Below are 46,866 nucleotides of genomic sequence, written 5' to 3'. Positions count from 1 at the left end.
GGTGCCCCACTCTATTTAAGTTATATGAAATGACCGCTAATTTTACCTGTTGATAAGTCAGATCACCAGCAATTGATCACAGATCCAGTGAATAAGATCCAAGTTATTCACAATAAATAGTGCAAAACTGGATGGATCCACACATCTTGCCCCTACTTTACTCACACAACGATCCACTTATGCCCGGATCCTTGCTAGTTATCCCCAAATCGAGAATACGATCTGGTTATGGTTAATAACATCTGGTTATTTATTCTATTGAGCATTTTCCCAGTAACATCCAACCCTATAAATATAAGGAGTTACCAAATGAATAACTGGATTAAGGCTGCAATTGCGGCTATCGCACTCTCTGCTGCTACTGTTCAAGCCGCGACTGAAGTTAAAGTCGGCATGTCTGGTCGCTACTTCCCATTTACGTTCGTTAAACAAGACCAACTACAAGGTTTTGAAGTGGATTTATGGGATGAGATCGGTAAACGTAATGACTATAGCGTTGAATACGTAACGGCAAACTTCTCTGGTCTGTTTGGTCTTCTTGAAACGGGTCGAATCGATACCATTTCAAACCAAATTACAATAACGGATGCACGTAAAGCGAAATACCTATTCGCAGACCCTTACGTAGTAGACGGTGCACAAATTACCGTTCGTAAAGGTAATGACAGCATTAAAGGTATCGAAGACCTAGATGGTAAGACGGTTGCGGTAAACCTTGGCTCAAACTTTGAGCAACTGCTGCGCAGCTACGACAAAGAAGGCAAAATCAATGTCAAAACCTACGATACCGGTATTGAACATGATGTCGCTCTTGGTCGTGCCGACGCATTCGTAATGGATCGCCTATCAGCACTAGAGCTTATCAAGAAGACTGGTCTACCATTACAGCTAGCAGGACAACCATTCGAGACAATCGAAAATGCTTGGCCTTTCGTAAACAATGACAACGGTCAAAAACTGCAAGCAGAAGTAAACGAAGCATTAGCAGCAATGCGCGCAGATGGTACGCTAGAAAGTATCTCTCAGAAATGGTTTGGTGCGGACATTACTCAGAAGTAACGACTCACTTTCCCATTTAAGGCCCACTGCTTTACACAGCGGTGGGCTTTTTGCTTTTGTGCACTGATTAAAAAGCCTGATATAACAGTATTTCCAAACAATACTTCCAATAAAAATATGAGATAGATTATGGGATTTGACTTTAATTACATGCTAGGTCTGTTGCCAATACTGCTGAAGTATTTAGGCACCACTATGGAGATGGCAATCTGGGGCTTATTTTTCGCCCTAATTCTATCTTTGATACTGGCGAACATTCGTGTATTCAAAATCCCAGTACTCGACCAGCTTAGCCAGCTGTATATTAGCTTCTTCCGAGGCACGCCACTGCTGGTGCAACTGTTTCTTCTATACTATGGCCTACCACAAGTGTTTCCGTGGATGGTTGGACTTGATGCGTTTGGCGCCGCGGTTATCGGCTTAACCTTACACTTTGCTGCTTACATGGCTGAAAGTATTCGTGCCGCGATTATCGGTATCGATCGTAGCCAAATGGAAGCAAGCCTATCAGTCGGTATGACAACCAGCCAAGCCATGCGTCGAGTGATCTTGCCGCAAGCGACACGTGTGGCACTGCCTTCTTTAATGAACTATTTCATCGACATGATTAAGTCGACTTCACTTGCATTCACCCTAGGTGTAGCCGAAATCATGGCTAAAGCTCAGATGGAAGCTTCTTCAAGTTTCCGCTTCTTCGAAGCTTTTTTAGCAGTCGCGCTGATTTACTGGGGCGTGGTGGTTATCCTCACTCGTATTCAAATTTGGGCCGAAGTGAAACTGAATAAGGCGTATGTACGATGATCAAATTACAAAATATCCACAAGCAGTTTGGTGACACCGAAGTATTGAAAGGGATCGACCTCGAAATCAAGCAAGGTGAGATAATTGTCATCATAGGTTCAAGTGGTACGGGTAAGTCTACCCTGCTGCGTTGTGTGAATTTTCTAGAGCAAGCCGATCAAGGTACGATTTCAATTGATGATATCAAGGTTGATACTCAGAAACACACTAAAGCAGAGGTGCTTGCACTGCGCCGTAAGACCGGTTTTGTGTTCCAAAACTATGCACTGTTCGCTCACCAAACGGCAAGGCAGAATATTGCCGAAGGTTTGATTACCGTTCGTGGTTGGAAAAAGCAGCAAGCTCATGAAAAAGCACAACAAATACTCGATGATATTGGCCTAGGAGAAAAAACAGATAGCTATCCAGCAGCGCTCTCTGGTGGCCAGCAGCAGCGTGTTGGTATTGGCCGTGCGATGGCTCTACAACCAGAGCTTTTATTGTTTGATGAGCCTACTTCAGCGCTCGATCCTGAGTGGGTTGGCGAAGTGCTTAACTTAATGAAAAAACTGGCAAATCAGCATCAAACCATGCTGGTGGTTACCCATGAAATGCAGTTCGCTAGAGAGGTCGCAGACCGAGTGATCTTCATGGCTGATGGTCACATTGTCGAACAGGGATCTCCACAGGATATTTTTGGTAATCCACAGGATCCTAAATTAAAGAAATTCTTAAATAAGGTCGGGATCGAATAAGGATCCTTGTGATTTTAGTTATTCTACGTATAATCCCCCGACCGGAATTTTAGTTAACCCAATCATTGACACTTTTTGTGACAGTGATTACAATTCCGCCTCTTTGTTGAGAGGCGTCGGTTTTCCTTTCTTATATAAAGAAGAGAAAAAATGCCCACGCCGGGTTTAACAAAAACCTAAAACTACTGATCAGTAAGGTAATTACAATGAAACGCACTTTTCAACCTACAGTTCTAAAGCGTAAGCGTACTCACGGTTTCCGTGCTCGCATGGCTACTAAGAACGGTCGCGCAACAATCAATGCACGTCGTGCAAAAGGCCGTAAGCGTCTTTCTAAGTAATCTTTGATTATTTTGAATAAGCTAGCCTTCGGTCGGGAGTTACGCTTGTTAACTCCCGAACATTATCAGAATGTCTTCAAGCAAGCTCATCGAGCAGGCTCCCCTCATTTCACCATCATTGCCCGAAATAACTCTCTTTCAAATCCTCGCCTTGGATTAGCTGTTCCGAAAAAGCAGATTAAAACCGCCGTGGGTCGTAACCGATTCAAGCGTCTTACTCGTGAAAGCTTTCGTAACACTCAACACAAACTTCCTAACAAAGATTTTGTTGTAATCGCTAAGAAGAGCGCGCAAGATTTAAGCAATGAAGAAATGTTCAAGCTACTCGACAAATTATGGCTTCGCCTGTCTCGCCCTTCGCGTGGATAGCGCTAATACCCATCTATTTTTATAGATGGTTTATTAGTCCACTCATCGGCCCACGCTGCCGATTTACTCCAACCTGCTCTTTATATGCGATAGAAGCGTTGAAAGCTCACGGTTTTGTAAAAGGGTGTTGGTTATCAGGCAAACGTCTATTAAAATGCCATCCTTTGAACGAAGGGGGCTTTGACCCCGTTCCACCAGTCCAAAAACAAGACAGAGATAAATAACGATGGATTCTCAACGTAATATCCTGTTAATCGCATTGGCTTTGGTTTCTTTCCTACTGTTCCAACAATGGAACGTAGCTCAGAACCCAGCTCCACAAGCGATTGAGCAGGCACAATCTGGCAGCACCCTACCAGCGCCATCTTATGCAGATGACTTAGACCCAGCTCCGGGCCAACAAGTCGCTTCTGCAAAAACTATCACAGTAACAACTGATGTACTGACTCTGTCAATTGATACGGTTGGTGGTGATGTCGTTCAAGCAAACCTAAATGATTACTCTGCTGAGTTTGATTCTGAAGATACATTTGTTCTTCTTAAGAACGAACCTGGTCACCAATTTATCGCGCAAAGCGGTCTAGTTGGCCCTCAAGGTATCGATTTAAGCAGCACTAACCGCCCTAGCTACACAGTTTCAGCAGACAGCTTCACGCTTGCTGATGGTCAGGATGAACTACGCATCCCGATGACTTACCAAGCGAACGGCCTTGATTACACGAAAACATTCGTCCTTAAGCGTGGCAGCTACGCAATGGATGTTGAATACGATGTAGTCAACAACTCTGGTACTAACGCGACATTCGGCATGTACGCTCACCTACGTCAAAACGTTATGGATGACGGCGGTAGCTTAACAATGCCAACTTACCGCGGTGGTGCTTACTCTACGGAAGATACGCGTTACAAAAAATACAGCTTCGACGACATGCAAGATCGCAACCTGTCTCTTAACCTAGCCAATGGTCAAGGTTGGGCAGCGATGATTCAGCACTACTTTGCAAGTGCTTGGATCCCACGCGATGAAGCAGGCAGCAACCTTTACACTCGTGTCATTGGTAACCTTGGCGACATTGGTGTTCGCATGCCGAACAAAACCATCGCTACTGGCGACGAAGCAAGCTTTAAAGCAACGCTTTGGGTTGGTCCTAAACTTCAAGACCAAATGGCTGCTGTAGCACCAAACCTAGACCTAGTAGTTGACTACGGTTGGTTATGGTTCATTGCTAAACCACTTCATACTCTGCTTTCGTTCATTCAAGGCATCGTTGTGAACTGGGGTCTAGCAATCATCTGTCTAACGTTTATCGTTCGTGGTGCGATGTACCCACTAACGAAAGCTCAGTACACGTCTATGGCGAAAATGCGTATGCTTCAGCCTAAGCTGACTGCAATGCGTGAGCGTATTGGCGACGACCGTCAACGTATGAGCCAAGAAATGATGGAGCTGTACAAGAAAGAGAAAGTAAACCCACTTGGTGGCTGTTTACCTATCATCTTACAAATGCCTATCTTCATTTCGCTATACTGGGCACTAATGGAATCTGTTGAACTGCGTCACTCACCGTTCTTCGGTTGGATTACTGACCTTTCAGCACAAGACCCATACTACATCTTGCCACTTCTGATGGGTGCTTCAATGTTCCTAATCCAGAAGATGAGCCCGACAACTGTAACGGATCCAATGCAGCAGAAGATCATGACCTTTATGCCGGTTATGTTTACATTCTTCTTCCTGTTCTTCCCTTCAGGTCTGGTTCTTTACTGGCTAGTATCGAACATCGTAACTCTGATTCAGCAAACGCTTATCTACCGCGCGCTGGAAAAGAAAGGCTTACATTCTAAGTAAGTTCGATAATAGAAAGAGATAAAGAAAGGCGACCAAAAGGTCGCCTTTTTGTTTTTAGCTGATTACAATTCAGCTAATTGATTAATCGTGAACGCCCCTTTTTGGCTCTCACATGCTAGCAGGCACAACTATGACTACAGATACGATTGTTGCTCAAGCGACCGCGCCCGGCCGTGGTGGCGTCGGTATTATCCGCGTTTCCGGCCCATTGGCGACTCAGGTTGCCCTAGAAGTAACAGGAAAAACACTCAAGCCTCGCTACGCTGAGTACCTACCGTTTAAATCTGACGATGGCATCGAACTCGATCAAGGCATCGCGCTTTACTTCCCTAACCCGCACTCGTTTACTGGCGAAGACGTATTAGAGTTGCAAGGCCACGGCGGCCCAGTGGTTATGGATATGCTAATCAAACGCATCCTAGCCATTTCAGGCGTACGTGCAGCGCGTCCAGGTGAGTTTTCAGAACGTGCCTTTTTGAACGATAAGATGGATTTAACTCAAGCCGAAGCGATTGCTGACTTAATTGATGCCAGCTCAGAAGAAGCAGCAAAATCGGCGCTTCAATCGCTACAAGGCGAATTCTCTAAACGCATTAATACGCTTGTAGATTCTCTTATTTACTTAAGAATCTACGTTGAAGCAGCGATCGATTTCCCAGAAGAAGAAATTGATTTTCTTGCTGACGGTAAAGTCAGTACTGACTTACAGGCTATCATCGATAACCTCGAGGCTGTACGTCAAGAAGCGAATCAAGGTGCGATCATGCGTGAAGGCATGAAGGTCGTGATTGCAGGTCGCCCAAATGCCGGTAAATCGAGCCTATTGAATGCGCTGTCTGGCAAAGAATCTGCGATTGTGACCGATATTGCCGGCACTACACGTGATGTATTGCGTGAACATATCCATATTGACGGTATGCCACTGCACATTATCGATACCGCAGGCCTGCGTGATGCCTCTGATGAAGTAGAAAAAATCGGTATTGAACGCGCTTGGGAAGAAATTGCTCAGGCAGACCGAGTTTTATTTATGGTTGATGGCACGACAACAGACGCAACAGACCCGAAAGATATCTGGCCAGATTTCGTTGATCGTCTACCAGACAACATCGGAATGACGGTAATTCGTAATAAAGCGGATCAAACCAGTGAAGAGTTAGGCATTTGTCATGTTAACGATCCAACCCTGATTCGCTTATCAGCAAAAACAGGCCAAGGTGTCGACGCTCTTCGTAGCCATCTCAAGGATTGCATGGGCTTTGCTGGTGGTCATGAAGGTGGCTTTATGGCGCGCCGCCGCCACTTGGATGCACTAGAACGCGCATCGGAGCACCTTGATATTGGGCAACAGCAGCTTGAAGGCTACATGGCCGGAGAGATATTAGCAGAAGAGCTTCGTATCACCCAACAGCACCTCAATGAGATCACAGGCGAGTTCAGTTCCGATGATCTTTTAGGTCGAATCTTCTCTTCATTCTGTATCGGTAAATAACATAAAGGCTGGCTTACGCTGGCCTTTTCTTTTGTAAGGACAGCTTAATGATCCACATTATTACAGGCAGCACCTTAGGTGGCGCTGAATACGTTGGCGATCACCTTAACGATCTTCTAGAGGCTCAAGGGCACGAGATAGAACTTCATAATCAGCCTGAATACAATAATATCCCTCAGCAAGGTACTTGGTTAGTGGTGACATCAACACATGGTGCGGGCGATTTTCCTGATAATATCCAACCGTTGATCAACGCATTGACTCAAGAATCTCCAGATTTAAGTGCTATTCGTTATGCTGTTATCGCACTTGGTGATTCAAGTTACGATACCTTCTGTTCTGCGGGAAAATCAGTCCACAGCCAACTGAAAAAACTCGGTGCACAGCCTATTTCAGACTGCTTTACCATCGATGTATTGGAAACTCCGGTACCTGAGGATGCAGCTGAAGAGTGGTTTAACGATCATAGTGACCAGTTCTAGTCCCTCAATTTCCCCCAAAAGCGGCTTATGCCGCTTTTTTTGTCTCTGAATATCGTGACTGTGAATAACTTTTTTGAAAAAAATTCGAAAATTAAAACAAAAACCTCAATTTTCTCTGTGGATAAGATCATACATATACGGTGATTAACCTATAGTTATCCAAATAACAACTTTCAAGCCAATTCTCCCCTGTGAATAAGTAGCCATTTTGATCCCAGCTAATCCTCATCATGATCAAAGTTAGATCACATACTTTGATCCAAAAAAGATCCATGATCTTGTTGATCATTTTTGACTTATCCACAGACATCCTCGATCCTAATAATAGATATAATAAAAGATCTCTATAAAGATCTTATCTATATTAATTAAAAACAGCTTTATCGAAAAATCCCAAAAACGTTTTCTCAAGCTATGAAAACAGGTAGAATATCGCTCCTTTTTATCAATCTAGAAAACGTTTGAATACCCGAGGTCGGTTCATGCTTTATCACGAAAAATTTGACGTCATCGTTGTTGGTGGTGGCCATGCAGGAACGGAAGCCGCACTCGCATCTGCACGTACTGGTCAAAGTACGTTACTACTCACTCATAATATCGATACGTTGGGACAAATGTCTTGCAACCCTGCTATTGGCGGGATCGGTAAGGGCCACTTGGTAAAAGAGGTCGATGCAATGGGTGGATTAATGGCGCAAGCTATTGATCATGCAGGTATTCAGTTCAGAACGTTAAACGCATCAAAAGGTCCTGCGGTACGTGCAACTCGTGCACAAGCTGACCGCGCGCTTTACAAAGCCTTTGTTCGAAATGTTCTTGAAAACACACCAAACCTAACTCTGTTTCAACAATCGGTTGATGACTTGATCGTTGAACAGGATCAAGTGGTGGGTGTTGTTACACAGATGGGCCTTAAGTTCCGCGCTAACGCAGTGGTACTGACGGTCGGTACATTTCTAGGTGGAAAGATCCATATTGGTATGGAAAGTTCTTCAGGCGGTCGCGCTGGTGATCCACCATCGATCGCACTGGCTGACCGTCTTCGTGATCTTCCATTCCGAGTTGATCGCCTGAAAACGGGTACACCTCCTCGTATCGATGCACGTAGCGTTGATTTTTCAGAGTTAGAGGTTCAGCACGGTGATAACCCAACACCTGTATTCTCGTTCATGGGTAGCCGAGCTCAACAGCCTCGCCAAATTCCATGCTACATCACGCATACCAACGAAAATACGCATGACGTTATTCGCGCCAATCTCGATCGCAGCCCAATGTACGCGGGCGTGATTGAAGGTATTGGCCCGCGCTACTGTCCATCGATTGAAGACAAAGTGATGCGTTTTGCTGACAAGAACAGTCACCAGATTTTCATTGAACCTGAAGGTCTGACGACCCATGAGCTATACCCGAATGGTATCTCGACAAGTCTGCCATTTGATGTTCAGGTAAAAATCGTTCACTCAATGAAAGGTTTTGAAAATGCTCATATCGTCCGCCCAGGCTATGCGATCGAGTATGATTTCTTTGATCCTCGTGACCTTAAGCTGACTTACGAAACTAAGTTTATTAAGGGTCTATTCTTTGCCGGTCAAATCAACGGTACCACTGGCTACGAAGAAGCGGCAGCACAAGGCTTGATGGCTGGCCTGAATGCAAGTTTGTTTACACAAGGCAAAGAGGGCTGGAGCCCGCGTCGTGACCAAGCTTACATGGGCGTTCTTATTGATGATCTATCGACGATGGGTACCAAAGAACCTTACCGTATGTTCACGTCTCGTGCGGAATACCGTTTGTTACTTCGTGAAGATAACGCTGATATCCGCTTGACTGAGAAGTCGCGTGAGCTTGGCTTGGTGGATGATGCTCGTTGGGCTCGATTCAACGAGAAAGTAGAAAACATGGAGAAGGAACGTCAACGTCTAAAAGAAACGTGGATTAATCCAAAATCTGAAGATGTTGATCAACTGAACCAAATTCTTAAAACACCTATGTCTCGTGAAGCAAGCGGTGAAGATCTTCTTCGTCGCCCTGAAATGACTTATTCACAGCTAACGGCATTGGATCGTTTTGGCCCGGCATTGGAAGATCAACAAGCATCCGAGCAAGTTGAGATCCAAGTGAAGTACGATGGTTATATCCAGCGTCAACAAGACGAAATTGAAAAATCACTGCGTCATGAAAATACCAAATTGCCTGCTGATATCGATTACAGCAAGGTGAAAGGACTTTCTAACGAAGTGGTTCTTAAACTAACGACTGCTAAGCCTGACTCAATTGGTATTGCTTCTCGAATTTCAGGTATTACGCCTGCAGCAATCTCAATTCTGTTGGTTTATTTGAAAAAACACGGCCTGCTGAAAAAGGGTGAGGAAGCATAATGAGTGCATTACGCGAAAAACTGGATCACCTGATTGGCCAGACTGAACTTGAAGTATCTGAAAAGCAACGTGGCCAATTGGTTGGCTACGTTGAGTTACTGAACAAGTGGAACAAGGCTTACAACTTAACGTCAGTTCGTGACCCGCAAGAAATGATGGTGAAACATATCTTAGATAGCATCATTGTTAGCACTCACTTACAAGGCAAGCGCTTTATTGATGTAGGTACAGGCCCTGGTCTTCCTGGGATTCCGCTCTCAATCATGAACCCTGACTGCGAGTTTTACTTGCTCGATAGCCTAGGTAAGCGTATTCGTTTTATTAAACAAGTGATTCATGAATTGGGCATCGACAACGTGGTGCCGGTTCAAAGTCGTGTTGAAGAATTTCAACCCGAAGAAAAGTTTGATGCCGTGCTCAGTCGCGCATTTGCGTCAATGACAGACATGGTAGAGTGGTGTCACCATTTACCTAAAGAGCAATCCGGTGTATTTTTGGCTCTTAAGGGACAACATCCTAGAGACGAAATCGACCTGTTACCTGAATGGTGTTCAGTGACAGACATTAAAGCTTTGCAAGTGCCAGAGCTTGATGGAGAGCGTCATCTAGTTACTTTATCGCGTCAGGGATAATCAGCGAGGCCATAGTGGGTAAAATCGTAGCAATTGCCAACCAGAAGGGCGGCGTAGGAAAGACAACAACTTGCATTAATTTGGCAGCATCAATGGCGGCAACAAAACGCAAGATATTGGTTGTTGACCTCGATCCTCAAGGTAATGCCACTATGGCGAGCGGTGTCGATAAGTATCAAGTTGAAGCAACTGCTTACGATTTGCTGGTTGAAGACACCCCATTTGATGAGGTAGTTTGCCGAAGTACATCTGGCAATTATGACCTCATCGCCGCAAACGGTGATGTGACTGCGGCAGAAATCAAGTTAATGGAAGTATTTGCTCGTGAAGTTCGTTTAAAAAACGCACTCGAATCCATTCGCGACAACTATGATTTCATCTTTATTGATTGCCCACCTTCATTAAACCTTCTTACAATCAACGCGATGGCTGCGGCCGATTCCGTATTGGTTCCTATGCAATGTGAATATTTTGCTTTGGAAGGTTTGACTGCGTTGATGGATACCATCAGTAAGCTCGCTGCGGTAGTAAACGAGAATCTGAAGATCGAAGGTCTTCTTCGTACAATGTATGATCCTCGTAACCGCTTATCGAATGAAGTCTCTGATCAACTCAAAAAACACTTCGGTAGCAAAGTTTACCGAACTGTGATCCCTCGAAATGTACGTTTGGCAGAAGCGCCGAGTCATGGCAAGCCAGCAATGTACTACGACAAGTATTCCGCAGGTGCTAAGGCATATCTTGCTCTTGCTGGCGAAATGTTGCGTCGTGAAGAAGTCCCAGTATAGGTCTAACCAAAGGAATTCGCTCAATGTCTAAGCGTGGTTTAGGAAAAGGGTTAGATGCATTGCTTGCAACTAGCTCATTGGCTCGTGAAAAACAACAAGTTGCTTCTCATAGTCAGGCTTTGTCTGCAGAAGGTGAGTTCACAGAGATTGCTATCGGTAGCTTGAAGCCAGGTGTATATCAACCGCGTAAGGATATGGCGCCAGAAGCGCTAGAAGAGCTGGCCGCATCTATTCAATCTCAAGGTATTATCCAACCTATCGTCGTGCGTCCTTTAGCGTATGGTCAATATGAGATTATCGCTGGTGAGCGCCGTTGGAGAGCTGCTCGTCAAGCTGGCTTAAAACAGGTGCCGTGCTTGGTCAAGAAGGTTGAAGACAAAGCTGCGATTGCGATGGCATTGATTGAGAACATTCAGCGAGAAGACTTGAATGTTATCGAAGAAGCACAAGCGCTAGAGCGCTTACAGAACGAATTCGAGCTGACACATCAACAAGTCGCCGAAGTGATCGGTAAATCGAGAGCAACGGTTAGTAACTTATTACGTCTAAATCAGCTAGAAAATGAAGTAAAAGGTTTAGTTTCCAATAAACAACTGGAAATGGGTCATGCTCGAGCATTGCTTGCGCTTGAAGGTGATACCCAGATTGAAGCAGCCAACACTGCGGCAACCAAAAAAATGACCGTGCGTCAAACTGAGCAGCTTGTCAAAAAGTGCTTAAAACCAGACGTTGAACCAGAATCGAAGCCTGAAGACACAGAAGCTATCGAACTTTCACGAAGACTCACGGAAAAATTGCAAGCAAACGTTTCAGTTACTCGTTCTGTTAGCGGTAAGTCAAAAGTGACGATTACTATTGATGAGCCTCACAAATTAGAGCAACTTATTGCTAAACTAGAGTACTAAATGAGATAATTGATTTAGGTCAATTATGTAATAAACAAGTAATTTCGTACAAAAGTTGTCGGTTTGTATGCAAAAATGTAAAAGATTGCTGCATTGTGATTGCAATCAATTTGGCTGAACGTATAATTTTCGCCAATTTCTCAGCACGCTTATAAGCGAGTGGTAAAGTGGGCTTAAAGAGGAACGAATACATGGTAGCGGCGTTAGCAAGACCAGGACGAGTGCTTGCAAAGCAAATGTTATTGATCGAGCTTAGCGCGGTTATATTAGTGGCGATAGGGTTAGGTTTAGCTGTTAATCCTGATTGGGGTTTTGCTGCATTAATCGGTGGCGGTATTTTTGTCATCGCGAATGTAGTTTTTTGTGTGTGTGCTTTCCTATTTTGTGGAGCTCGTGCAACTAAGTTAGTTGCGGCGTCGTTCTATGCTGGCGAAGTGCTCAAAATCTTAATCACAGTTTTACTATTCTCTATTGTCTACATGTATATGCAGGTGGAATTAATTCCCCTCAAACTGACCTATTTACTGGTTCTAGGTATTAATATCTTTGCGCCAGTGCTTTTCATTAACAATAAAAAATAGGATGAGTTATGGCTGCGCCAACAGCATCCGGATACATTGAACACCATTTACAAAACCTTTCTTTAGCTAAGTTTGGTCTTGTAGAGGAAACAAGTTTCTGGAACGTACATATAGACAGTCTGTTTTTTTCTGTGCTGACAGGGGTGTTATTCCTTTGGGTTTTTCGCTCAGTCGCTAAGAAAGCAACAGTAGGTGTACCTGGTAAGCTTCAGTGTTTTGTTGAAATGGTAGTGGAATTCGTTGGCGACAACGTTAAAGAAACTTTCCATGGCCGCAATCCTCTGGTAGCTCCATTAGCACTGACTATATTCTGCTGGATTATCATAATGAACTTGATGGACTTAGTGCCTATCGATTTCTTACCGTATCCTGCAGAGCATTGGCTAGGTATCCCTTACTTGAAAGTGGTTCCTACAGCTGATGTAAATATAACAATGGCAATGGCTTTAGGTGTTTTTGCTCTGATGATCTACTACAGCATCAAAGTAAAAGGCTTAGGCGGATTTGCTAAAGAATTGGCACTGCATCCATTTAATCACCCAATCATGATTCCATTTAACTTGGTACTTGAGGTAATTTCGCTATTAGCGAAGCCACTATCTCTAGGTATGCGTTTATTTGGTAATATGTTTGCGGGTGAGGTGGTGTTTATTCTTATCGCGGCAATGCTACCGTGGTACTTACAATGGGTAGGTGCACTACCTTGGGCTATCTTCCATATCTTGGTTATTTTGATTCAAGCGTTTGTTTTCATGATGTTGACAATCGTTTACCTATCAATGGCCCATGAAGATAGTGATCACTAAAAAAAATTTTAAGCTTTATTCTAACTATTAATGTTAATCGGAGAACGTAAATGGAAACTGTACTAAGTTTTTCAGCAATCGCTGTTGCTATCATTGTTGGTCTTTGTGCCGTAGGTACTGCAATTGGTTTTGCTATTCTTGGTGGTAAATTCCTAGAAGGCGCTGCGCGTCAACCTGAAATGGCTCCAATGCTACAAGTTAAGATGTTCATCATCGCTGGTCTACTGGATGCTGTTCCAATGATCGGTATCGTAATCGCACTACTATTCACGTTTGCTAACCCATTTGTAAGTCAGCTAGCAGGCTAATTAACTCTTAATAGTTAATTAAATTTTTGTAGTTGATTCTTAACGAGGAGTAGCTGTTGTGAATATGAACGCAACTCTGTTAGGTCAAGCAATTGCTTTTTCGCTGTTTGTTTGGTTCTGCATGAAATATGTATGGCCACCAATCATGCAAGCAATTGAAGAACGTCAGAAGAAAATTGCTGACGGTCTTGTAGCCGCTGAACGCGCTGCTAAAGACTTGAACCTGGCACAAGCCAACGCTTCTGAGCAAATGAAGGAAGCGAAGCGCACTGCAACTGAGGTTATTGATCAGGCAAACAAACGTAAAGCTCAAATTATTGATGAAGCTCGCGAAGAGGCTCAGGCAGAACGCCAGAAGATCCTAACGCAAGCTGAAGCTGAAATTGAAGCTGAACGCACACGTGCCCGTGATGACCTGCGCAAACAAGTCGCAACTCTGGCTATAGCTGGTGCTGAGAAAATCCTTGAGCGTACAATCGATAAAGATGTACACAATGATCTTCTTAACAACATTACTGCAAAACTTTAAAGCAAGGGGCTGTATATGTCTGATTTGACTACAATCGCACGCCCCTATGCTAAAGCAGCGTTTGACTTTGCGGTAGATAAAGGTGAGCTAGACCAATGGGGTCAAATGCTTACTTTTGCTGCCGAAGTGGCACAAAATGATGATGTTCATAATTTATTAAGCAGTTCAATGACTGCTGAAAAGTTAGCTGAAATATTCATTGTAATTTGTGGCGAACAATTTGATGAATTCGGCCAGAACTTAATTAAAGTGATGGCAGAGAATGGTCGTTTAATGGCCTTTCCTGATGTTTGTAAACAGTTCTTATTGCTTAAACAAGAGCACGAGAAAGAAATCGACGTTGACGTTACTTCAGCGGTTGAACTTTCTGAAGAACAGCGCACAAGCATCATCAGCAAATTGGAACTGCGCCTAGCGCGCAAAGTTCAGCTGAATTGCAGTATAGATGAGACTCTACTTAGTGGAGTTATTATTCGAGCCGGAGACCTAGTCATCGATAACTCAGCGCGCAGTCGTTTAGACCGCCTGAGCGATGCATTGCAGTCTTAATGGGGATTGGAGCATGCAACTTAATTCCACTGAAATTAGCGATCTAATTAAACAACGTATTGAATCTTTCGACGTTGTTAGTGAAGCTCGCAATGAAGGTACTATCGTTTCTGTAAGCGATGGCATCCTTAGCATCCACGGCCTAGCGGACGTGATGCAAGGTGAAATGATCGAACTACCGGGTGGCCGTTACGCGCTAGCACTAAACTTGAACCGTGATTCGGTTGGTGCTGTTGTAATGGGCCCGTATGCTGACCTACAGGAAGGCATGAAAGTTACAGGTACTGGTCGTATTCTTGAAGTACCAGTAGGTCCTGAAATGCTTGGTCGTGTTGTAAACACGCTAGGTGAGCCAATTGATGGTAAAGGTCCTATCGAAGCGAAACTAACTTCGCCTGTAGAAATTATCGCACCAGGTGTAATCGACCGTAAATCGGTAGATCAACCTGTTCAAACTGGTTACAAGTCAGTTGACTCAATGATCCCTATCGGTCGTGGTCAACGTGAACTAGTAATCGGTGACCGTCAGACTGGTAAAACAGCAATGGCGATCGATGCGATTATCAACCAGAAAGACTCTGGTATTTTCTCTATCTACGTAGCTATCGGCCAAAAAGCGTCGACTATTGCTAACGTAGTTCGCAAACTAGAAGAGCACGGCGCACTGGCTAACACTGTTGTTGTTGTTGCATCTGCTTCTGAATCTGCTGCGCTGCAATACCTTGCACCGTATGCTGGTTGTGCGATGGGTGAATACTTCCGTGATCGCGGCGAAGATGCACTGATTGTTTATGATGATCTATCTAAGCAAGCGGTAGCTTACCGTCAAATTTCACTACTACTTAAGCGTCCACCTGGTCGTGAAGCGTTCCCTGGTGATGTTTTCTACCTTCACTCTCGTCTACTAGAGCGTGCTGCTCGTGTAAGCGAAGCATACGTAGAAAAGTTCACTAACGGTGAAGTGACAGGCAAGACTGGTTCTTTAACTGCTCTTCCTATCATCGAAACGCAAGCTGGTGACGTATCTGCATTCGTACCAACGAACGTAATCTCGATTACTGATGGTCAGATCTTCCTACAAACTGAACTATTCAACGCGGGCGTACGTCCAGCTGTTGACCCTGGTATCTCAGTTTCTCGTGTAGGTGGTTCGGCGCAGACTAAAATCATCAAGAAGCTATCTGGCGGTATCCGTACTGCTCTAGCTCAATACCGTGAACTTGCAGCATTTGCACAGTTCTCATCGGATCTTGATGAAGCGACCAAAAAGCAACTAGACCACGGTCAAAAAGTTACAGAACTGATGAAGCAGAAACAATATGCTCCTATGTCTGTATTTGACCAAGCTCTAGTAATCTTCGCTGCAGAGCGTGGATACCTTCAAGACGTAGAACTGTCTAAAGTTCTAGATTTTGAAGCTGCTTTACTGTCGTTTGCTCGTGGTCAATACGCTGATCTAGCAACACAGATCGACGCAACGGGTGCTTTCAACAAAGAAATCGAAGCTGAGCTGAAGAAGCTTGTTGACGATTTCAAGGCAACCCAGACCTGGTAATTGGTAGGTGGTCTTAGGGCCACCTCATACCATTAACGGAGAGTAACGATGGCCGGCGCAAAAGAGATACGTAATAAAATCGGTAGTGTTAAAAGCACACAGAAGATTACGAAAGCAATGGAAATGGTAGCAGCTTCGAAAATGCGTCGTTCTCAAGACGCAATGGAAGCTACTCGTCCATATGCAGAAACAATGCGTAAAGTGATCGGTCATTTGGCTAATGGTAGCCTCGAGTATAAGCATCCTTATCTTGAGGAACGTGAAGCCAAACGTGTTGGTTACATCATCGTTTCTACAGACCGTGGTCTTTGTGGTGGTTTGAACATTAACTTGTTCAAAAAAGCTATGAACGACATGAAAGATTGGTCTGAGAAAGGTGCTGATGTAGAGCTTGCAATTGTAGGTTCTAAAGCAACAGCATTTTTCAATAACAGCGGCGCGAAAGTAGCAGCTCAAGTTTCTGGTCTGGGCGATCGTCCAAGCCTTGAAGACTTGATTGGCTCTGTAAGCGTTATGCTGAAGAAATATGATGAAGGTGAATTGGATCGCCTGTTCGTAGTGTTTAACAGATTTGAAAACACTATGGTTCAAGAACCAACGATCGATCAATTACTTCCTTTGCCTAAATCAGACAGCGAAGAAATGAAACGCAGTCATTCTTGGGACTACATTTATGAGCCCGAGCCAAAACCACTACTAGATGCACTATTAGTTCGATACGTCGAATCTCAAGTGTATCAAGGTGTGGTCGAGAATCTTGCTTGTGAGCAAGCAGCTCGAATGATTGCAATGAAATCAGCAACAGATAACGCTGGTGACATTATTGATGACTTAGAACTTGTGTATAACAAAGCCCGTCAATCGGCGATTACACAAGAACTTTCTGAGATCGTTTCAGGCGCAGCTGCGGTTTAAGCTTAGGTAAAACTAAATAGTTAGAGGATTAACGATGGCTACAGGTAAGATCGTACAGATCATTGGTGCGGTAGTCGACGTAGAGTTCCCACAGGGCGAAGTACCTCGTGTATACGATGCTCTGAATGTTAATGAAGTGACAGAACGTCTAGTTCTTGAAGTTCAGCAACAACTTGGCGGTGGCGTAGTACGCGCAATCGTAATGGGTAGCTCTGATGGTTTACGTCGTGGTTTGACAGTTGAAAATACTGGCGCTCCAATCTCGGTACCAGTAGGTACTAAGACACTTGGTCGTATCATGAACGTCCTAGGTGACGCAATTGATGAGTGTGGTGAAATCGGTGCTGAAGAGCATTACGCAATTCACCGCGAAGCTCCAAGCTACGAAGAGCAGTCTAACGAGACTTCTCTTCTAGAAACTGGTGTTAAAGTAATCGACTTGATTTGTCCATTCGCTAAGGGTGGTAAAATCGGTCTATTCGGTGGTGCTGGTGTAGGTAAGACCGTTAACATGATGGAACTTATCAACAACATCGCACTTCAACACTCAGGCCTATCTGTATTTGCAGGTGTAGGTGAGCGTACTCGTGAAGGTAACGATTTCTACTTTGAGATGCAGGAAGCAGGTGTTGTAAACATCGAAAACCCTGAAGAATCAAAAGTAGCGATGGTTTACGGTCAGATGAACGAGCCACCAGGTAACCGTCTACGTGTTGCACTGACTGGTCTAACAATGGCTGAGCGCTTCCGTGACGAAGGTCGTGACGTTCTACTGTTTGTTGATAACATCTACCGTTACACACTAGCAGGTACTGAAGTTTCAGCACTTCTAGGTCGTATGCCTTCTGCGGTAGGTTACCAACCTACACTAGCTGAAGAAATGGGTGTTCTACAAGAGCGTATCACGTCAACTAAAGCTGGTTCTATCACGTCTGTACAGGCGGTATATGTACCTGCGGATGACTTGACTGACCCGTCTCCAGCAACAACGTTCGCTCACTTAGATGCAACGGTAGTACTTAACCGTAATATCGCATCTATGGGTCTATACCCAGCGATCGACCCGCTAGATTCTACTTCACGTCAACTGGATCCATTGGTAGTTGGACAAGAGCACTACGACATCGCTCGTGGCGTTCAGTCTACTCTTCAGCGCTATAAAGAGCTGAAAGATATCATTGCTATCCTAGGTATGGACGAGCTATCTGAAGAAGATAAGCAAGTTGTATCTCGTGCTCGTAAGATTGAGAAGTTCCTAACTCAGCCTTACCACGTAGCGGAAGTATTTACAGGTGACCCAGGCGTTTACGTACCTCTTAAAGAGACTCTACGTGGCTTCCAAGGTCTTCTATCTGGTGAATACGATGACATTCCAGAGCAAGCGTTCATGTACTGTGGTGCAATTGACGAAGCTATTGAGAATGCTAAGAAGCTATAAGGCTAACTAGGAGGCGATATGGCAGCAATAACCTTTCACCTAGACGTTGTAAGTGCAGAGAAACAAATTTTCTCAGGCCTTGTTGAGACGTTTCAGGTGACCGGTAGTGAGGGTGAGCTTGGTATTTTCCATGGTCACACTCCACTGCTGACCGCTATCAAGCCTGGTATGGTGCGTATTGTTAAGCAGCACGGCCACGAAGAAATTATTTATGTTTCTGGTGGTATGGTAGAAGTTCAACCTGGTACAGCGACTGTACTGGCTGATACGGCTATCCGTGGTGAAGAACTAGACGCAGCAAAGGCGGAAGAAGCTAAACGCAAGGCTGTGGAGAATATCCAAAATCAGCATGGCGACATAGACTTCGCACAAGCGGCCGGTGAACTGGCTAAAGCCATTGCTCAGTTACGAGTTATCGAACTGACAAAACAGCGCCGTTAATCTTTTATAAGATTATTGGTTCTGTAATAAAGGCGACCTTAGGGTCGCCTTTTTGCTTTTCTGGAATCACGGAAATGTTCAGTTTTACGTATCAGTAATGGTTTAGTTGCCATTGATATTTAATTTTTTGGCTAAAAACGGTTACAATATCGGCTTAATAAAAATAATGTTGGATAGGTTTACAATGAAGTTTAGTGCGGTAATTCTCGCAGCGGGCAAAGGCACTCGCATGTATTCAAACACACCAAAGGTTCTGCATACTCTTGCGGGTAAGCCGATGGTTAAACATGTTATCGATACATGTAATGGTCTTGGTGCTCAAAACATCAACTTGGTTTACGGTCACGGTGGTGATCAGATGAAGGCTACTTTAGCTGAAGAATCGGTAAACTGGGCACTGCAAGCTGAGCAGTTGGGTACTGGCCACGCTGTGGATCAGGCATCTGCACATTTCGCTGATGATGAAAAAGTACTAGTGCTATACGGTGATGTTCCATTGATTTCACCTCAAACCATTGAAAACCTATTAGACGCTCAACCAAATGGTGGCATCGCGCTACTTACGGTCGTGTTAGACAACCCAATGGGCTACGGTCGCATTATTCGTCGTAATGGTCCTGTTGTCGCTATCGTTGAACAAAAAGACGCAACGGATGAGCAGAAGCTTATCAAAGAGATCAACACTGGCGTTATGGTGGCGACTGGTGGCGATCTGAAGCGTTGGTTGTCTGGCTTAAGCAACGATAACGCACAAGGTGAATACTACCTGACTGACGTTATTGCAGCGGCTCACGATGAAGGTCGTGCTGTAGAAGCTGTACACCCAGTAAGCCCAATTGAAGTTGAAGGCGTGAACGACCGCTCTCAACTGGCTCGTTTAGAGCGCGCTTACCAAGCAGAGCAAGCCGACAAACTATTGAAGCAAGGCGTTATGCTACGCGACCCAAGCCGCTTTGATCTACGCGGTGAATTGCAGTGCGGTATGGATGTTGAGATTGATACTAACGTTATCATTGAAGGTAGCGTAAGCATTGGCGACAACGTGGTTATCGGCACCGGTTGTGTATTGAAAGACTGTGAGATCGATGACAACACCATCGTGCGTCCATACAGTGTAATTGAAGGTGCAACGGTCGGTGAAGACTGTACAGTTGGTCCTTTCACTCGTCTACGTCCTGGTGCTGACATGCGTAATAACTCGCACGTTGGTAACTTTGTCGAAATGAAGAATACTCGCCTTGGTGAAGGCTCTAAAGCGAATCACCTTACTTACCTAGGTGATGCTGAGATCGGTCAACGTGTAAATGTGGGTGCGGGTGCGATTACTTGTAACTACGACGGTGCGAACAAATTTAAGACCATCATTGGCGATGACGTATTCGTTGGCTCAGATAGTCAATTAATTGCTCCAGTTACTATTGGTAATGGCGCTACCGTTGGTGCTGGCTCTACAGTAACTCGTGATGTTTCTGAAAATGAGTTAGTTATCAGCCGTGCTAAAGAACGTAAGATTGCTGATTGGAAACGTCCAACTAAGAAGTAAGTACTAATGTCCAAAAGATATTCTGATACAAGCCAGTCGCAATACTACTGGCTGCTTTCTAAATAACTTTAGATATAAAAAAAGAGCGAGATTACTCGCTCTTTTTTGTTTTCGTTAAACGAGAAACTAGTCTTGTTTATCGTCAGCAACTACTCGAGAGTTATCCGGTGTTGCGAAGTGTTCAGAAAGCTCTTTATTCGAAACAATATAGCCAACCCACAATGCACCTAAACAAATCACTACCGCTATTCCTGTTGCGCTTAGTGCTTGGCTTGCCATTGCTGCAACCAATGCACTTGCTAGGCCACTAATACTGATTTGCAGGCTGTTTTGTAAGCCAGCCGCTGTCGCAGGGCTCTGTTTCGCGCTTGATAGGGCACGGTTTACTACGATTGGGTAAAGTGCGCCATTCGCTACGGCAATTAGACAGAAAGGTGCTAGTAGAGGCCAGATCGAAGTCAGTTCCCATTGTGATGCAATGAAAATCAGTAATGCGGCAACACTAAACAAACCAATAAGATTTCTTAGTACGACACCATCGCCATACTTCTTCACAGCCTGCTTACCGAAGTAACCACCCGCCATGAATGCGATTGTCTGTGGGATAAAGCTCAAGCCGATGTCTTTTGCTTCATAACCCAGTTGGGCCATGATCTCTGGCATACCGGTTAGGTAAGCGAAGAACGCTGCTGACGCAGAAGCAAACATCAACACATTACCCATGTAAGGCTTTGAATGAAGCAGTGCTTTGATATCGGTTTTGATCGACGTTTGTTTTACTTCTGGCGCTTCTTTTGGTTGAGCCATGGTCGTTGCGATCAACAATGCGCCCATTAGCGTCAGTGTGATAAAGATACTGTGCCAACCAAAGCTGTCTGCTAGCAACACACCCAGTTGCGGTGCTAATGCTGGAGATAGTGCTACTAGAGGCATGATAGTCGCAAAAATTTGCTGGCTGCTGCTTTGAGAGTAACGCTTAATAACCATTGCTTGCCAGATTACCGCAGGCGCACACACACCGATCGCTTGAATGAAGCGCAGCGTTAGTAGGTGCCATACTTCGGTACTGAATGCTAAGCCGAATGAAGCTGCAGTAAAGATAACAAGACCAACCGCTAGCGTATTACGGTGACCATACTTGTCACTCGCCAGACCCCAAAGAAGCTGACCCATTGCCATACCACCAAGGAATACGGTTAGAGACAGAGCAATCTGCTCAGGGCCGGTTGCAAAATCGACTTCCATTGCCTTAAATGCAGGAAGGTACATATCGGTCGCAATAAAGCCAAGCATGGAAAGAACTGCAAGGTAGACCAATTGAAATTTAGAAATATTCATAAGATGCCATTAAGCTAAAGGTAGTGATGTTTTTATCATCAAAAAAATTGTTAGATATTCAGGAGTAAGAACCCCTGTTTATTTATGCTGACATTCTATTTTTCAGAGCTGATAAAATAAAACGCTAAAATATGTAGTTATCAATCAAAAAATTTGAAGGCTTATGTTCTCTAAATCCTCGTTAGAAATGCTTGATACCGTTGCTCGCTTGGGCAGCTTCACTGCGGCTGCAGAGCAATTGCACAAAGTGCCATCGGCGATCAGCTATGGGGTTAGGCAGGTAGAGCAAGAGCTTGATGTTCTACTTTTCAGACGCTTACCAAGAAAAGTAGAGCTGACGCCTGCTGGGGAGTTGTTTATTGAAGAGGCTCGTCAACTGCTGAGACAGATGGAAGAACTCAGTGCGCAAACTCGCCGAGCTGCGCGTGGTTGGAAGAAAACCTTACGTCTAACCCTTGATAACGTGGTTAAGCTCGACAAGATGAAGCCGATGATTGAAGAGTTTTATCAAACCTTTGAGTTCGCTGAGCTGCAGATCAACATGGAAGTGTTTAATGGTTCTTGGGAAGCCATTGCACAGGGTAGGGCCGATGTCGTCATTGGCGCCACTTCGGCGATTCCGGTTGGCGGTGACTTTGAAGTTAAGGATATGGGGCGGTTAGATTGGGCATTTGTAATGTCACCCAGTCATCCGTGTGTGCGAGAGCAAAACCTTAATGAAGCCTTTGTTAGCCAGTATCCTGCGATCTGCTTGGATGATACCTCTAGCGTACTGCCAAAGCGTCACACTGGCCATTATGCGAGTCAGAGACGTCTTCTATTACCGAACTGGTACAGTGCGATAGAGTGCCTCAAGAATGGTGTTGGGGTGGGTTACATGCCAAGGCATATTGCCGCGCCTATTATCGAACAAGGCTTGCTGGTGGAAAAAATATTACCAGAGCCTAGCCCACAGAGTCACTGTTGTTTGGTGTGGCGAAAAGACGATAACCATAAATTGATCGAATGGATGGTCAAATATCTAGGATCAAGTGAACAGCTTCACCAAGATTGGTTAGATCATCGTAAAGCACTTTAATGATCTATTTGAAATAAGATCGTGTGAGGTTTATCGGAAACGCTCAAATAAAAAGAGCGAGTTAATACTCGCTCTTTTTGGTTCGATAGCTTAACTCTTAAGACAAGAAGAACTTGTAGGAAGGGTTGTCTGTTTCATCTTTGCACTGGTAGCCAAGTTCTTCTAAGTGTGTAGAGAACTGAGCTAAATCGTCATCACCGAGCTCGAAGCCACACAGCACACGACCGTAGTCGGCACCGTGGTTACGATAGTTGAACAGGCTGATATTCCAGTGAGTCCCTAAGGTATCAAGGAATTTAATCAATGCACCTGGGTATTCTGGGAACTCAAAGCTGTATAGGCGTTCTTTCAGAGGTTTCGATGGTTTACCGCCAATCATGTAGCGAATGTGCAGTTTTGCCATCTCATCATCTGAGAGATCGACAACCGGGTAGCCGCCTTCACGTAGGTCATTGATGATGTGCTCGAGCTCTTCTTGTCCACCTTGCAGACGTACACCAACGAAGATATTCGCTAGGCTTTCGTCGTTGTGGCGGTAGTTAAACTCAGTCACCGCTCGACCACCAATAATGTTACAGAACTCTAGGAACGCACCTTGTCGCTCTGGAATCGTCACCGCAAGTAGACCTTCTCGCTTCTCACCCAATTCACAACGTTCAGAGACATAACGCAGACCGTGGAAGTTGGTGTTCGCACCAGACAGTACCGTTGCTAGTTGCTTATTTTGCAGTTGGTTTTGTTCTGCAAACTTCTTCAAGCCAGCCAGAGCAAGCGCTCCTGAAGGCTCAGCAATTGCACGGGTATCTTCAAAGATGTCCTTTACCGCAGAGCAAATTTCATCGCTGGAGACGGTAATATGACCATCAATGTACTGTTGGCAAAGACGGAAGGTTTCTTCACCAATGCGTTTAACCGCAACACCATCAGCAAACATGCTGACCTGATCCAGTACCACTGGTTCACCCGCATCCAGTGCTGCTTTCAAGCAAGCCGAGTCTTCAGGCTCTACCGCAATCACTTTAATCTCTGGCATCAGTTGTTTGATAAGCACTGCAACACCAGCGGCTAAGCCACCACCACCAACCGGTACAAAGATATAATCCATGTGGCCGTTTTGCTGCAGCATCTCCATACCCATCGTACCTTGCCCTGCAATCACGAGTGGGTGATCGAAAGGAGGAACAAAGGTGAAGCCATGTTCAGCCGACAGACGTTCCGCTTCCGCTTTCGCTTCATCAAAATTACTGCCGTGTAAAACCACTTTGCCGCCAAATCCGCGTACTGCATCAACCTTGATATCCGGTGTCGTTTTTGGCATCACGATTGTGGTTTGAATACCCAACTTAGAGCCAGATAACGCCATTCCTTGTGCGTGATTCCCTGCGGATGCTGCGATAACACCGGCTGCTTTCTGTTGTTCAGAAAGGCTTGAAACCATGTTGTAAGCACCGCGCAGCTTAAACGAGTGTACCGGCTGACGGTCTTCTCGTTTTAGCTGAACCTGATTACCGATACGAGCGCTTAAGCGTGGCATATCTTGCAGAGGTGTCACGATTGCCGCTTCGTAAACCGGAGCTCTCAGGATCTGGCGCAGATAATCTGCGCCACTTTGTTTTTTGGGACTGGAGGTGTCATCACTCATAGTTAGCCCTCAAGCTTAGACTTATCACGCACAGCGCCTTTGTCGGCACTGGTCGCCATACTTGCGTAAGCTTTCAGTGCGAAAGATACTTCACGTTGACGGTTTTCTGGTTTCCAGCCTAGAGCATCTTGCTTAACACGACGCGCTTCTAGTTCTGCTTCTGGAACATCAAGCGTGATTGAGCGGCTAGGGATATCGATAGTGATGATATCGCCTGTGTTCACTAGACCAATTACACCACCGCTTGCTGCTTCTGGAGAAGCGTGACCGATAGACAGACCTGATGTACCACCAGAGAAACGACCATCGGTTAGAAGAGCACAAGACTTGCCTAGACCCATCGATTTTAGGTAAGTCGTTGGGTACAGCATTTCTTGCATACCTGGGCCGCCTTTAGGACCTTCGTAACGAATGACAACCACTTCGCCTGCTTTTACTTTACCCGCTAAGATGCCTTCTACTGCCGTATCTTGGCTTTCGAATACGATTGCAGGACCTTGGAATTTAAGGTTTTCTTCATCAACACCCGCGGTCTTAACGATACAACCATCAACGGCGATGTTACCTGAAAGTACCGCTAGGCCTCCTTCTTGGCTGAATGCGTTCTCTTTGGTACGAATACAACCTTCTTTGCGGTCGTCATCTAGACGATCCCAACGGCAATCTTGTGAGAAGGCTTTGGTGGTACGGATGCCTGCAGGACCTGCACGGAAGAACTTAAGCACGGCTTCGTCTTCTGTTTGCATGATGTCGTATTGAGCGAGCTGCTCTTGCATACTTAAGCCAAGTACGGTGCGAGTTTGATTATTCAGTAGGCCAGCACGATCAAGCTCACCTAGGATAGCCATTACGCCACCAGCACGGTGAACGTCTTCCATGTGGTATTTCGGTGTTGAAGGTGCCACTTTACATAGGTGTGGAACACGGCGAGACATCGCATCGATATCATCCATATCGAAATCAATGTCGCCTTCTTGAGCGGCCGCTAAAAGGTGAAGTACTGTGTTACTAGAACCACCCATTGCGATATCAAGCGCCATCGCATTATCAAAGGCTGCGCGGTTTGCGATGTTGCGTGGCAGTGCTGATTCGTCGTCTTGCTCGTAGTAGCGCTTGGTTAGATCAACTATGCGCTTACCGGCATTGATGAACAGTTCTTCACGGTCTGCGTGCGTCGCTAGCATAGAACCGTTACCAGGCTGAGATAGGCCAAGTGCTTCTGTTAGACAGTTCATGGAGTTAGCTGTGAACATACCTGAACATGAACCACAGGTTGGACATGCAGAACGTTCTACTTGCTCACTTTGCTCATCTGAAATCGTTGGATCGGCACCTTGGATCATTGCATCAACAAGGTCGAGCTTGATGATTTGATCTGAAAGCTTGGTTTTACCTGCTTCCATTGGGCCGCCTGATACAAAGATCACTGGGATGTTAAGGCGCATTGCAGCCATCATCATTCCCGGAGTGATTTTGTCACAGTTAGAGATACACACCATTGCGTCCGCACAGTGTGCATTGACCATGTATTCTACTGAGTCTGCAATAAGCTCACGTGATGGCAGTGAGTACAGCATGCCGCCGTGGCCCATTGCGATACCATCATCGACTGCGATGGTGTTGAATTCTTTAGCGATACCGCCCGCTTTCTCTATTTCACCCGCAACCAGCTGACCCATATCTTTAAGGTGAACGTGGCCTGGAACAAATTGAGTGAAAGAGTTTACAACCGCGATGATCGGCTTACCGAAGTCATCGTCTTTTACGCCAGTTGCACGCCATAAAGCGCGCGCACCAGCCATGTTGCGTCCGTGGGTTGTCGTTGCTGAACGATAGATTGGCATTGTTTAAATCCTTATAAAATATTTGGCTGTTGCTTACTTATTTGTTTGTGTTTGGCTTGCTGACGCATGGTCTGCTGGATAAACGTAGTCTAACCAGCCCCACTTATCTTCAGTGGTTCCATTGAATAAACCAAAGTAAGCTGCTTGAACTTTTTCAGTGATAGGACCGCGTTTGCCTTCACCTACTGTAATTTTGTCTACACTGCGAACCGGAACGATCTCTGCAGCTGTGCCTGTCATGAAGACTTCGTCAGCAAGGTATAGCGCTTCACGAGCAATGTTCTCTTCACGGATTTCGTAACCCATGTCTTTTGCTAGCGTCATGATCGAATCACGAGTGATACCCGGCAGAATCGCACTGGTCGCTGGTGGCGTTGATAAAATACCATCGCGCACTACAAAGATGTTTTCGCCTGCACCTTCGGAAAGGTAGCCATCGACGCTCAGTGCGATACCTTCGTCGTAACCATTACGGCGTGCTTCACCACCAACTAGTAATGAAGATAGGTAGTTACCACCAGCTTTTGCAGCGGTAGGAATCGTGTTTGGAGCGGCGCGGTTCCAGCTTGAAATCATCGCGTCCACACCATTTTCTAGTGCTTCTTCACCAAGGTAAGATCCCCAAGGGAACGCGGCGATGATTAGTTCCATCTCAGTGTCTTCTGGAGGGCAAACACCAAGGCCAACGTTACCAACAAATCCCAACGGGCGAATGTAGGCTGACTCTAGCTTATTTTGACGTAGCGTTTCGCGAGTCGCTTCCATAATTTCTTCCTCAGTGTAAGGAATAGGGAAGCGGTATATTTTCGCTGAATTTTTAAGTCGTTTTGCGTGTTCAGGGTGGCGGAAGATAACCGGCCCTTTTGGCGTATTATAACAACGAACGCCTTCAAACACGGAAGTGCCGTAGTGCATAGCGTGAGTGAGAACGTGAACGTTCGCCTCTGCCCAAGGAACCATCTCACCGTTAAACCAAATATAGTCTGCTGTTTTAGCTGTCATGCTTACGGTTCCTTATGCATTTATCTTTTGTTGTAGGTTGTTATTTGGTAGTTCATTGCGGCTGATAGAGATAACGTCAACGGTACGCACATCCCATAGCTTTTCGATTTGATTCACTAAGAATGAAATCGGACGATCACTGTCTACAATGATCTCAACGCTCGCGACTTTGCTTTCTTGGTTTTGAGTTCCGGCTACTTGTTTAACGATGAAACCACGATGACGGATGACACGAAGAACACGCTCTAGTAGTACAGGCTTATCATCAGCTTTGATGTCTAATAGGTATCTTTTCATATTATGTGTTCTCCAACATTTCACTGTTTGAAGCACCTGGTGGTACTAGTGGCCATACGTTTTCTTCTTCATCAATAAGCACATGAAGTAGATAAGCAGTTTTACTCTCAAGCATCTCTTTAAGAGCGGGTTCTACTTCTTCTTTGCGAGTGATGGTTTTTCCTGGGATATCAAACGCTTTTGCTAGCATCACAAAGTCAGGGTTGTCATCCAAAATCGTCTCACTGTGGCGACCATTAAAGAACAGTGATTGCCATTGGCGAACCATACCTAAGCGAGAGTTATTAAGAAGAACCATCTTCACTGGGATTTGGCGACGTTTTAATGTGCCAAGTTCTTGCACGTTCATCATGAAAGAACCATCACCAGAGATAAGAATAGATTGGTCATCAGGACGACCAACCGATGCGCCCATCGCAGCAGGTAAACCAAATCCCATGGTGCCTAAGCCGGCAGAGGTGATGAAGTTTTGCGGATCACGAGGCTGAATATGTTGAGCGGCCCACATCTGGTGCTGGCCAACGTCAGTTGAAACCATAGAGCTTGCAGGCATCATATCTGATAGCTGCTTCAACAATAATGGAGCAAAGATAAGGTCGCCTGGGTGGTCATAGCGCCATTTGAATGAGGTGCGTAGCCCTTCAGAGTGGTGAACCCAAGAAGAGATGTCTTGGCTCAATTCTAGCTGAGGCATGATCTTGTTGATGTCACCGCGAATTGGCGCATCAGCAAGACGCAATTTGCTGAACTCTGCCGCATCGATATCGATATGGATAACTTTAGCGTGCGGTGCAAAGGTATCGAGTTTGCCGGTTACTCGGTCATCAAAACGAGCACCAACAACAATCAATAAGTCACTTTCTTGAACCACTAGGTTAGCGGCTTTAGTGCCGTGCATACCAAGCATGCCAAGGTAGTGTGGGTCGTCACGTTCAATAGTGCCTAAGCCTTTGAGTGTGCTTACGGCAGGCATTGGGTTAAGGCGTAAAAACTCACGAACTGCATCGGTTGCTTTCGCCAGTTGAACGCCACCCCCTACGTATAAAACAGGACGAGTCGCTTGAGATAAGAAGTACTGAGCTTGTTCAATGGCATCCGTTGTCACAACAGGAAGTGCTGGTGGTGTAAATTCAGGAAGAATTTTTACAGGGGATTCTGCTAGTTGAACATCTTTAGCTATATCGACAATAACCGGACCGGGACGTCCTGCTTTCGCAACGATAAATGCTTCCGCCAATGTTGGCGCAAGATCTTCAATGTCGGTAACGAGGTAGCTGTGTTTAGTACATGACAGAGACATACCAATCACATCCATTTCTTGGAATGCATCAGTACCGATGTGGGAGCTAGCAACTTGACCAGTGATAGCGACGAGTGGGATGGAGTCCATAAAGGCATCAGCAAGACCTGTTACTAGGTTCGTCGCGCCTGGGCCTGAGGTTGCCATACAAACAGCCACGTCTTGTGTTGCACGCGCCATACCAATAGCAGCCATTGCAGCACCTTGTTCATGGCGACAAAGGATGTGTTCAACACCGCCGTCATAAAGTGCATCGTAGATTGGCATGATGGCACCACCAGGGTAACCAAATACGGTCTCAATGCCTTGTTGCTTGAGTGCGGATACGACTAGTTCTGCGCCTTTCATCGTAATCCCTCCGTATTACCTTTATTTTGGTCATTGTTTCCGTTGTCTTTGCACATCTTGTGCTCCCATTCTTCCTGTAAATCGGCAAGGCCGAAAATAATAAAAATTATAAAAATCGAATCGCTAAATTAGAAAAAACCCCCGGACTTTTCAGTGCGGGGGTTTTTTCTAATTCGTGGTTACTTTCTTCCCACTCGCCCCCGCGCAGTCTTAATAATGACTACGATAATCAGGTTAATCAGTGCGTAAATGCGAGCGTTAAAAATCATAATTTTCGAGTTTTCTCGTTTATTGTCTTAAGTAAAAGTCTACATCTCTAGTGTTATCACACAAATCTGCAGTATGACAAGGAAAATGTCATTCTTTTTTCACATTAAAACACCATTCCACCACGCTATATAACAACCTTATCGCTTTGGTGAGCAATGAATATCCAGAGTGAATACTTTTAAATCAAAGACAAAGGAAAGTTATGGGACTCGCGATAATTCATAGCCGAGCTAGTGTGGGTGTAGAGGCGCCAGAAGTGACCGTTGAGGTGCATATAAGCAACGGAATGCCCGGTTTTACGCTGGTGGGTTTACCTGAAACTACGGTTAAAGAATCGAAAGACCGAGTGAGGAGTGCCATCATCAATTCTCGCTTTGAATTCCCATCGAAAAGAATCACAGTCAATCTTGCTCCTGCCGATTTACCCAAAGAAGGAGGGCGTTTTGACTTACCAATTGCTCTGGGGATTTTGGTGGCGTCCGATCAACTACCCACATCAAAAATTGCCCAACATGAGTTTATTGGTGAGTTGGCGTTATCGGGACAATTACGTTCAGTCAAAGGAGTTCTACCAGCGACATTAGCGGCGGATAGTGTTGAGCGATGCTTGGTGGTACCGCATCACAATGGTGATCAGGCGGCCTTAGTCGGCAAGGGGGCCCATAAATCAGCGCAAACCTTGCTAGAGGTTTGTGCAGATATGTGTGGCCAGGCTCAGCTTGGTCTATATCGAACCGAACATCATCATGTCGATGTGTCTGATAATCGTGACTTACAAGATATTATTGGCCAGCAGCAAGGTAAGCGAGCACTGGAGATCGCCGCAGCGGGCAACCATAACCTACTTTTTCTCGGCCCGCCTGGAACTGGGAAAACCATGTTGGCTTCTCGATTGCGCGATTTGTTGCCTGAAATGAGTGACGACGAGGCGATGGAAACCGCTTCGGTAGCCTCTTTAACGCAACAAGAGATCAATCAATACAACTGGAAACAACGACCTTTCCGTTCCCCACACCATTCGAGTTCGATGGCAGCATTGGTCGGTGGTGGCTCGATACCTCGCCCCGGTGAGATATCTTTGGCGCATAATGGCTTATTGTTTCTTGATGAGATGCCAGAGTTTGAGCGTAAGGTGCTTGATTCACTGCGAGAGCCGCTAGAGTCGGGTGAAATCATTATCTCCCGTGTCGCGGGTAAGACGCGTTTTCCGGCGCGCTTTCAATTGGTTGGTGCGCTTAACCCAAGCCCAACAGGATATTACGAGGGCAATCAAGCTCGAGCGAACCCGCAAATTATCCTGCGTTACCTCAACCGCTTATCTGGGCCATTGTTGGATAGATTCGATATGTCATTGGAGATCCCTCTATTGCCCAAAGGGATGTTAGCCGAAGGAGGCGATCGTGGGGAAACCACTCAAGTCGTGAAGCAACGAGTTAAACAAGCGCGTCAGTTGATGTTATCTCGAAACCATAAGTCGAATGCACTGTTAGGTAGCCGAGAAATTGAAAAGTATTGCCCATTGCGACGGGAAGATGCGGAGTTTCTCGAGACCGCACTGCATCGATTGGGTTTATCGATCCGTGCCTATCATCGAATCATCAAGGTAGCGCGAACCATTGCAGACCTTGACGGTAATGAGCAGATTGAAAAGAAGCACTTATCAGAGGCACTTGGCTACCGAGCGATGGATCGACTGTTGAAACAACTCACGGCTCAAGCGGTGTAGTCATGCCAATCGTAGTAAATAACGGGTCATTTATTTACTACGATTGGTATACAAACAAGAAAGCCTGCTTTTTACGCAGGCTTTCGTTGTTATGAACTAATGGCTATGAGCAAGCAGTGATGCCTAACTAGAACTTGTAGTTCAGGCCGACTGAGACGATGTATTGCGATTCATCGTAGAAGGTTATATTCGAGTCGCTGGTGCCATAGCCCGCAAGAGAAACAAACGACCAGTTTTCCCAATCCATAAATCGGTCATATTCATACGCGGCAAACAGGTTGATGTTGTCATCACTGCGTTTCTTATCGTAGATCGGGTTACTTGCATCGTAAGAACGTTGGTTGTAGCCCGCCGTTAGTGCATATTGATGGCGACCCATGCCACCAAATAAACTCACTTCACCACCAAATTGGTCGTAAGACTCAGCGTTGCCGTCGGCATCTCTTGTTTGATAAATGATCGATGGGATAAGCATCATGGTGCGGCTCAATGGAACGCGGTATTGGCCTTTCAGGTAGAAAGTTTCGGCATCACGCTGTAGAGCTTCTTCAACTCGATCATCTTTCACATCTTTAGTCGCGTAGGCCATGTCTAGCGAGAATGCAGAACCTGCGATGCTACTTAATTTTAAACGAAAGGCATTGCCGGTTTCATCGGTTTTGCTTCGAGCAACGTCTTCTGTGTATGGATTAGCCCAAGTTTCACCTGACATAATGGTTGGCAGGAGTGACGCGTCGATAGTCATGCCTGACTCTAGTTGGTATTTATAGCCAACCTCCAGCACAACAGTACCGGTTGCCACATCATCACGAGCGGTACCTGTGTACACCTGGTGATTTAGCTTCTCACCAAAGGTGTAAGCGACACTGCCTAAAGGTGCGACAAGAAATGAGCTTTCAGATGAGGCTTTCTGTTTATTTGACGAGAGGGTGCTATCAGCATCGGTATTAAAATTTGAGGAGGAAGAGGTTACCCCGGTATTGATAGAGATTTCACCACTGAAACCTTGTTCGTCTGCAAGTTTGGCAAAGGCTGGCGAAGTAACAACGCTTAATGCGAGAAGTGTGATTTTTATTTTCATTTAAGGGCTCCTTGCCCACCGGTTCTTAGGACGGGTTATTAATACCAGTAAAGCTCTGAGTTTTATGGCTGATTATTTATCAATGATGATTTTTGAACTAGGAAAAAAAAGGAAGCCGAAGCTTCCTTTAATCATTACCTTACTTCTTTAATAAGAAGTTAACCAGCTCGAAGTACTCATCGAGAGAGTTAATACCTTGAGCGTCAATCAGGTAGCGGTTGTTTACTACAACAGCTGGAACGCCTGACAAGCCGCTGTCTTTGAATGCTTTGTCGAAGCGACGAACCATCGAATCTACTGCAAAGCCGTTGTATGCCGCATCGAATTTCTTAGCATCAACGCCTTCATCTAGGAAGATTTGACGCAGTTCTGCTTCATCGCGTGGTGGCTTGTTCATGGTGTGGATGCGGTTAAACATCACTGGCACCATTTTATCTTCAATTTTCAGTGCAATCATGGTCGCGTAAGCTTTGCTCATTGGCAGGCCCATGTTGCCACCCATGAATGAAACATGGTTCTTCTGTAGCTTAGCGTCTTTAGGTAGCTGTTGTTTTAGCTGCTGGATGATTGGCTCAAAGCTATTACAGTGTGGGCAGTAAAAAGAGAAGAACTCTGTCACCATTGGTTTTTTTGATGCTTCTAGATCGAGAACTTTGTAGTGTTCACCTTCGTTAAATTTCGCAGCGTGAGCTGAAAGGCTCAACATGATCAATGAGAAAAATGCGAATAGCTTTTTCATTTATCCAATCTCCATTATGTTTGAATTTTTATCTAGTTGTATGTTGCGATTGCGTTTACCACTGAGGCATTAACGAAAGTGGTGGCTCTTGCAGGGTAGCAATTTGCTCTTTACAAGCAAGTACTTGTTGCTCCCAATATTTCGGGTCATTAAACCATGGGAAGGCCAAAGGAAACGCTGGATCGTGCCATCGCTTCGCCAACCATGCCATGTAATGCACCATACGTAGACCGCGTAGTGGTTCGATTAGTTTCAGTTGTGAAGGATTAAAATCACAAAACTCTTGATAACTCTCTAGCAGAATATCGAGTTGCATCAGCTTATCTTGGCGCTCACCGTTAAGCAGCATCCATAGATCTTGAACAGCAGGACCATTACGCGCGTCATCAAGATCGACGAACATTGGCCCATCGCGCCACAATATATTGCCCGGGTGGCAGTCGCCATGGAGACGAATGTTGTCAATGTTACTCGGCCACTGGCTCTCTAGTTCTTTAATCAGAAGGTCGACGTCATTGAAGAACGCGTTCTCTAGGTGCGTTGGGATAAACTGAGAGTTCTCTAGAATCTTACGTGGCTGATAAAGGTATTCATCTAAGCTGATGGTCGGGCGATGCTGAAATGTTCTTCCGGCACTGGCTTTATGAATACGGCCAAGGAAGCGTCCAACGCCTTCCAATTGATCTAGATTATCGACTTCATATTGCCTGCCACCGACACTTTCAAATAGTGCAAATAGATAGCCTTGATATTCATGCAAGGTTGCGCCGTTGATTCGCATAGGTGGAGCAACCGGTAACTCTTGTTCGATCAGCTCTAACGCGAAGTCGTGCTCTTCTTGGATCTGTGCGGTGTTCCAACGCTGCGGACGATAAAACTTAACGACGTAGCGTTTACGGTCTTCATCGGTGAATTGATATACCCGGTTTTCGTAGCTGTTGAGAGCGAGAAGCCCGGATTCAGCACGAACTCCAATGCTCTCCAGTGCGTACCACATGAAGTCAGGAGTCAGGTTATCAAAGTTAAAGGCTTGCATCGTCATAGAATAAAAAAGGCTCATTACTGAGCCTTTTTCCATTTATTGGGGTGTTATACCAAGCACTAAGGTGTCTGGTATCAGAGCTTCTTGATAAAGCGGCTTTCGACTTCCATCGTAAACTCTTCATTATCCGAGAGTATAAACTGAATTGTCGAAACTGGTGAGCTCAGTTTTTCTGGATCGACGCCTAAGCTGATAGGAAGGTTTAAAACCTCACCTGGGTCTACGGTGATCGTTTGTTTACCGTACCAGATAGAATCTGGCAGCCCGCTGACATCAAGCTTGTACTCTTGCTCTTGCTGAGTTTTGTTGATTACTTTCAAGTTGTAAGTATTTTCGACAAGCCCTTGGCTATTGATTCTAAATAGCTGGTTTCTATCTCGTAGAACACTTAAGCCTGCAGGATCAACACTCGCTATCTGTGCGAAGAACAAACCCAGCATGACGATCAATATAGCGCCATAACCTAGCAGTTTAGGACGCATCACCTTAGTTGTGTGACCATCGAGCCTGTGTTCGGTGGTGTAGTTGATTAGGCCTTTGTCATAACCCATACGTTCCATTGTGTTATCACAGGCATCAATACAGGCACCACAGTTAATACATTCGTATTGAAGACCATCACGGATATCGATACCCGTTGGGCACACTTGTACACATAGGTTGCAGTCAATACAGTCACCAAGGCCTAGTGCTTTATGATCGGCTTTGCGAGAGCGAGGACCACGGCTTTCACCACGCTCGGTGTCATAACCTACGATGAAAGTGTCTTTATCAAACATAGCTGACTGGAAGCGAGCGTAAGGGCACATGTGCAGACAAACAATAGAACGCATCCACCCGGCATTGGCATAAGTACACCCAGCAAAGAACAATACCCAAAACACCGGCCAGAAAGTCGAGTTAAAGGTAAAGAAACCAACCACCAGCTCTTTGATTGGGATGAAATAACCGACAAAGGTTAAGCCCGTCGCAATGGCAATCGCCCACCACGCGATGTGCTTGATGGTTTTTCTGAGAATTAAATTGCTTGTCAGTTTGCCAGAGTCTTGTTTTCTTCGCTTATTGGCAGCACCTTCCAGTTTCTCTTCGAACCAGATGTACATAAAGGTCCAGACGGTTTGCGGGCATAAATAACCACACCAGACTCGCCCTAAGAAGGTGGTTATGAAGAATAAGCCAAACGCAGCAATCATAAATAGGATGGCGAGTAGGGTCAGATCTTGTGGGTATAGGGTTGTACCAAAGAAGTTGAACTGTTGGCTGCCGATATCGAGCAAGATCGCTTGTCGCTCGCCAAATGGGATCCATGGGATAAGCGCAAAAAGTAAAAGTAAGAACCAACCGCCGTAACGACGAAGTTGTTGGAATTTACCTTTGCTTTCTCGAACATAGATTCGGTTACTTGGGTTAAATCGATCTCCATTACCTTTATGTGTTTTTGGGTTAAAGGTTTTAGGAGTCACATCTTTGATGTCGATTTTATCCTGACTCATGGACTATCCTTTTTGTGGCTTGTTTGCCCGGTTAAGTCGGGCATGACGACATTACTTGAAAGTATGGTTTAGAGAACCTGTAGAAATTGAGCTTGGTGCATTTGTTGGTATCGCACTCACTCTTATTATTTTAGAAGATTCTTATGGATGGCGATTATAACGACAATCTTGTTCTCATTTCTTTAACGCTATCAACCTTTAACAACAAAAGTCATAACAGTTGTGACGAAAAAATAGCGAACAGAAACAAAAAAGCGACCGAGTGGTCGCTTTTCGAAATTGATTGTTTTATTTATACGGCCATTGAGTTCTAACCAAATAGGCGATTAAAGAAGGCCACGCGCTTTTAGAATTGCCGTTTTGAAATCATCTTCTTGGTCTTTTTTAAGACCTGGGATCATTTCATCTTTTTCGCTGTTACGCATTTTTAGATGGTAGATAAGAACATCGTCAGTCAGCTCTTCAAGCTTGCCTTGATAGCCAGCTTCGTTTGATAGCTTAATGATGAACTCTAATAGGTTAAGCTCTTGATCTTTCTGCCACTCAGGCTCCATCAGTTCAAGCAGTTCTTCAATGCGGTGACACTTCATACTTTACTTCTCCACAAATTTTATAATGATTTGTGGTTAAGGTATCAAATCGGGTAGGGAATACCAATGTGTAAAGGCATTTCAAGATGGGACTGGGCAAGAAAAAAGCGCAGTAAAAACTGCGCTTTTCGTTAAGCGGCTTTAATTACTTTTGTTGCAGTCGGTGCTAATAAAGCAGTCTTCTGAACGAGAGTCATTGTAGGAGCCAATTTCTTAGCCGTTGGAGCAGCAACAAAGCCACTACGACGACGCATCGCACTGCGGTTGGTGTGCGAGAACCTGACAGCTGTTGGGCGCATTAATTTACCTAACGGTCAGGCATATCCATTGCCAATCTAATGGCCTGACTTATCATGAGCTTCGCTTCAATTACTTGAAGAGTCACTCGTCTGGCTTTCGCCAATCCGAAAAATAAATCAGGATAATGATATGCATGCATATCAAGGCTTAGATTATCACTATCTAAGTTATCGATCGACGCCTGAGTGATAATTAAACGATATTAGAGCTAAAATAGTGTGAGCAGTATATTTGAGTTTGAACCTCTTTCAGGCTTAAGATGATGCTTTAAAGGAGGTGCATATGTCGTTCTTAAAGAAAACGTTAGCTAGTTTTGGTATTGGATCTGCCAAGGTGGATTCTGTATTGCAACAGGAAGTGCTTTACCCAGGCAAGAAGGCGAGCATTATTGTGCATGTCTATGGTGGCGCTCAGCCACAGGAAATCGACAACATTGATCTCAACTTGTGCTGTCGTTACGTCAAAGAAGTCACCATGAACTCGCAAAGGCAAGAGGGCGGTCATAAACGCCGAATGCATCAGACGTACTCGTTGGCTAAATGGAGCCTGCCGTATGCCTTTGTGATTCAGCCGGGAGAAATCCGTGACTTTGAATGTGAGTTTGATGTGCCGCTGAATACACCAGTCACGATTGGTGATTCAAAGGTGTGGCTGGAAACCGGGTTGGACATTGCGATGGCGATTGACCCATCGGATAAAGATACCTTAACGGTTCGTCCTGATGCACTCCTCGATGGCATCTTTAATGAACTTGAAGCTCAAGGGCTGCGGATACGCCAAGTGGAATGTGAAGCGGTGGATGGTTTCGAGTTACCGTTTGTGCAAGAGTTCGAATTTGTTCCGACGACTGGCCCTTATCATGGTCGCTGGCGTGAGCTTGAGGTTGTTGCTCATCGTGGTGAGACAGAACTTAAGTTGTGGTTTGAGATAGACCGCAATCGCGATGGCGCAAAAGGCATGTTGGCGAGTTTGCTGGGAATTGGTCAGCTACAGCGCCAATTGAGTGTCCCGCTTGATACCTCACCAGAAGACGCCGGTAAGATGGTGGTCGAGTATTTAGAAAGCGCATCTTAGCTGAATCGCACATTTTATAAGTCATTTTGTCATAAAATTTAAGCTTACACGTGTAAGCTTAATGTGTAATACTGGGTCAATCGAACATTTACTCTAGTAGGATACTCATGTCTGCATCATCAGCCAGCGAATACAGTGACATCGAAGAACGCGCTAATGCGATAACCCATGGTTTGGGCGTCGTACTTGGCGTAGTGGGCCTGATCCTGTTACTGATTCGTGCGTTTGATTACCAAGCCGACATGCTTACTGTTGCCAGTATGGCGGTGTATGGCAGCAGTATTATTCTGCTCTTTCTTGCTTCCACGTTGTACCACTCTATCACCACTGAGAAAACCAAGCGCTTACTCAAAACGCTCGATCACTGTGCGATTTATTTGTTGATTGCGGGCAGTTACACGCCGTTTCTTTTGGTGGGCTTAAGAACCCCATTAGCGATGGGCTTGATGGCGGTGATCTGGGGAATTGCGCTGGTGGGCATCATCATGAAGATTGCTTTCGTATACCGATTCAAGCGCTTATCGCTGTTCATTTACTTAGCGATGGGTTGGCTATCTTTGATTGTTGTTTATCAATTAGCGATGAACATCGATATAGGTGGTTTGGTGTTACTGGCGGTTGGCGGGGTGATTTACTCGCTGGGTGTGATTTTCTATGTGGCAAAACGCATCCCTTATAACCATGCCATCTGGCACCTGTTTGTGTTGGCGGGCTGCGCTTGCCATTTCTTCGCTATCTATCTGTTCGTGACACCGGTTTAGCGAGCCAGCACTTCAACGATTTCAGCTTTGATTTGATACTCTGGGTATTGATCAACAGCTAGGTTAAGCGACGTACCTTCGGCATCGGTTTTTGGTCGAAGGTAGGTATCTGCCATACGCTTTATCGATTTCCAAACCGCTACTGTTTTCTCTTCTAATAACTCACCACTTGGTGAATATACACCTAACTTCAAAGACACTAAGATGACAGCCTGCGTACCTTGGTTAGTAATAGCCGTAGGGATGATCAGCTCGCCGTCTTCATAGCGACTTGCACCTAGTACAACATCCACTCCTGATTGAGACAGCTGTAAGCTTGGCTTCTTGCTATCAACGATAATCGTCGTACCACGCACATTAGTCGCGATTGGGACAGCTACAACCGGCGCAGCTACAACAGGGACTGCGATTTCTGATGTTATTGCCGTTTGTTTCTGTGCCACGTATTGCCACGTAAAGTCATCTTTTAGAAGTATCTGTTTACCATCTTGCAGAGTCACCATTTGGCCGGCGAATGCAGAGCTGCTAAGCAGTGCGCTTGCGATAAGTAGGTATGATTTCATCTGTGTTTCCTTAAATATTCGCGTAATTAGCGTCGCCAAAAGGCAGGGAAAAATAGAACAATTAGCGTCAGTATCTCAAGTCGGCCCATCAACATACCTAAACTTAATAGCCATTTAGCAGCGTCTGGTAATGGAGCAAAGTTACCCGTTGGACCGATCACGTTACCCATGCCTGGGCCCACGTTGGCAACGGCTGTGATAGCGCCAGATATACTGGTCACAGGATCAAGCCCCATCGCGCTCAAGCCGCCTGCAATTAAGATAATCGTGATAAAGAACATCAAACCAAATGCCACGAGTGAACGCACAATATCGTCATTCACAGGTCGCTGATTGTAGCGTTGAACAAACACGCCCGATGGGTGAATTAGCTTCATCATTTGTTTGTGGAGCATGGTCATCGCGATCTGGAAACGGAATATTTTAATACCGCCAGAGGTTGAACCCGAGCAAGCTCCCGCCATCATTAGGAATGCAAACAAGGTCGTTGGCAGTGCCCCCCACGCGGTGAAGTCTTCTAAGCCAAAACCGGTTGTGGTGACGACTGATACGATGTTGAACATCGAAACACGCATCGCATCCATAACAGTGTAGCCATCTCTAACCACCAACCATGTTGATATTACGGCGCTGGTGACCAAGAACAGGTATGTAAAACCTCTCACTTGCGCGTCTTTGTAGAGGATTGAGAGTTTTCGGCCTCGCAGTGCGCTAACAAACAGTAAGAACGGCAGTCCACCAAGGAACATGAACAGTGTTCCCACCCAGTGAGCACTGTTGGAGAAGTGGTTCATCGATCCATCTGAGGTTGAGTAACCCCCCGTCGACAGTGTTGTGAACGCGTGATTGATCGCGTCAAAGATACCCATGCCTGCAAACAAATAGCTAATGATGCATAAACCAGTCAGAACCAGATAAACCGCTACGATGTTCTTCGCGACGGTTTTTGCTCGTGGGCTGCTTTTATCTGACCAATCGGATGATTCGGTTTGGAACAGGCGCATACCACCAACGTTGAGCATTGGTAGAACTGCTACCGCCATCACGATAAAGCCGATGCCGCCTAACCATTGCAGTATTGAACGCCACAACAGAATGCTTGGTGCCATGCTGTCTAAGCCGCTTAATACGGTTGAGCCTGTCGTGGTTATACCAGACATGGTTTCGAAGTAGGCGTCCGTAAAGCTGATGTGGTTAATGAAGACAAATGGCAGGGCGGCAAAGGCGCTGGCAATTGTCCAAACCAAAGAGGTAATCAGGAACATGTCTCGCACCCCAAGTCGGAACTTAGCGGAGCGGCCCAAGCTCAAGCAGATGAACGCCACAATGTGCGTGATCACTACTGATTGACCAAACTCGAGGAAACCACCGGTGCCAGTAAAAAAGGCAACCAATGTGGGGATGTACATGAAAAGGGCGAGTTTTGATAACACTAACCCTATCACTAATAATATCGGACGAAAGTTGACCATAGCTTAATAGACCATAGCTTTAATTGATTACAGCTTTGTGCCGGAGCGTCGTTCTCACAAAAAGAAAGTTGCGAGAAGAAGCTTACGAGAACAAGGCTATAAGAAGAACGGGCTCGGTTGGAATAGAGACTCAACATCAGGTACGTATTTCTTGTCCACTAGGAACATCACTACGTGGTCATCCTGTTCGATTACGGTTCTATCGTGCGCGATAAGTACTTCTTCTCCGCGAACAATCGCACCAATGGTGGTGCCCGGTGGCAGTTTGATGTCTCCAATCGCTCGGCCAACAACCTTAGAGGTGGTTTCGTCACCGTGAGCAATCGCTTCGATCGCCTCTGCAGCGCCGCGACGTAGAGATGATACGTTTACGATATCAGCACGACGAACGTGAGTAAGCAGCGCAGAAATGGTCGCTTGCTGTGGCGAGATCGCAATATCAATCACACCGCCCTGAACAAGATCGACGTAAGCACCACGCTGAATCAGTACCATTACTTTCTTGGCACCCATTCGCTTCGCCAGCATTGCTGACATGATGTTGGTTTCATCTTCATTGGTTAGAGCGATGAACACATCAACTTGATCGATGTTCTCTTCGGTCAGCAGTTCTTGGTCGGCAGCATCACCACAGAATACGATGGTGTTTTCTAATTCTTCAGATAGCTTCTCGGCGCGAGTGTAGCTGCGCTCGATAAGCTTGATGCTGTAGCTTTGCTCAAGGCGTTTTGCCAAGCTTGCACCTATGTTACCGCCACCAACAATCATAATACGGCGGTAAGGCTTTTCTAGGCGTTGTAGTTCACTCATTACCGAGCGGATATGGTTACTCGCTGCCACGAAGAACACTTCATCATCGGCTTCAATGATGGTGGTACCTTGTGGGCGAATTGGTCGACCTTGACGGAAGATAGCGGCAACACGAGTATCAATGTGCGGCATGTGCTCACGCAAAGCAGACAGTGCGTTACCGACCAGTGGGCCACCGTAGTAGGCTTTTACCGCTACTAGGCTAACTTTCTGTTCAGCAAAGCTCACAACCTGCAATGCACCTGGATATTGAATCAGGCGCTCGATGTAGCTGGTGACGAGTTCTTCTGGGGCAATTAAATGATCAACCGGAATCGCCCCTGATTTGAAGAGTGCTTCTTTCTCTTCTAAATACTGTGGAGAGCGGATTCGGGCAATTCGGTTTGGCGTATTAAACAGAGAAAAGGCAACCTGACATGCGGCCATGTTGGTTTCATCCATGTTGGTTACCGCAACCAACATGTCGGCATCTTGCGCGCCCGCTTCACGTAGTGTGTTCGGGTGGCTGGCATAACCGTTTACAACCCTAAGGTCGTATTTGTCCTGAAGTTCACGAAGTCGGTCGGCATTACGGTCGACGATTGTGATGTCATTGTTTTCACCCACTAGGTTTTCAGCAAGGGTACCGCCAACTTGTCCAGCACCTAGAATAATGATCTTCATAGCCTTTCTCTTATTTTTTGCCGTTGTAATTCTAGTGATCTCTTTTCGCTTTGATAATGCACTAGAAAGAAACAGCGGCTAAGAAATAAATTCTTAGCCGCTGTTAGTTGTTATGCCTGTTTTACTAGAACTGCGTAGTAGAAGCCATCCATATCTTCTTCACCAGGCAGTATTTGACGACCCGGTTTTTCGATATCAGACCCAACCAGCGTTGCGTTCTCGGTACGCTCTAAGAAGGCTTTCACTTGCAGCACGTTTTCTTGCGGCGTGATAGAACATGTCGCATAAACCATGGTGCCGCCTTCTTTTAGCTGGCGCCACATTGCATCCAAGATCTCGCTTTGCAGCTCTGCTAGTGCATCAATATCAGATGCACGGCGTAGCCACTTAATGTCAGGGTGACGGCGAATTACACCGGTCGCTGAACATGGAGCATCAAGTAGGATGCGGTCGAACTGGTTGCCTGTCCACCACTCTTCAGGGTAGCGAGCATCACCACAGATTACGTCGGCACGCAGTTGTAGGCGTTCAAGGTTATCGTAAACGCGGTCTAGGCGTTTAATATCACTGTCGATTGCAACCACTTCAGTGTCTTGAGTATGTTCAAGAATGTGTGCAGTTTTACCACCAGGTGCTGCGCAGCAATCTAGGATTAGCTCACCATCTTTTGGTGTTAGGAAATCAACGGAAAGCTGAGCTGCAGCATCTTGTACCGATACCCAGCCTCTGTCGAAGCCAGGAAGCAAAGTAACGTCACAAGGTGAGGCTAATTTTATGGCATCAGCTGCTTCAGGGTGCAGTGTGTATTCAATGTTTTCGTTTTTAAGCAGTTCAACATACTCGTCACGAGTGTGGTGTTGGCGGTTTACGCGCAGCCACATTGGTGCCTTGTTATTGTTTGCTTCAACCAATTGCTCCCACTGATCTGGGTAGCTCTCTTGAAGCATTTTTAGAATCCAGCTTGGATGGCTGTATTTACCAGCATTGTGGCTAACGGCTTTCTCGTCTAGTTCTTCTTGATCGCGCAGATAGCTGCGAAGTACGGCATTGATCAAACCACTGAGGCTTGGGCCGCGCAGTGTTTTGGTTGCTTCAACTGTTTCAGCAACGGCGGCATGCGAAGGAATTCGCATAAAGCCCAACTGATAAATGCCTACTAAGATCAGGTGATGGAAGACGCGCTTTTTACCTTTAAGCGAGTTTTCCATCAGTTCGTTAGCGATTGACTCTAAGCGAGGCAGGTAACGAAGTGCGCCGTAGCAAATCTCTTGCAGTAGAGCATGGTCTCGCGGACGGATCGTTTTTTGAGCCGCAGGGAGAGCGTGTGAAAGAGAGTGGCCTTTATCGACAACTTGGAATAGGACATTTGCAGCAGCAGCGCGAACATTCATGAGGGGTACCGAATATTTATTTGAATACATGAGGGCATCTCTGCCCTCGTAAAGGTTTTCTAAACTGTGTTTTTATAAGCTACACATTTCTAAGTTCATATTGAGTAGCTTTAAAGCGGTTAAGAAAGTTGAGTACCAACTTCAAACCAGCTTGCACGTGAGTTCAAGATGTCTTGAACTGACATGGCTTTTTTACCTGGAACTTGCAGTTGTTCCAAAACCAGTACTTTGTCGCCAGTCGCAACATAGATACCCGTTTTATCTGCTTTGATGATTGAACCAGTTGGCGCAGACGTTGATTCTTGGTCAACACGTGTCTGCCAAACTTTAATGCTTTTTTCATCATTAGAGCTGCTATCAACAACCGCAAAGTGGCTCATTGGCCATGGATTGAAAGCGCGCACACAACGTTCGATGTGTTCTGCACTGTCATTCCAATCAATTTTCGCTTCGTCTTTGCTTAGCTTCTTCGCATAGTTTGCAAGTTCGTCGTCTTGCTTCTCAGCAACAGCTTTACCAGAAGCGATGTCAGCTAAACATTCAACAAGAGCATCAGGGCCAAGGCCAGCTAACTTCTCGTACATTGACGCGCTAGTATCTGTCGCTTCGATTGGCAGCGTTGCGATGCTTAGCATATCACCGGTATCTAGGCCGATATCCATCTGCATGATCGTCACACCTGTCTCTTTATCACCCGCCCAGATAGAGCGTTGAATCGGAGCAGCACCACGCCAGCGTGGCAGGATTGAACCATGCACGTTGATACAACCTAAGCGAGGTGTATCTAATACAGCTTGTGGAAGAAGCAAGCCGTAAGCGACAACAACCATGATGTCAGCATTCAAATCTGCTAGCTCTTGCTTAGCTTCATCTGACTTGAAATTTTCTGGTTGGTAAACCGGAATATTGTTTTCAAGTGCGATGTTTTTTACTGGGCTCGCTGTCAGTTTTTTACCGCGGCCTGCTGGACGATCTGGCTGTGTGTAAACAGCAATAACTTCATGCTCCGAAGACAACAACGCCGCCAAATGACGGGCGGCGAAATCCGGAGTACCTGCGAAGACAATTCTTAAAGATTGACTCAAGGTAGACTTCCTTCTTAATTTAGTAATAGCAGCGGTTATTAACCTTGTTTCTCGTTGAAACGTTTAATCTTCGCTAGCTTATCTTGAATACGTTTGCGCTTTAGTGGCGATAGGTAATCAACAAACAACTTGCCTTCTAGGTGGTCAAGTTCGTGTTGAACACAGATAGCCAGCAGGTCGTCAGCGTCGAATGTGAATTCGTTGCCTTCACGATCTAATGCTTTAACCGTTACTTCTGCAGCGCGAGGTACTAGAGCTCGAGCGCCTGGTACAGATAGACAGCCTTCTTCGATACCATCTTCGCCACGTTTGTCGGTAATTTCAGGGTTGATCAGAACCATAGGCTCGTCACGTGTTTCTGAAATATCGATAACAACGATGCGCTGGTGGAAATCTACTTGCGTTGCAGCAAGGCCGATACCTTCTTCGTCGTACATGGTTTCAATCATGTCATCAACGAACTTTTGAATCTCTGGGGTAACTTCTTTTACCGGTTTCGCCACGGTACGTAGACGATCATCTGGTAATGTTAATACTTGTAATACAGACATATACACTCGAAATATTGAACTGTGCCGAAACAGCTTAAACCTTGTTGGCTCAATTCTAGACATTTTAGAGGTCAAATGACAGCATCCTGAAGTTAATTCTCTAATCAGATGTCATATATTCAGACCAAGGAACCTAGGTCATGCGTCATTTTTTCCCCGCTTTATCTCTTATTTGTGCCTCGCTTTCGTTTGCCGCTATGGCTGGAAATAGTGAGCAACCTTTAACCATTAAACAAGACGCACCCGAGGCGTATGTGGTGGTTAAGGGGGATACCTTATGGGATATCTCCGCGATGTATCTCGATAGCCCTTGGTTGTGGCCAAGGCTATGGCAGGTAAACCCTGAAATAGAAAACCCTCACCTTATTTACCCCGGAGATAAATTGTCTCTGGTTTGGATTAATGGTGAGCCTGTGTTGAGCCTTAAACCCGTAATCAAGCTAAGCCCTAAGATTCGTGTATCAGAGAAGAAAGCAGTACCTACCGTGAATGAGGGGCTTGTTCTACCGTATCTACAATCTGACCGCTTGGTTGAGCAGCAAGATATCCAGTCAGCGCAACGAGTGTTAGGGACCAGTGATGGCAAACGCTTCTTATCGGGTGAAGACCGATTGTTTATTTCTGGGAACCAGCAGCATCAAAAATGGGGTATCTACCGTGCCGTCGAGACTTATCAAAGGCAACAACCTCAAGCGAGTATTACCTCTTTGCGTTTGGTCGCCACGGCGCGCTTGAAAGAGGTGGATGCTGAGTTCAGTAGTTTACAGATAGAGACTCAACTGCAAGAGGTGTTACTTAATGACCTCGTGTTACCTGAACTTGGCGTTGATCAGGTGAAGCTCTCAACCACATTTTATCCAGCGCCTAGTGCTGCGGGGCAGTTTGCTAATATCTTGGGTTCATTAGATGGCAGCCAATACAGTGCAAAGAATCAAGTGGTCGTTATTAATAAAGGCTCACAGGACAATCTTCGCCAAGGCTCTATGTTTACCCTCAGTGAAAGCGGCGCTGTGGTGTTTGGTAAGCAAGGTGAATACAGCTACAAAGAGTCTGCAGCGAGCGATAAGGTGCAGCTGCCAAGTACCTCACTTGGTAGTTTGATGGTCATTCGTCCTTATGAGTATTTTAGCTTGGCCTTGATCACTCAGAGCTCAAAACCGGTTAGTAATGATATTCTGGCGGTATCACCTTTGGATCTGGCTTTGAAGGAAGAAGCTAAGGGCACCGAGTGAATGAGCAACAACTGAGTGCTTGGTTAACTCTAAGTTTTGTTCCGCAATTGGGTGGCAAGCGCCTTTCTCGACTGCTGAGTATTGATTCTCCTTTGAATATTGTTGGTTACTCAAGTCAGCAACTGCAAGCGCTTGGTTTGTCTGCCAAGCAAATTGCCTATCTAAGAGAGCAAGCCCCAAGAGAAGTGGAGGCTTGCCTAGAGTGGCAAGCAAGACAACCCAACCATCACATCATTACCCCGAATTGCTCGCATTATCCCAAACTGCTGAATGAGACCGCCTCCGCGCCAAGCGTGCTTTTCGTTAAAGGTCACGTTGAAAAACTGATTGAGCCTCAAATCGCTATGGTCGGCAGTCGCAATGCCAGTCTCGAAGGGTTGCAAACCGCGAAGTCCTTCGCCAAAGAGTTCGTCCAAAACGGTTTGATTGTCACCAGTGGCTTAGCACTCGGTATCGATGGCTATGCTCATGATGGTGCTCTAGATAAAGGAGGGGAAACTTTTGCTGTATTGGGTTCTGGATTGGATTCCATTTATCCTGCGCGACACAGAAATTTAGCCGATAGGATCTGTGAAAATGGTGCGTTGATTTCAGAGTTTCGCCCAAGTGCCAAACCACGACCTGAACATTTCCCTCGCCGTAACCGTATTATAAGTGGGTTATCGCTCGGAACCTTGGT

The 46,866-nt window shown here is 45.5% G+C and carries 47 protein-coding genes (1 of these 47 cut by a window edge); 29 read left to right on the top strand and 18 right to left on the bottom strand.

Features of this window, described 5'->3' with window-relative positions; genetic code table 11:
- Nucleotides 1–309: 309 nt before the first annotated feature.
- The 23 genes from AC3CH4_RS15500 (at nt 310) to glmU (ending at nt 20,495) form a co-directional block, all read left to right on the top strand.
- A complete protein-coding gene (locus AC3CH4_RS15500) occupies nt 310–1,059 on the top strand; it encodes an amino acid ABC transporter substrate-binding protein (protein ID WP_054548324.1) in 750 nt (249 codons plus the stop codon).
- 129 nt (nt 1,060–1,188) lie between these two features.
- Nucleotides 1,189–1,860 carry an amino acid ABC transporter permease gene (locus AC3CH4_RS15495; protein WP_004735796.1) on the top strand — a complete coding sequence of 224 codons (672 nt, stop codon included), beginning with the start codon at nt 1,189–1,191 and terminating at the stop codon, nt 1,858–1,860.
- On the top strand, nt 1,857–2,594 hold the full coding sequence (locus AC3CH4_RS15490) for an amino acid ABC transporter ATP-binding protein (protein WP_004735798.1): 738 nt from the start codon (nt 1,857–1,859) through the stop codon (nt 2,592–2,594). The genes AC3CH4_RS15495 and AC3CH4_RS15490 overlap by 4 nt, the downstream gene beginning before the upstream one ends.
- Nucleotides 2,595–2,800: 206 nt before the next feature.
- Nucleotides 2,801–2,935 carry a 50S ribosomal protein L34 gene (gene rpmH / locus AC3CH4_RS15485; protein WP_004735800.1) on the top strand — a complete coding sequence of 45 codons (135 nt, stop codon included), beginning with the start codon at nt 2,801–2,803 and terminating at the stop codon, nt 2,933–2,935.
- Nucleotides 2,936–2,980: 45 nt separating this feature from the next.
- Entirely contained in the window at nt 2,981–3,304 is a 324-nt protein-coding gene (gene rnpA / locus AC3CH4_RS15480; RefSeq protein ID WP_017055478.1) for a ribonuclease P protein component, read from the top strand.
- Nucleotides 3,271–3,528 carry a membrane protein insertion efficiency factor YidD gene (yidD, locus tag AC3CH4_RS15475; RefSeq protein WP_004735802.1) on the top strand — a complete coding sequence of 86 codons (258 nt, stop codon included), beginning with the start codon at nt 3,271–3,273 and terminating at the stop codon, nt 3,526–3,528. The genes rnpA and yidD overlap by 34 nt, the downstream gene beginning before the upstream one ends.
- Before the next feature lie 2 nt (nt 3,529–3,530).
- Complete coding sequence (yidC, locus tag AC3CH4_RS15470; RefSeq protein ID WP_004735803.1) at nt 3,531–5,153, top strand: membrane protein insertase YidC; 1,623 nt, start codon at nt 3,531–3,533, stop codon at nt 5,151–5,153.
- A gap of 130 nt (nt 5,154–5,283) precedes the next feature.
- Entirely contained in the window at nt 5,284–6,645 is a 1,362-nt protein-coding gene (mnmE, locus tag AC3CH4_RS15465) for a tRNA uridine-5-carboxymethylaminomethyl(34) synthesis GTPase MnmE (protein ID WP_004735804.1), read from the top strand.
- A gap of 47 nt (nt 6,646–6,692) precedes the next feature.
- Nucleotides 6,693–7,127 carry an FMN-binding protein MioC gene (gene mioC / locus AC3CH4_RS15460; RefSeq protein WP_114634140.1) on the top strand — a complete coding sequence of 145 codons (435 nt, stop codon included), beginning with the start codon at nt 6,693–6,695 and terminating at the stop codon, nt 7,125–7,127.
- 482 nt (nt 7,128–7,609) lie between these two features.
- Complete coding sequence (gene mnmG / locus AC3CH4_RS15455) at nt 7,610–9,505, top strand: tRNA uridine-5-carboxymethylaminomethyl(34) synthesis enzyme MnmG (RefSeq protein ID WP_054548321.1); 1,896 nt, start codon at nt 7,610–7,612, stop codon at nt 9,503–9,505.
- Nucleotides 9,505–10,137: a 16S rRNA (guanine(527)-N(7))-methyltransferase RsmG gene (gene rsmG, locus AC3CH4_RS15450; RefSeq protein WP_017058801.1), complete on the top strand. Its 633-nt coding sequence runs from the start codon at nt 9,505–9,507 to the stop codon at nt 10,135–10,137. Before mnmG ends, rsmG begins: the two co-directional genes overlap by 1 nt.
- Nucleotides 10,138–10,151: 14 nt before the next feature.
- Nucleotides 10,152–10,925 (top strand): ParA family protein, encoded by a 774-nt coding sequence (locus tag AC3CH4_RS15445; RefSeq protein ID WP_017077301.1) that lies wholly within the window; start codon nt 10,152–10,154, stop codon nt 10,923–10,925.
- A 23-nt stretch (nt 10,926–10,948) separates the two neighbouring features.
- Nucleotides 10,949–11,830 (top strand): ParB/RepB/Spo0J family partition protein, encoded by an 882-nt coding sequence (locus AC3CH4_RS15440; protein ID WP_054548320.1) that lies wholly within the window; start codon nt 10,949–10,951, stop codon nt 11,828–11,830.
- A 191-nt stretch (nt 11,831–12,021) separates the two neighbouring features.
- Nucleotides 12,022–12,411 carry a F0F1 ATP synthase subunit I gene (locus tag AC3CH4_RS15435; RefSeq protein ID WP_004735732.1) on the top strand — a complete coding sequence of 130 codons (390 nt, stop codon included), beginning with the start codon at nt 12,022–12,024 and terminating at the stop codon, nt 12,409–12,411.
- Nucleotides 12,412–12,419: 8 nt separating this feature from the next.
- Nucleotides 12,420–13,217 (top strand): F0F1 ATP synthase subunit A, encoded by a 798-nt coding sequence (gene atpB / locus AC3CH4_RS15430; RefSeq protein WP_004735733.1) that lies wholly within the window; start codon nt 12,420–12,422, stop codon nt 13,215–13,217.
- 50 nt (nt 13,218–13,267) lie between these two features.
- Nucleotides 13,268–13,525, top strand: a complete 258-nt coding sequence (atpE, locus tag AC3CH4_RS15425) for a F0F1 ATP synthase subunit C (RefSeq protein WP_004735734.1) — start codon at nt 13,268–13,270, stop codon at nt 13,523–13,525.
- Nucleotides 13,526–13,583: 58 nt separating this feature from the next.
- The gene (atpF, locus tag AC3CH4_RS15420; protein WP_017077303.1) at nt 13,584–14,054 is read left to right on the top strand and encodes a F0F1 ATP synthase subunit B; all 471 of its coding nucleotides are present in this window, start codon (nt 13,584–13,586) and stop codon (nt 14,052–14,054) included.
- Nucleotides 14,055–14,069: 15 nt separating this feature from the next.
- Nucleotides 14,070–14,603, top strand: a complete 534-nt coding sequence (atpH, locus tag AC3CH4_RS15415; RefSeq protein WP_004735736.1) for a F0F1 ATP synthase subunit delta — start codon at nt 14,070–14,072, stop codon at nt 14,601–14,603.
- Between the two features lie 13 nt (nt 14,604–14,616).
- Nucleotides 14,617–16,158: a F0F1 ATP synthase subunit alpha gene (gene atpA, locus AC3CH4_RS15410; RefSeq protein WP_004735737.1), complete on the top strand. Its 1,542-nt coding sequence runs from the start codon at nt 14,617–14,619 to the stop codon at nt 16,156–16,158.
- Nucleotides 16,159–16,206: 48 nt separating this feature from the next.
- Nucleotides 16,207–17,073, top strand: coding sequence for a F0F1 ATP synthase subunit gamma (atpG, locus tag AC3CH4_RS15405; protein WP_004735739.1), 867 nt, complete (start codon nt 16,207–16,209; stop codon nt 17,071–17,073).
- Nucleotides 17,074–17,107: 34 nt separating this feature from the next.
- Nucleotides 17,108–18,511, top strand: a complete 1,404-nt coding sequence (gene atpD, locus AC3CH4_RS15400) for a F0F1 ATP synthase subunit beta (protein ID WP_017077305.1) — start codon at nt 17,108–17,110, stop codon at nt 18,509–18,511.
- 18 nt (nt 18,512–18,529) lie between these two features.
- A complete protein-coding gene (locus AC3CH4_RS15395; RefSeq protein WP_004735742.1) occupies nt 18,530–18,952 on the top strand; it encodes a F0F1 ATP synthase subunit epsilon in 423 nt (140 codons plus the stop codon).
- A 184-nt stretch (nt 18,953–19,136) separates the two neighbouring features.
- Complete coding sequence (gene glmU / locus AC3CH4_RS15390) at nt 19,137–20,495, top strand: bifunctional UDP-N-acetylglucosamine diphosphorylase/glucosamine-1-phosphate N-acetyltransferase GlmU (protein WP_488518299.1); 1,359 nt, start codon at nt 19,137–19,139, stop codon at nt 20,493–20,495.
- Nucleotides 20,496–20,621: 126 nt separating this feature from the next.
- On the opposite strand, the gene punC is transcribed toward glmU, so the two are convergent.
- Entirely contained in the window at nt 20,622–21,833 is a 1,212-nt protein-coding gene (punC, locus tag AC3CH4_RS15385) for a purine nucleoside transporter PunC (RefSeq protein WP_017090728.1), read from the bottom strand.
- A gap of 163 nt (nt 21,834–21,996) precedes the next feature.
- Here punC and punR point away from each other — a divergent pair, with 163 nt between their 5' ends.
- On the top strand, nt 21,997–22,911 hold the full coding sequence (gene punR / locus AC3CH4_RS15380) for a DNA-binding transcriptional activator PunR (RefSeq protein WP_004735746.1): 915 nt from the start codon (nt 21,997–21,999) through the stop codon (nt 22,909–22,911).
- 97 nt (nt 22,912–23,008) lie between these two features.
- Here punR and ilvA read toward each other — a convergent pair whose 3' ends face one another.
- The 5 genes from ilvA to ilvG are packed head-to-tail and all read right to left on the bottom strand — an operon-like array spanning nt 23,009 to nt 29,344.
- Nucleotides 23,009–24,553, bottom strand: coding sequence for a threonine ammonia-lyase, biosynthetic (ilvA, locus tag AC3CH4_RS15375; RefSeq protein WP_065205706.1), 1,545 nt, complete (start codon nt 24,551–24,553; stop codon nt 23,009–23,011).
- A 2-nt stretch (nt 24,554–24,555) separates the two neighbouring features.
- Entirely contained in the window at nt 24,556–26,397 is a 1,842-nt protein-coding gene (gene ilvD / locus AC3CH4_RS15370) for a dihydroxy-acid dehydratase (RefSeq protein ID WP_054548317.1), read from the bottom strand.
- 33 nt (nt 26,398–26,430) lie between these two features.
- On the bottom strand, nt 26,431–27,399 hold the full coding sequence (locus AC3CH4_RS15365) for a branched-chain amino acid transaminase (RefSeq protein ID WP_488543108.1): 969 nt from the start codon (nt 27,397–27,399) through the stop codon (nt 26,431–26,433).
- Nucleotides 27,400–27,411: 12 nt separating this feature from the next.
- Nucleotides 27,412–27,696: an acetolactate synthase 2 small subunit gene (gene ilvM / locus AC3CH4_RS15360; protein ID WP_017073841.1), complete on the bottom strand. Its 285-nt coding sequence runs from the start codon at nt 27,694–27,696 to the stop codon at nt 27,412–27,414.
- A 1-nt stretch (nt 27,697) separates the two neighbouring features.
- The gene (gene ilvG, locus AC3CH4_RS15355) at nt 27,698–29,344 is read right to left on the bottom strand and encodes an acetolactate synthase 2 catalytic subunit (RefSeq protein ID WP_145565995.1); all 1,647 of its coding nucleotides are present in this window, start codon (nt 29,342–29,344) and stop codon (nt 27,698–27,700) included.
- A 472-nt stretch (nt 29,345–29,816) separates the two neighbouring features.
- Between ilvG and AC3CH4_RS15350 the strand changes: the two genes are divergently transcribed.
- Nucleotides 29,817–31,340: a YifB family Mg chelatase-like AAA ATPase gene (locus tag AC3CH4_RS15350; protein WP_488543107.1), complete on the top strand. Its 1,524-nt coding sequence runs from the start codon at nt 29,817–29,819 to the stop codon at nt 31,338–31,340.
- 127 nt (nt 31,341–31,467) lie between these two features.
- Here the strand turns inward: AC3CH4_RS15350 and AC3CH4_RS15345 are convergent, their stop codons facing one another.
- The 6 genes from AC3CH4_RS15345 to AC3CH4_RS15320 all read right to left on the bottom strand — a co-directional run bounded on the left by AC3CH4_RS15345 (nt 31,468) and on the right by AC3CH4_RS15320 (nt 36,584).
- Nucleotides 31,468–32,421, bottom strand: a complete 954-nt coding sequence (locus AC3CH4_RS15345; protein WP_114634148.1) for a DUF2860 domain-containing protein — start codon at nt 32,419–32,421, stop codon at nt 31,468–31,470.
- Nucleotides 32,422–32,560: 139 nt separating this feature from the next.
- A complete protein-coding gene (locus AC3CH4_RS15340; protein ID WP_054548312.1) occupies nt 32,561–33,160 on the bottom strand; it encodes a thiol:disulfide interchange protein DsbA/DsbL in 600 nt (199 codons plus the stop codon).
- A 55-nt stretch (nt 33,161–33,215) separates the two neighbouring features.
- Complete coding sequence (locus AC3CH4_RS15335; RefSeq protein ID WP_171309178.1) at nt 33,216–34,202, bottom strand: serine/threonine protein kinase; 987 nt, start codon at nt 34,200–34,202, stop codon at nt 33,216–33,218.
- 74 nt (nt 34,203–34,276) lie between these two features.
- Nucleotides 34,277–35,695: a cytochrome c oxidase accessory protein CcoG gene (ccoG, locus tag AC3CH4_RS15330; RefSeq protein WP_171312769.1), complete on the bottom strand. Its 1,419-nt coding sequence runs from the start codon at nt 35,693–35,695 to the stop codon at nt 34,277–34,279.
- Nucleotides 35,696–36,021: 326 nt separating this feature from the next.
- Entirely contained in the window at nt 36,022–36,285 is a 264-nt protein-coding gene (locus tag AC3CH4_RS15325; protein ID WP_004735759.1) for a YihD family protein, read from the bottom strand.
- A gap of 131 nt (nt 36,286–36,416) precedes the next feature.
- A complete protein-coding gene (locus tag AC3CH4_RS15320) occupies nt 36,417–36,584 on the bottom strand; it encodes a hypothetical protein (RefSeq protein WP_004735761.1) in 168 nt (55 codons plus the stop codon).
- A 283-nt stretch (nt 36,585–36,867) separates the two neighbouring features.
- Between AC3CH4_RS15320 and AC3CH4_RS15315 the strand changes: the two genes are divergently transcribed.
- Together AC3CH4_RS15315 and trhA are read left to right on the top strand one after the other, a co-directional pair.
- Nucleotides 36,868–37,659, top strand: a complete 792-nt coding sequence (locus AC3CH4_RS15315; protein WP_237300727.1) for a sporulation protein — start codon at nt 36,868–36,870, stop codon at nt 37,657–37,659.
- Between the two features lie 107 nt (nt 37,660–37,766).
- Nucleotides 37,767–38,420 (top strand): PAQR family membrane homeostasis protein TrhA, encoded by a 654-nt coding sequence (gene trhA / locus AC3CH4_RS15310; protein ID WP_004735763.1) that lies wholly within the window; start codon nt 37,767–37,769, stop codon nt 38,418–38,420.
- Here the strand turns inward: trhA and AC3CH4_RS15305 are convergent.
- The 6 genes from AC3CH4_RS15305 to def all read right to left on the bottom strand — a co-directional run bounded on the left by AC3CH4_RS15305 (nt 38,417) and on the right by def (nt 44,955).
- Nucleotides 38,417–38,983 carry a DUF3157 family protein gene (locus AC3CH4_RS15305; RefSeq protein WP_474356037.1) on the bottom strand — a complete coding sequence of 189 codons (567 nt, stop codon included), beginning with the start codon at nt 38,981–38,983 and terminating at the stop codon, nt 38,417–38,419. The two genes, trhA and AC3CH4_RS15305, sit on opposite strands and share 4 nt — an antisense overlap.
- Before the next feature lie 26 nt (nt 38,984–39,009).
- Nucleotides 39,010–40,455, bottom strand: coding sequence for a TrkH family potassium uptake protein (locus tag AC3CH4_RS15300; RefSeq protein WP_114634152.1), 1,446 nt, complete (start codon nt 40,453–40,455; stop codon nt 39,010–39,012).
- Between the two features lie 96 nt (nt 40,456–40,551).
- Nucleotides 40,552–41,928, bottom strand: coding sequence for a Trk system potassium transporter TrkA (gene trkA / locus AC3CH4_RS15295; protein WP_004735766.1), 1,377 nt, complete (start codon nt 41,926–41,928; stop codon nt 40,552–40,554).
- Nucleotides 41,929–42,038: 110 nt separating this feature from the next.
- Entirely contained in the window at nt 42,039–43,319 is a 1,281-nt protein-coding gene (gene rsmB, locus AC3CH4_RS15290; protein ID WP_054548306.1) for a 16S rRNA (cytosine(967)-C(5))-methyltransferase RsmB, read from the bottom strand.
- Between the two features lie 119 nt (nt 43,320–43,438).
- A complete protein-coding gene (fmt, locus tag AC3CH4_RS15285) occupies nt 43,439–44,404 on the bottom strand; it encodes a methionyl-tRNA formyltransferase (RefSeq protein ID WP_054548305.1) in 966 nt (321 codons plus the stop codon).
- Between the two features lie 38 nt (nt 44,405–44,442).
- Nucleotides 44,443–44,955 carry a peptide deformylase gene (gene def / locus AC3CH4_RS15280; RefSeq protein WP_004735769.1) on the bottom strand — a complete coding sequence of 171 codons (513 nt, stop codon included), beginning with the start codon at nt 44,953–44,955 and terminating at the stop codon, nt 44,443–44,445.
- Nucleotides 44,956–45,095: 140 nt separating this feature from the next.
- Between def and AC3CH4_RS15275 the strand changes: the two genes are divergently transcribed.
- Together AC3CH4_RS15275 and dprA are read left to right on the top strand one after the other, a co-directional pair.
- The gene (locus AC3CH4_RS15275) at nt 45,096–46,187 is read left to right on the top strand and encodes a LysM peptidoglycan-binding domain-containing protein (RefSeq protein ID WP_265974284.1); all 1,092 of its coding nucleotides are present in this window, start codon (nt 45,096–45,098) and stop codon (nt 46,185–46,187) included.
- A protein-coding gene (dprA, locus tag AC3CH4_RS15270; RefSeq protein WP_017077324.1) for a DNA-processing protein DprA crosses the window boundary here: on the top strand, nt 46,184–46,866 show its 5' portion. The gene runs 430 nt beyond the window's last position; 683 of the gene's 1,113 nt are visible here — the first part of the coding sequence; the start codon lies at nt 46,184–46,186; its stop codon lies beyond the right edge, outside the window. Before AC3CH4_RS15275 ends, dprA begins: the two co-directional genes overlap by 4 nt.

The sequence above is a fragment of the Vibrio sp. QJM3NY_26 genome (genome assembly GCF_057786005.1).
This window is presented reverse-complemented; position numbering and strand designations above follow the sequence as displayed.

What these genes read in the sequence shown, in the direction of transcription:
- rsmB (WP_054548306.1), bottom strand. Translation starts at nt 43,319, where the DNA reads ATGAATGTTCGCGCTGCTGCTGCAAATGTCCTATTCCAAGTTGTCGAT.
- punC (WP_017090728.1), bottom strand. Translation starts at nt 21,833, where the DNA reads ATGAATATTTCTAAATTTCAATTGGTCTACCTTGCAGTTCTTTCCATG.
- mnmE (WP_004735804.1), top strand. Translation starts at nt 5,284, where the DNA reads ATGACTACAGATACGATTGTTGCTCAAGCGACCGCGCCCGGCCGTGGT.
- AC3CH4_RS15435 (WP_004735732.1), top strand. Translation starts at nt 12,022, where the DNA reads ATGGTAGCGGCGTTAGCAAGACCAGGACGAGTGCTTGCAAAGCAAATG.
- AC3CH4_RS15495 (WP_004735796.1), top strand. Translation starts at nt 1,189, where the DNA reads ATGGGATTTGACTTTAATTACATGCTAGGTCTGTTGCCAATACTGCTG.
- AC3CH4_RS15275 (WP_265974284.1), top strand. Translation starts at nt 45,096, where the DNA reads ATGCGTCATTTTTTCCCCGCTTTATCTCTTATTTGTGCCTCGCTTTCG.
- atpB (WP_004735733.1), top strand. Translation starts at nt 12,420, where the DNA reads ATGGCTGCGCCAACAGCATCCGGATACATTGAACACCATTTACAAAAC.
- atpE (WP_004735734.1), top strand. Translation starts at nt 13,268, where the DNA reads ATGGAAACTGTACTAAGTTTTTCAGCAATCGCTGTTGCTATCATTGTT.
- AC3CH4_RS15395 (WP_004735742.1), top strand. Translation starts at nt 18,530, where the DNA reads ATGGCAGCAATAACCTTTCACCTAGACGTTGTAAGTGCAGAGAAACAA.
- mioC (WP_114634140.1), top strand. Translation starts at nt 6,693, where the DNA reads ATGATCCACATTATTACAGGCAGCACCTTAGGTGGCGCTGAATACGTT.
- AC3CH4_RS15305 (WP_474356037.1), bottom strand. Translation starts at nt 38,983, where the DNA reads ATGAAATCATACCTACTTATCGCAAGCGCACTGCTTAGCAGCTCTGCA.
- AC3CH4_RS15500 (WP_054548324.1), top strand. Translation starts at nt 310, where the DNA reads ATGAATAACTGGATTAAGGCTGCAATTGCGGCTATCGCACTCTCTGCT.
- yidC (WP_004735803.1), top strand. Translation starts at nt 3,531, where the DNA reads ATGGATTCTCAACGTAATATCCTGTTAATCGCATTGGCTTTGGTTTCT.
- def (WP_004735769.1), bottom strand. Translation starts at nt 44,955, where the DNA reads ATGTCTGTATTACAAGTATTAACATTACCAGATGATCGTCTACGTACC.
- AC3CH4_RS15490 (WP_004735798.1), top strand. Translation starts at nt 1,857, where the DNA reads ATGATCAAATTACAAAATATCCACAAGCAGTTTGGTGACACCGAAGTA.
- atpD (WP_017077305.1), top strand. Translation starts at nt 17,108, where the DNA reads ATGGCTACAGGTAAGATCGTACAGATCATTGGTGCGGTAGTCGACGTA.
- ilvG (WP_145565995.1), bottom strand. Translation starts at nt 29,344, where the DNA reads ATGAAAGGCGCAGAACTAGTCGTATCCGCACTCAAGCAACAAGGCATT.
- AC3CH4_RS15325 (WP_004735759.1), bottom strand. Translation starts at nt 36,285, where the DNA reads ATGAAGTGTCACCGCATTGAAGAACTGCTTGAACTGATGGAGCCTGAG.
- ilvA (WP_065205706.1), bottom strand. Translation starts at nt 24,553, where the DNA reads ATGAGTGATGACACCTCCAGTCCCAAAAAACAAAGTGGCGCAGATTAT.
- atpA (WP_004735737.1), top strand. Translation starts at nt 14,617, where the DNA reads ATGCAACTTAATTCCACTGAAATTAGCGATCTAATTAAACAACGTATT.
- AC3CH4_RS15350 (WP_488543107.1), top strand. Translation starts at nt 29,817, where the DNA reads ATGGGACTCGCGATAATTCATAGCCGAGCTAGTGTGGGTGTAGAGGCG.
- atpG (WP_004735739.1), top strand. Translation starts at nt 16,207, where the DNA reads ATGGCCGGCGCAAAAGAGATACGTAATAAAATCGGTAGTGTTAAAAGC.
- trkA (WP_004735766.1), bottom strand. Translation starts at nt 41,928, where the DNA reads ATGAAGATCATTATTCTAGGTGCTGGACAAGTTGGCGGTACCCTTGCT.
- ilvD (WP_054548317.1), bottom strand. Translation starts at nt 26,397, where the DNA reads ATGCCAATCTATCGTTCAGCAACGACAACCCACGGACGCAACATGGCT.
- ccoG (WP_171312769.1), bottom strand. Translation starts at nt 35,695, where the DNA reads ATGAGTCAGGATAAAATCGACATCAAAGATGTGACTCCTAAAACCTTT.
- glmU (WP_488518299.1), top strand. Translation starts at nt 19,137, where the DNA reads ATGAAGTTTAGTGCGGTAATTCTCGCAGCGGGCAAAGGCACTCGCATG.
- ilvM (WP_017073841.1), bottom strand. Translation starts at nt 27,696, where the DNA reads ATGAAAAGATACCTATTAGACATCAAAGCTGATGATAAGCCTGTACTA.
- AC3CH4_RS15335 (WP_171309178.1), bottom strand. Translation starts at nt 34,202, where the DNA reads ATGACGATGCAAGCCTTTAACTTTGATAACCTGACTCCTGACTTCATG.
- rsmG (WP_017058801.1), top strand. Translation starts at nt 9,505, where the DNA reads ATGAGTGCATTACGCGAAAAACTGGATCACCTGATTGGCCAGACTGAA.
- atpH (WP_004735736.1), top strand. Translation starts at nt 14,070, where the DNA reads ATGTCTGATTTGACTACAATCGCACGCCCCTATGCTAAAGCAGCGTTT.
- AC3CH4_RS15300 (WP_114634152.1), bottom strand. Translation starts at nt 40,455, where the DNA reads ATGGTCAACTTTCGTCCGATATTATTAGTGATAGGGTTAGTGTTATCA.
- AC3CH4_RS15320 (WP_004735761.1), bottom strand. Translation starts at nt 36,584, where the DNA reads ATGCGCCCAACAGCTGTCAGGTTCTCGCACACCAACCGCAGTGCGATG.
- AC3CH4_RS15365 (WP_488543108.1), bottom strand. Translation starts at nt 27,399, where the DNA reads ATGACAGCTAAAACAGCAGACTATATTTGGTTTAACGGTGAGATGGTT.
- mnmG (WP_054548321.1), top strand. Translation starts at nt 7,610, where the DNA reads ATGCTTTATCACGAAAAATTTGACGTCATCGTTGTTGGTGGTGGCCAT.
- AC3CH4_RS15345 (WP_114634148.1), bottom strand. Translation starts at nt 32,421, where the DNA reads ATGAAAATAAAAATCACACTTCTCGCATTAAGCGTTGTTACTTCGCCA.
- AC3CH4_RS15440 (WP_054548320.1), top strand. Translation starts at nt 10,949, where the DNA reads ATGTCTAAGCGTGGTTTAGGAAAAGGGTTAGATGCATTGCTTGCAACT.
- rpmH (WP_004735800.1), top strand. Translation starts at nt 2,801, where the DNA reads ATGAAACGCACTTTTCAACCTACAGTTCTAAAGCGTAAGCGTACTCAC.
- yidD (WP_004735802.1), top strand. Translation starts at nt 3,271, where the DNA reads ATGGCTTCGCCTGTCTCGCCCTTCGCGTGGATAGCGCTAATACCCATC.
- punR (WP_004735746.1), top strand. Translation starts at nt 21,997, where the DNA reads ATGTTCTCTAAATCCTCGTTAGAAATGCTTGATACCGTTGCTCGCTTG.
- trhA (WP_004735763.1), top strand. Translation starts at nt 37,767, where the DNA reads ATGTCTGCATCATCAGCCAGCGAATACAGTGACATCGAAGAACGCGCT.
- AC3CH4_RS15340 (WP_054548312.1), bottom strand. Translation starts at nt 33,160, where the DNA reads ATGAAAAAGCTATTCGCATTTTTCTCATTGATCATGTTGAGCCTTTCA.
- AC3CH4_RS15315 (WP_237300727.1), top strand. Translation starts at nt 36,868, where the DNA reads ATGTCGTTCTTAAAGAAAACGTTAGCTAGTTTTGGTATTGGATCTGCC.